This is a genomic window from Vibrio sp. SCSIO 43086, from assembly GCF_051132235.1.
Classification (GTDB): Bacteria; Pseudomonadota; Gammaproteobacteria; order Enterobacterales; family Vibrionaceae; genus Vibrio; species Vibrio diabolicus.
Map to the genome: position 1 here is coordinate 1267208 of NZ_CP072677.1, position 57671 is coordinate 1324878.

48 protein-coding genes (1 of these 48 cut by a window edge) are annotated in these 57671 nt (G+C 44.8%); 20 read left to right on the forward strand and 28 right to left on the reverse strand.

Annotation, left to right across the window (positions count from 1 at the left end; translation table 11 throughout):
• Positions 1-139 precede the first annotated feature (139 nt).
• The 6 genes from J8Z23_RS05885 to J8Z23_RS05910 form a co-directional block, all read right to left on the reverse strand.
• Positions 140-619 carry a glycine zipper 2TM domain-containing protein gene (locus J8Z23_RS05885; RefSeq protein ID WP_053807231.1) on the reverse strand — a complete coding sequence of 160 codons (480 nt, stop codon included), beginning with the start codon at positions 617-619 and terminating at the stop codon, positions 140-142.
• Positions 620-744: 125 nt separating this feature from the next.
• Positions 745-1356 (reverse strand): CDP-alcohol phosphatidyltransferase family protein, encoded by a 612-nt coding sequence (locus tag J8Z23_RS05890; protein ID WP_434635213.1) that lies wholly within the window; start codon positions 1354-1356, stop codon positions 745-747.
• A complete protein-coding gene (locus tag J8Z23_RS05895; protein ID WP_005393263.1) occupies positions 1349-1996 on the reverse strand; it encodes an ATP-binding cassette domain-containing protein in 648 nt (215 codons plus the stop codon). The genes J8Z23_RS05890 and J8Z23_RS05895 overlap by 8 nt, the downstream gene beginning before the upstream one ends.
• The gene (locus J8Z23_RS05900; RefSeq protein ID WP_395203974.1) at positions 1962-3671 is read right to left on the reverse strand and encodes an ABC transporter permease; all 1710 of its coding nucleotides are present in this window, start codon (positions 3669-3671) and stop codon (positions 1962-1964) included. The genes J8Z23_RS05895 and J8Z23_RS05900 overlap by 35 nt, the downstream gene beginning before the upstream one ends.
• Before the next feature lie 9 nt (positions 3672-3680).
• Positions 3681-4841, reverse strand: a complete 1161-nt coding sequence (locus J8Z23_RS05905) for an ABC transporter substrate-binding protein (protein ID WP_301580156.1) — start codon at positions 4839-4841, stop codon at positions 3681-3683.
• A 466-nt stretch (positions 4842-5307) separates the two neighbouring features.
• Positions 5308-5754 carry an META domain-containing protein gene (locus J8Z23_RS05910; RefSeq protein WP_005393252.1) on the reverse strand — a complete coding sequence of 149 codons (447 nt, stop codon included), beginning with the start codon at positions 5752-5754 and terminating at the stop codon, positions 5308-5310.
• A 210-nt stretch (positions 5755-5964) separates the two neighbouring features.
• Between J8Z23_RS05910 and J8Z23_RS05915 the strand changes: the two genes are divergently transcribed.
• Complete coding sequence (locus J8Z23_RS05915) at positions 5965-6213, forward strand: DUF1289 domain-containing protein (protein WP_048626242.1); 249 nt, start codon at positions 5965-5967, stop codon at positions 6211-6213.
• A gap of 98 nt (positions 6214-6311) precedes the next feature.
• Here the strand turns inward: J8Z23_RS05915 and J8Z23_RS05920 are convergent, their stop codons facing one another.
• Both J8Z23_RS05920 and ushA read right to left on the reverse strand, forming a co-directional pair.
• Positions 6312-6533, reverse strand: coding sequence for a hypothetical protein (locus tag J8Z23_RS05920; protein ID WP_005393249.1), 222 nt, complete (start codon positions 6531-6533; stop codon positions 6312-6314).
• Positions 6534-6947: 414 nt separating this feature from the next.
• The gene (ushA, locus tag J8Z23_RS05925) at positions 6948-8636 is read right to left on the reverse strand and encodes a bifunctional UDP-sugar hydrolase/5'-nucleotidase UshA (protein WP_434635214.1); all 1689 of its coding nucleotides are present in this window, start codon (positions 8634-8636) and stop codon (positions 6948-6950) included.
• Between the two features lie 749 nt (positions 8637-9385).
• Between ushA and J8Z23_RS05930 the strand changes: the two genes are divergently transcribed.
• Entirely contained in the window at positions 9386-9901 is a 516-nt protein-coding gene (locus J8Z23_RS05930) for a GNAT family N-acetyltransferase (RefSeq protein WP_031780335.1), read from the forward strand.
• A 147-nt stretch (positions 9902-10048) separates the two neighbouring features.
• On the opposite strand, the gene rplY is transcribed toward J8Z23_RS05930, so the two are convergent.
• The 5 genes from rplY to J8Z23_RS05955 all read right to left on the reverse strand — a co-directional run bounded on the left by rplY (position 10049) and on the right by J8Z23_RS05955 (position 14941).
• The gene (rplY, locus tag J8Z23_RS05935; RefSeq protein WP_005393245.1) at positions 10049-10327 is read right to left on the reverse strand and encodes a 50S ribosomal protein L25; all 279 of its coding nucleotides are present in this window, start codon (positions 10325-10327) and stop codon (positions 10049-10051) included.
• Positions 10328-10611: 284 nt separating this feature from the next.
• Positions 10612-11961 carry an ATP-binding protein gene (locus tag J8Z23_RS05940; protein ID WP_031780334.1) on the reverse strand — a complete coding sequence of 450 codons (1350 nt, stop codon included), beginning with the start codon at positions 11959-11961 and terminating at the stop codon, positions 10612-10614.
• Positions 11951-12610: a response regulator transcription factor gene (locus J8Z23_RS05945; RefSeq protein WP_005378073.1), complete on the reverse strand. Its 660-nt coding sequence runs from the start codon at positions 12608-12610 to the stop codon at positions 11951-11953. Before J8Z23_RS05945 ends, J8Z23_RS05940 begins: the two co-directional genes overlap by 11 nt.
• 58 nt (positions 12611-12668) lie before the next feature.
• Positions 12669-13094 carry a PepSY domain-containing protein gene (locus J8Z23_RS05950; protein WP_114322464.1) on the reverse strand — a complete coding sequence of 142 codons (426 nt, stop codon included), beginning with the start codon at positions 13092-13094 and terminating at the stop codon, positions 12669-12671.
• Positions 13095-13189: 95 nt separating this feature from the next.
• Positions 13190-14941, reverse strand: a complete 1752-nt coding sequence (locus tag J8Z23_RS05955; protein WP_301659887.1) for a DEAD/DEAH box helicase — start codon at positions 14939-14941, stop codon at positions 13190-13192.
• 121 nt (positions 14942-15062) lie between these two features.
• Here J8Z23_RS05955 and rsuA point away from each other — a divergent pair, with 121 nt between their 5' ends.
• From rsuA to J8Z23_RS05970, 3 genes are all read left to right on the forward strand, one after another.
• Positions 15063-15764, forward strand: a complete 702-nt coding sequence (rsuA, locus tag J8Z23_RS05960) for a 16S rRNA pseudouridine(516) synthase RsuA (RefSeq protein WP_434635215.1) — start codon at positions 15063-15065, stop codon at positions 15762-15764.
• Between the two features lie 436 nt (positions 15765-16200).
• Positions 16201-17403 (forward strand): Bcr/CflA family multidrug efflux MFS transporter, encoded by a 1203-nt coding sequence (locus J8Z23_RS05965; protein WP_005393240.1) that lies wholly within the window; start codon positions 16201-16203, stop codon positions 17401-17403.
• Positions 17403-18062, forward strand: coding sequence for a DUF2913 family protein (locus J8Z23_RS05970; RefSeq protein ID WP_005462414.1), 660 nt, complete (start codon positions 17403-17405; stop codon positions 18060-18062). Before J8Z23_RS05965 ends, J8Z23_RS05970 begins: the two co-directional genes overlap by 1 nt.
• An 85-nt stretch (positions 18063-18147) precedes the next feature.
• Here the strand turns inward: J8Z23_RS05970 and J8Z23_RS05975 are convergent, their stop codons facing one another.
• Genes J8Z23_RS05975 through J8Z23_RS05985 form a run of 3 tightly spaced genes read right to left on the reverse strand, consistent with a single transcriptional unit; the run spans position 18148 to position 23438 of the window.
• A complete protein-coding gene (locus J8Z23_RS05975; RefSeq protein ID WP_301659889.1) occupies positions 18148-20130 on the reverse strand; it encodes an MtrB/PioB family decaheme-associated outer membrane protein in 1983 nt (660 codons plus the stop codon).
• Positions 20131-20139: 9 nt separating this feature from the next.
• Complete coding sequence (locus J8Z23_RS05980) at positions 20140-21120, reverse strand: DmsE family decaheme c-type cytochrome (protein ID WP_124008737.1); 981 nt, start codon at positions 21118-21120, stop codon at positions 20140-20142.
• A gap of 53 nt (positions 21121-21173) precedes the next feature.
• Positions 21174-23438, reverse strand: a complete 2265-nt coding sequence (locus tag J8Z23_RS05985; RefSeq protein ID WP_301659890.1) for an OmcA/MtrC family decaheme c-type cytochrome — start codon at positions 23436-23438, stop codon at positions 21174-21176.
• A gap of 452 nt (positions 23439-23890) precedes the next feature.
• Between J8Z23_RS05985 and J8Z23_RS05990 the strand changes: the two genes are divergently transcribed.
• Both J8Z23_RS05990 and J8Z23_RS05995 read left to right on the forward strand, forming a co-directional pair.
• Positions 23891-24514: a c-type cytochrome gene (locus J8Z23_RS05990; RefSeq protein ID WP_176320382.1), complete on the forward strand. Its 624-nt coding sequence runs from the start codon at positions 23891-23893 to the stop codon at positions 24512-24514.
• Positions 24515-24536: 22 nt separating this feature from the next.
• Positions 24537-25121: a NapC/NirT family cytochrome c gene (locus J8Z23_RS05995; RefSeq protein WP_301659891.1), complete on the forward strand. Its 585-nt coding sequence runs from the start codon at positions 24537-24539 to the stop codon at positions 25119-25121.
• On the opposite strand, the gene J8Z23_RS06000 is transcribed toward J8Z23_RS05995, so the two are convergent.
• Positions 25078-26556 (reverse strand): SDR family oxidoreductase, encoded by a 1479-nt coding sequence (locus J8Z23_RS06000; RefSeq protein ID WP_301659892.1) that lies wholly within the window; start codon positions 26554-26556, stop codon positions 25078-25080. The two genes, J8Z23_RS05995 and J8Z23_RS06000, sit on opposite strands and share 44 nt — an antisense overlap.
• A gap of 94 nt (positions 26557-26650) precedes the next feature.
• Between J8Z23_RS06000 and J8Z23_RS06005 the strand changes: the two genes are divergently transcribed.
• The 8 genes from J8Z23_RS06005 (at position 26651) to fabV (ending at position 39018) form a co-directional block, all read left to right on the forward strand.
• A complete protein-coding gene (locus J8Z23_RS06005) occupies positions 26651-28027 on the forward strand; it encodes an MATE family efflux transporter (protein WP_005393232.1) in 1377 nt (458 codons plus the stop codon).
• Between the two features lie 187 nt (positions 28028-28214).
• Complete coding sequence (locus J8Z23_RS06010; RefSeq protein ID WP_005393230.1) at positions 28215-28886, forward strand: ABC transporter ATP-binding protein; 672 nt, start codon at positions 28215-28217, stop codon at positions 28884-28886.
• Positions 28867-31320, forward strand: coding sequence for an ABC transporter permease (locus J8Z23_RS06015; protein WP_005393229.1), 2454 nt, complete (start codon positions 28867-28869; stop codon positions 31318-31320). Before J8Z23_RS06010 ends, J8Z23_RS06015 begins: the two co-directional genes overlap by 20 nt.
• Positions 31320-32444, forward strand: coding sequence for a lipocalin-like domain-containing protein (locus J8Z23_RS06020; protein ID WP_046874817.1), 1125 nt, complete (start codon positions 31320-31322; stop codon positions 32442-32444). Before J8Z23_RS06015 ends, J8Z23_RS06020 begins: the two co-directional genes overlap by 1 nt.
• 329 nt (positions 32445-32773) lie before the next feature.
• On the forward strand, positions 32774-33925 hold the full coding sequence (gene nhaA / locus J8Z23_RS06025) for a Na+/H+ antiporter NhaA (RefSeq protein WP_006742626.1): 1152 nt from the start codon (positions 32774-32776) through the stop codon (positions 33923-33925).
• 726 nt (positions 33926-34651) lie between these two features.
• On the forward strand, positions 34652-35296 hold the full coding sequence (locus J8Z23_RS06030) for a TetR/AcrR family transcriptional regulator (RefSeq protein ID WP_005393225.1): 645 nt from the start codon (positions 34652-34654) through the stop codon (positions 35294-35296).
• A 62-nt stretch (positions 35297-35358) separates the two neighbouring features.
• On the forward strand, positions 35359-37641 hold the full coding sequence (locus J8Z23_RS06035) for an acyl-CoA dehydrogenase (RefSeq protein WP_434635216.1): 2283 nt from the start codon (positions 35359-35361) through the stop codon (positions 37639-37641).
• A 174-nt stretch (positions 37642-37815) separates the two neighbouring features.
• Positions 37816-39018: an enoyl-ACP reductase FabV gene (fabV, locus tag J8Z23_RS06040; RefSeq protein ID WP_006742624.1), complete on the forward strand. Its 1203-nt coding sequence runs from the start codon at positions 37816-37818 to the stop codon at positions 39016-39018.
• Positions 39019-39094: 76 nt separating this feature from the next.
• Here the strand turns inward: fabV and J8Z23_RS06045 are convergent, their stop codons facing one another.
• Together J8Z23_RS06045 and J8Z23_RS06050 are read right to left on the reverse strand one after the other, a co-directional pair.
• Entirely contained in the window at positions 39095-40777 is a 1683-nt protein-coding gene (locus J8Z23_RS06045; protein WP_006742623.1) for an aspartate:alanine antiporter, read from the reverse strand.
• A gap of 174 nt (positions 40778-40951) precedes the next feature.
• Positions 40952-41218 carry a GrxA family glutaredoxin gene (locus J8Z23_RS06050; protein ID WP_005378026.1) on the reverse strand — a complete coding sequence of 89 codons (267 nt, stop codon included), beginning with the start codon at positions 41216-41218 and terminating at the stop codon, positions 40952-40954.
• A gap of 377 nt (positions 41219-41595) precedes the next feature.
• On the opposite strand from J8Z23_RS06050, the gene J8Z23_RS06055 reads away from it, so the two are divergent.
• On the forward strand, positions 41596-42840 hold the full coding sequence (locus J8Z23_RS06055) for an iron-containing alcohol dehydrogenase (RefSeq protein ID WP_434635218.1): 1245 nt from the start codon (positions 41596-41598) through the stop codon (positions 42838-42840).
• 77 nt (positions 42841-42917) lie between these two features.
• Here the strand turns inward: J8Z23_RS06055 and J8Z23_RS06060 are convergent, their stop codons facing one another.
• From J8Z23_RS06060 to J8Z23_RS06080, 5 genes are all read right to left on the reverse strand, one after another.
• Positions 42918-43772, reverse strand: a complete 855-nt coding sequence (locus tag J8Z23_RS06060) for a MurR/RpiR family transcriptional regulator (protein WP_005378021.1) — start codon at positions 43770-43772, stop codon at positions 42918-42920.
• A gap of 311 nt (positions 43773-44083) precedes the next feature.
• Positions 44084-45730, reverse strand: coding sequence for a pyridoxal-dependent aspartate 1-decarboxylase PanP (gene panP, locus J8Z23_RS06065; protein WP_006742621.1), 1647 nt, complete (start codon positions 45728-45730; stop codon positions 44084-44086).
• 199 nt (positions 45731-45929) lie between these two features.
• Positions 45930-46442, reverse strand: coding sequence for a hypothetical protein (locus J8Z23_RS06070; protein ID WP_434635219.1), 513 nt, complete (start codon positions 46440-46442; stop codon positions 45930-45932).
• Between the two features lie 206 nt (positions 46443-46648).
• Positions 46649-47554, reverse strand: a complete 906-nt coding sequence (locus tag J8Z23_RS06075; protein WP_176320389.1) for a lysine exporter LysO family protein — start codon at positions 47552-47554, stop codon at positions 46649-46651.
• A 152-nt stretch (positions 47555-47706) separates the two neighbouring features.
• Positions 47707-48627 carry an HDOD domain-containing protein gene (locus J8Z23_RS06080; RefSeq protein ID WP_048626253.1) on the reverse strand — a complete coding sequence of 307 codons (921 nt, stop codon included), beginning with the start codon at positions 48625-48627 and terminating at the stop codon, positions 47707-47709.
• Between the two features lie 369 nt (positions 48628-48996).
• Here J8Z23_RS06080 and J8Z23_RS06085 point away from each other — a divergent pair, with 369 nt between their 5' ends.
• Positions 48997-49584 carry a TfoX/Sxy family DNA transformation protein gene (locus J8Z23_RS06085; RefSeq protein ID WP_005393210.1) on the forward strand — a complete coding sequence of 196 codons (588 nt, stop codon included), beginning with the start codon at positions 48997-48999 and terminating at the stop codon, positions 49582-49584.
• A 190-nt stretch (positions 49585-49774) separates the two neighbouring features.
• Here J8Z23_RS06085 and J8Z23_RS06090 read toward each other — a convergent pair whose 3' ends face one another.
• The 3 genes from J8Z23_RS06090 to J8Z23_RS06100 all read right to left on the reverse strand — a co-directional run bounded on the left by J8Z23_RS06090 (position 49775) and on the right by J8Z23_RS06100 (position 53047).
• Positions 49775-50323, reverse strand: a complete 549-nt coding sequence (locus J8Z23_RS06090; RefSeq protein WP_005393208.1) for a hypothetical protein — start codon at positions 50321-50323, stop codon at positions 49775-49777.
• Positions 50324-50612: 289 nt separating this feature from the next.
• Entirely contained in the window at positions 50613-51110 is a 498-nt protein-coding gene (locus J8Z23_RS06095; protein ID WP_012841921.1) for a response regulator, read from the reverse strand.
• Positions 51107-53047: an ATP-binding protein gene (locus tag J8Z23_RS06100; RefSeq protein ID WP_434635220.1), complete on the reverse strand. Its 1941-nt coding sequence runs from the start codon at positions 53045-53047 to the stop codon at positions 51107-51109. The genes J8Z23_RS06095 and J8Z23_RS06100 overlap by 4 nt, the downstream gene beginning before the upstream one ends.
• A gap of 186 nt (positions 53048-53233) precedes the next feature.
• Between J8Z23_RS06100 and J8Z23_RS06105 the strand changes: the two genes are divergently transcribed.
• The 3 genes from J8Z23_RS06105 to J8Z23_RS06115 all read left to right on the forward strand — a co-directional run bounded on the left by J8Z23_RS06105 (position 53234) and on the right by J8Z23_RS06115 (position 57150).
• Entirely contained in the window at positions 53234-54502 is a 1269-nt protein-coding gene (locus J8Z23_RS06105) for a YdgA family protein (RefSeq protein WP_256949791.1), read from the forward strand.
• A gap of 138 nt (positions 54503-54640) precedes the next feature.
• Positions 54641-55735, forward strand: coding sequence for a 3-phosphoserine/phosphohydroxythreonine transaminase (gene serC / locus J8Z23_RS06110; RefSeq protein ID WP_434635221.1), 1095 nt, complete (start codon positions 54641-54643; stop codon positions 55733-55735).
• A gap of 83 nt (positions 55736-55818) precedes the next feature.
• Positions 55819-57150: a D-serine ammonia-lyase gene (locus J8Z23_RS06115; RefSeq protein ID WP_434635222.1), complete on the forward strand. Its 1332-nt coding sequence runs from the start codon at positions 55819-55821 to the stop codon at positions 57148-57150.
• Positions 57151-57247: 97 nt separating this feature from the next.
• Here the strand turns inward: J8Z23_RS06115 and cydC are convergent, their stop codons facing one another.
• Positions 57248-57671, reverse strand: the final stretch of a protein-coding gene (cydC, locus tag J8Z23_RS06120; protein WP_434635223.1) for a heme ABC transporter ATP-binding protein/permease CydC. It continues 1298 nt past the right edge of the window; the window shows 424 of its 1722 coding nt (coding positions 1299-1722); its start codon lies off the right edge, out of view; its stop codon occupies positions 57248-57250.

Below are 57671 nucleotides of genomic sequence, written 5' to 3' on the forward strand. Positions count from 1 at the left end.
GATTGATGTTCCATTGACGACGATCAAACTTGATACAAATAGAATCGCGCAAGCCGATGAGTAAGCAACGTACGCTTGCGCGGATTAAACTCTTTGAACTAAAACAGCAGACCAATGGAAAGGAGTTACCTCGTTCAAATTAGCGAGGAACAACCCTTGCGTCATTGCCAGACATGTTGATTTGAACGGCTTGGCCTGGCTGAAAAATCATGTTGGGGTTTGCTTCTTGAACGACAGAGATTATTCTTCCATCCTCTAAGCGAATAGTCAGATTCACACCATTTCGTTTCGCGGTTGCTTCAGCGGCTTTACTGCCGGCATAACCACCCAGCAGACCACCACCAATAGCTGCGATATCCGAGCCAGAGCCGCCCCCGACTTTTGAGCCTAATATACCACCCACGGCGGCACCAGCGATTGTGCCTATGGCGTTGGATTGGGTAGAGGCATCAATGGTTACTGGTTCAACTTTTTCAATCGTCCCGTAGTAAACCTGCTGAACTTTGCGTGTGTCTGAAGAGCCGTATGCATCTCCGTACGGGTTAGGTGAGGTACAGCCGCTAAGCATAACAATACAAGACATGATGAGCAGCATACCTAGCTTGACGTATTTTTTCATATAGCCTCCGAATGATTTCTCTCCATCCAAAGAGTATATACCCCAATTTAATATGTGCTTTAGTGTTTTATAAAACAGTGACTTAGCGGCTTTTCTCTCAAGGAAATGTGAATTTCCAAGCGGTGTTAATGGTCGTTAAGCGTATGAAACCCAGAGTAAATACGCGTGAAGGTGGTAAACCAACACGCTGCACCAAAGATATAGGCTATGACGGCAAAGTGTTGCGGTAGCAAACAAAATAGCACCAAACAACCAATGGTTTCAGTGCCTTCGGTTAAGCCGCTCATGTAGTAGAGAGATTTGTGTTTATATACCGGATTATCGATGCCTTGTTTTCCTGCCATGATGGCAAAAGCCAAAAAGCTACTCCCAGTGCCGACGAAGGAAAAAATCAAAAATGCCCCTGCAATGGCATTTTGTTCTGGGTTTGCCAACACAAAACCAAAAGGAATCAAGGAATAGAACAGAAAATCCAAGCTGATATCGAGAAAACCACCCGCATCGGTAATGCCTTGAACCCTCGCCAGTGCGCCGTCTAATCCATCACATATTCTGTTCAGCAAAATAAAAAGCAACGCCAGCAAGTACTGTTCGGTGATCAAAGCCGGTAGGGCAAAGCAGCCAAGCACAAAACCAAATACTGTCGTCTGATTTGCGGTGATGCCACATTTATCGAGGTATGTCGCACTGATGGCCAGCGGTTTGCGGATGAGCTTTATACTCAGGCTATCAAGCATGGTTTGTCTCCCACGGCCAGTTTAGGCAGCGGCTGCCATTGGGAATATCGTCTTCATCGTGGGTTACCATCAAAGTAGGGATGTTCGCTTGCTGCAATTGCTCGACCACCCAATTGCGAAATTGTACGCGCAGATCTTTATCTAACTTGCTGTAGGGCTCATCGAGTAGCGCAACTTTCGGCTTTGCCAACAGCATACGAGTTAAAGCAATCCGAGCACGTTGTCCTCCGGAGATTTGATCTGGGAAGGATTCGGCAAGTTTGGTCAATGCAATGTTCTTCAGTGCTTGCATGGCGTGTGCTTTACGCTCCTCACCTTTGATTGAGTTTGGTAGCGCGAATGCAAGATTCTCCCATACCGTTAAGTGAGGGAAGAGCAAATCTTCTTGGAACAGAATACCAACCTGCCGCTTATGTGCAGGGAGGGCATCCAACTTTTCGTTATCAAGCGTAATGGAGCCAGAGTAGTTGAACTCGGCGGAGAGGTGTCCAGCAATGGCATCCAACAAAGTGGATTTACCACAACCGCTTGGTCCCATCAGAGTAACAATTTCACCTTTCTCTACGGTCATGTTGAACGCTGAGAAAAGCGTGTCGCCATTGGTTTTACGGATGGCGAGGTTTTCGAGACAAAGACTCATTCAGTAGTAAACCTTTTATAGACAAGCGGCGATACTTCACGTGTAAGCGGCTTAGTAGTATCGCAAAAGAGAAGAACAAGAACGGCAAGAGTGCTTGCCAAATGGCATAAATCGCGGTGACACGTCGGTCAAAACCACTGGATAGCGCAACGGCTTCGGTGGTGATGGTGCTAATGCGCCCAGCCCCTAGCACCAGTGTCGGTAGGTATTGCGCCAGACTTACGCTAATACCGACCGCCCATGCGAATGTAATTGCAGGTAGGAGGATTGGCAGTTTCACTTTTAACCAAGCTTGCATCGGTGATTTACCCAAGCTGAGTGCGACGCGAGTTAAGCCGTTGTCGAAGCTGCGCCACGGGCCGTCTAGCGAGAGGTAAATAAATGGGAATGCGAAGAACACATGCGCCCAGCATACCCAAAAGAAATACGCGTTACTGTTTAAATACAGCGTCACCACTTGCATACCGAATAGCACCGATAGCTGAGGAATCAGCATTGGGATGGCGATAATGTAACCGGGCACCTGCCAGCGATAACGAAGGCGATACTCATGTGCGATCAAGGCAAGGGCTAGAGCGACGGTCGCGCTGATAACGGTAATCAGCATGCTCTGCTCCAGTGTGCCAAGAATGCTGTGCCACTCATATTCCCAAAATCGCAGGCTGTAGCGGCTTGGTAGTAAATCTGGAAAGCGCCAGCGTTGAGCAAAGCTCCATACCACCATGAGTGGAATCATTAGAAGTGCGAGTAGCGCAATCAGTGAAAACAGGGTCTTACCGGGTAAACGAAACCCGTTTCGACCAGAGTACTGCCAGCGTTTGAAGCCTTTGGTAATACACCATTCCATTAAGCGTACAAATCCAATCAAAAGGCTAGCGATCGCAAACAACACGACCGCGCCTGCGGCAGCTCTTGGTAGAAGTGATAAATCTGGGTCGTTAAACCACTGCCATACCAAAACCGCAAACGTTGGTGGGTTAGTAGGGCCAATAATCAATGCAACATCGACAACCGACAAGCTGTAAGCCAATACCGCCAGCATTGGGAAACGAAGTTTTGCTAACCATTGCGGAAATACGCATTTCCACCACACTTGCGCGGAACTATAGCCCATCGAGTGACTGACTTTTTCAATCTTATCGACTTTCAATTGCTGAAGAACTGGAATACTCATCAACAATAAAAACGGCACTTCTTTAATCGCAAGCATAATGATCAAACCGAGTGCATGCGGATCTTTAATCAGCAATGCTAAGTCATTCACCGTTTGCGCATTGGGATCGTAACCAAACAGTTGGTTGAGAACACGAACGCCCATACCAGTTGGGGCAAACAAGAACGCAAAGCCAATCGCGAACGCGACGTGCGGCATGGCAAGAAGTGGCGAGAGGCTTACTTCAATTTTTCGCCAAAACTTGCTGCCCCACGATGCTTGCAAAATCGCAAATGTGATCAAGCAAGCCAAGTAGCTGCTGAAAATGGCAGAGTAGAAAGTCAGCCCGATGGATGTCCAAACACCCTCCCAATCAAAAACAGCGTTAAAGCCATCTAAAGAAAAGTGGTGCAAGCCGATAGGAGGCACATAACCGAGCGCAGAGACCACCACTCCGAGTAGTCCCGGAATGGTAGGCAAAATACAAACTGCGATAATGACTAAATATAGCGCTCTTAACATGGGCTCTTATTAATTCCCGTAGCGTTTCAACCATTCTTTTTCTAAGGCAGATTGCCAACTTGGATGCGGCTCAGCGATAGATTTGAATTGTTGAGTATGTTTAGCCGAACCTGTTAGGTATTGGCTGCTTAGCACTGAAGGATCGCCCCAGATGTTAAGGTTACCTTTGCGAGATTGTGCTTCAGGGCTCAATAAAAAGTTTATCGCAACTTGCGCACCAGCACTGGCATTTGCGTTCCAAGGAATCGCTAAGAAGTGAATGTTTGAGAGTGCACCTGCGTCCATCGCATACGCTTTGGTGGTTTCTGCAAGGTTACCGCTCGACTGCGCAGAAAAAACCGCGTTCGGGTTAAAGGTAATTGCCAGGTCAGTCTGACCATCATCCAGTAGTTGAAGGGTTTCTGCTGTACCGCCTGGAAACTGTTTACCACCGCGCCAAGCGACTTTATGGAACTCATCTAGGTAAGCCCATAGCGGTTGAGTAACTTGTTCAAACGTGTCATCGGTAACTGGTTGTTGCAGAGCAGGGGCGTTGTTAGACAGTTCAATGAGTAATGCTTTAATAAAGCTTGTGCCATGAAACTCTGGTGGGCGAGGGTAAGTTAGGCGATTTGGAAACGCCTTTGCGTAACTCAGCATTTCAGCAAATGATCGAGGAGGGTTATGCAGGGTTTGCTCATCATGGATAAACACTAATTGCCCCACACCCCAAGGTGCTTCCAAACCTTCAGTCGGCTCTGAAAAATCCACATCAATTGGCAATGATTTATCGACGTATTGCCAGCTTGGCAAACCTTCAACAAAAGGACCAAACAGCAATTGGTTATCCTTCATTGATTTGAAGTTTTCGCCATTGATCCAAACCATATCAACACTGCCACCGCTGTTTTTACCTGCGGCTTTTTCTGCGATAAGTCGAGTGGTGGTCTCAGAAATATCGGTGACTTTAACGTGGTTTAGCGTCACGTTATAACGCGATTTTAGCTCTCTACTCGCCCACTGGATGTAGCGATTAATTTCTTGGCTTCCGCCCCAAGCATGAAAGTAGACGGATTGTCCGTCGGCTTGTTGTTCGATTTTTTGCCATTCACTAGCAACCGATGAGTTGGCAAAAGAAGATGTCGCGAAAGTGGTGGCTAAAATGCCAACGGTACTGAGTAGCTTTTTCATATCTATTCCGTGTTATGTCTTTTTATTCTCGTTTCCGACGTTATTGACGTCTAAACAAGTAGCTCCGCTTTGTTACAAGGATAGTAATCCATCTCTATCTATTATCAATGCCAATCCCAAACGGAATCACTCATTGATTCAAAGAATTATTCTCAATGTGAAGCAAAACGAAGAAAGGACAATTCTGATGTCGTTTTAGGTATACAAGAGCGGACCGCTTGTTTGACGATATTCTTTCAAGTAATTGAAAATTATTGTCCTCAAGCAACTTCGATATGTTGATTTGGAAGACTGAACCCGCGTCGTAGACGTGGCGTTGAGGGCGTAAATAGGGAAAGAGTTTATCGTTTTAAACGATTTTGCTAACCGAAACGTGCGAAACAGACATCCTGCCTGCTTTGATATGGATTAGGAGGCATAAAAAAAGCAGCCATTTTATGGCTGCTCTTAGAATATGAAATGGGACTTAGTTTACCCAATCACGCAACTGAAACGTTAGTTCGTGATCGTCATTTTTAAGCATTAGCCCTTCTTTGGTTAGCGTTATATCACTCCATTCAGTAAGAGTTTCAGACATCGCTTGCTCAATTTTCATTTGGTCATCCATACACATCTTCATGGTCATTCCCATTTTTTCGATGCGTAGTTGATTGTTTTTTAGTTCAGCTTGACCAAAGAAGTTGTTACACCCCGCGTTACCATTTGCAGTCAGATTTTCTCCGATTTCTAAGCGAGGCGCTTGCTGACGTTCTTTTAATTCGATGTTTTTACCATCAATCTGAACCAGCTCCCAATTATGGTGCTGTAAATCTTGAGCCGTAATTTCTTTCACATTGTCACCGTTGCTAGCACATGCAGTCATAAGAACAGGAAGAGAGATTGCTGTAACTAACGTTTTTAGGCTAAGCTTCATTTTATAGACTCCGTTTTTAGAAAACGTGGTAAGTATAGGTAATAAAACACTGTTTTTGTCAGCATAAGGTAATAGTTTCGTATTACTGTGACAGAGTCCAGTTTATATACTCAAGCGGCTTCAAGGTGCAAGATGTATAGCACTGTTGGGAGCGTATATTGAAGTCGTTATAATATCATTACAGCACAGCGAGCAAAAAACGGTTAGAGCATGGAGCAACTAGAGTTTTTTACCGTCCCAAACCCTTGCGTTGGTATTTGTAGTGTGGACGAAAAAGGGTATTGCAAAGGATGTATGCGTAAAAGAGAAGAGCGATTTAACTGGCTCACTTATACGCCCGCTCAACAGTTGCATGTAATTAAGCTATGCCGTCAGCGCTATAGAAGAAAGGTATTGGCAGGGAAGGGAAAGGCAGAAGAGTCTCAAGAAGAATTATCACCACAGCAAAATCTCTTTTAAATTTCGAATTATCCCGGCTCGGCAATAATCAATGATGAGCCGGGACTGTATTAGCTCTTACTATGCGGTGCGTGTAAGGCAAGTTCGCTAAATTCGCGCTACTTCATTGACCAACGGTCACTGACCCATCCCCCAGCATGTTCGTCAAAGTGGCTTCCTGAAAATCGATGATTGAATTCAACATCTAATTTACTTGTCGGGCGTTCATCCATCAGCTGATGAATGTATCTCGCCATAGGATCCGTGCAAGCTTCGCGCTCTCTACGGGTAACCACTTCTTTGATCATTTGAAGTCTGTAGCTATTGCTGGCTCGTTTCATTTTTGACCTCCTGAACTCGATGGCAGCAGTTTGAACATATTGACGTCCAGATCGCTGCTCATTGATGAACGCTTGGCGGCGAATCACCTTCGTTTTAGGTCAAAAAGACAAATTGTTTGAGAGCAGTGTTTGTAACGCCATTCACATCTTTCCTAGAATCATCCACTAAGCTACGAAACTTCATAGCGAAAAGTTAGTTGATGAATCTGTATTTTCGAAAGACCTTATCAAACATAGAAGCCCAGCACATGGGCGTCAACAACACAAATGAATAATTTTTGAACACTTTATGAAGGGCGATAATTTTCAGCACTTTAACGAAAATAAAAAAACCGAAGCGTCACGCTTCGGTTTTTAGGGAGGCTCTGACGGAACAACTTCTAAAAGCTCTTCACGTCAGAGTGTAAGGTGTTTTTAGCTATTAGTTGCCGGGCAACCTTTCACAGCTTGACCGTTACTGAAGTACTTGATGTTTTCTAAGTTCTTGTTGTAGCTATCCGCAGAGATCTGTGGATTATTTACGAAGAACTCACGTAAAACGTATGCATCGGTTAACTGGGTAGATTGAACATCTATGATTGGGTAGTTATCGCCACCAGCAGCACTGAAGCTGATTACAGAGAATGTGTACGTTGCGTCTAGATCGAAGCCTTTATTGTTAATGTCGGTAATGGTTACTGAGCCAGCATCACAATTTACATCTAAAGTGATGTTATCTAGTTGAGCGTAAGCACCAGAGCCTGCAGATTTCGTCGCAACCACATCTAGGTATTCTTTAACTTCTTGACCTGTCATTGTCGCTTTAGTCACGAAGTTACCGAACGGCTGGACTGTAAGTACATCACGGTAAGTGATGTCACCATCTTGGATTGAATCACGCACACCGCCAGAGTTCATCACACCAAAGTCAGCACCTACCGTTTTGTAAGTACGGTATGCCTTGCCCAGTAGATGACCTAGGTTAGTTTGTTGAGAGCGAACTACGTTACGATCACCTTCTAACTTACCCGTTGTATTAGAAATCTTCTCATCTAATAACTCTTGACCTTGCTGTTGGTATGGCAGTAGTAACGCTTTTACCGTCGCATCTTGTTGAATGCGTTCACCGATCACTTCATCGTTGTCGTCCAGAAGGTTTACAGGAATCAGTGCGTAATTCGCTAAGTGAAGCTTGCCGTCGTAATATTCGAAGTCCGCACGACCCACATATTTACCCCACTCATGCGCTTGCATAATCCAAGTGCCTTTTTGTTGGTCTGGCGCGCAATCATCACCAGGTTTGAAATCAGCATACTCATTGGTACCTGGCTCCATACACACTGGGTTTTGTGAGTGACCACCGATGATAGCGTCTAGTTGTCCCTCTTCAAGAGAGCGAGCGAGCTTCACGTCCCCTGGTGCTTCACTACCATTATTACCATCTTGGTAGTGACCCATGTGCGTCGTTGCAAATACTAGATCTACTTTTTCGTTTTCTTCGATTTCCTTAAGTACTTTTTTGATTTCAACTTGAGGGTCTTCGAAGTGGATGTTTGATACGTTGTCTGGATTGACTAGCTTCGCCGTGTCCTGGGTGGTTAGACCAATTACAGCGATCTTAAGGCCGTTGATAGTAAATACTTTGTAAGGGTCGAAGTAACGCTCATTGGTATCTTTCTTATAGATATTCGCAGCCAGCATAGGGAAGTCAGCTAGCTCAGCTTGCATGTCGAGAATATCTAGTGAGTTATCAAACTCGTGGTTACCGACAGCCATTGCATCGTAACCAAGTAGGTTCATCCCTACGAAGTCTGGAACCGCATCTTGCATGTCTGATTCTGGTACGCCGGTATTAATATCACCGCCAGATAGCAAAATGGTTTCACCGCCTTTTGCTTCGACTTCTGCGCGAATAGATTCGATTAAAGTGTGACGCGCAGCCATGCCATATTCGCCGTCGCTGTTATGCCAAAAGCGACCGTGGTTATCGTTAGTGTGGAGAACGGTGAACTTAGTACAAGAATCTGCAGTCTCGCAGGTTACTGGAGAATTATCGCTGTCTGAGCCGCATCCTGCTAGCGCAGCGCCCACTGCCATTACCAAAAGAGATTTGGAAAACTTCATAAGGGATCCTTTCTTTGTGATTTTGTTATTGTTACGGCGTGAAATATACGGAATTAATGTGAAACTTTAGTGATCTATCTCTTATTTATACTTCTATCGGAGACATGAATTAATAAGCCTGCAAACTACGTCTCCAATTAAACAGAAATAGTTTTTAGTATATTGAAATTAGAGGGAGGAGGCTATTTTGTGAAGTGGCCAATTGAATGAATGTGGTTTGTGTGAATCAATGCGCATTTTTGCGAAGTATAGCGCTGATTTTGGTGATTATTTTGCCAAGTTCATGTTTTTCTTAGCAGCTATGACACAAATCGTTATAAATTTTCGCTCTGATGATGAGGGAAATGTTTTGTATATAAAATGATCACTGTAAAACCCAAACTCGTTTGATCTTGGCTTACTCTGTTTAATACAACCAGAAAGGGTATTTCTCTCTGTACTATAATTGCGACCGTTTAGAAATCTTATGCCTTAGATATCGTTTATTTATTCTTATTCGATACCTTACCGTGTTTATCCCGCTTTCGATACCCGGATGTTAAAACAAATAGATTCAATCTAATGAGCGAAAGTGAAACGTAAATAACGAGGCGTTTTCTTCGGATATTACGATGTGCACTATCATTGAATTAATGAAAATGAAATGGAGTAATGTAAAGCGTTGCATCTGTGGCTGCTCGCTTTGAGCTTCGATTTAAAGAGTAGGGTTGAAAGAATTTGTAAGTGGTGAATTTTAAGAAAGGATAGTAATGAGATACACAGTAAGGAACGCAGTCAGAGAGGAAGCAACTCAAATCGCCAAGATACATGTTGATTCGTGGCAGGTAGCATACAAAGGGTTAATGCCACAGAGCTACATCGATCAGTTTACGATTGAGCGCCGAGAAAGGATGTGGACGCGAGTCATGACTGAGCAACTGGCCCAATTGATCGTCGTTGAGAGACAAGGGGAAATCGTCGGCTTTTTAAGTTACGAACTACCTAACCACACCTGTGAAGATAAAACGGCGTGGGTAACATGTTGCTATGTCTCTCCTTTGCATTATGGGCAAGGGGCAGGGAGTGCATTGTTAGATGAACTAGAAACGCGTCTACTCTCTACGCCCGTTATGCAGATAAGTTTGAAAGCACTGGATACCAATAAACAGGGGCTTAACTTTTACAAGAAGTGTGGTTTTGTGCGTACTGGAGAGGAAGAGGCGGAAATCATTGACCGTATGACGCTGACGGATCTCACTTTAGTGAAGTACATTGCCCGTTCGTAAATCAATTGTTATATGCCACATATAGTAAAACCCCGGAGGTGGTAAGACTCCGGGGTTTTGAAATTTTTTAGATGTCTCGGTTGGTAAGTCCGATTATCTTTAATGCAAAAGGTTTGGATTTAATCCGATTAATTCCTTGGTAGGGAATTAGATACGGATGAAGTCCATGTGTTCAACTTTTGGCTTGAACGCGTGACGTTGAACGTCTTGTGGCTTAACTTTAACTTCTTTGCCATCGATAACTAGAACTAGGCCTTCGTAGAATTCAGGCTTGTCCATTTGGTTTACGATGTCGTCGTGGTTAAGAACGATAGCTACTGCTGCTTCTTCACCGCCGTATACAACTGCAGGGAATTTGCCAGCGTGACGTAGGCGGCGGCTCGCACCTTTACCTAGTTCAGTACGTACTACTGCTTCGAATTTCATAGTATTTACTCTCAAATTAGTAAAAATCAAATGTTCACAATCAACAATGCGACCTTGTTGTTCGTGGTAAAGCTTGAAACAGGAACTGTTCAAGCGAGCGCGGATACTATCATTCCACTTATAAATGGGCAACCCAAATCGTATCCAAATCAACAAAAAGGTATGATTTGGCTAGGTGTAAGGCTATCCCTTTTAACGCTTTGCTTGGATTTTGTTCACATCGGCTTCATTTTCATCGGTTTACTAATCATGGTCCGAAGAACAAAGTTTATGCGTTATATGCTTTATGTTCGGCTGAGATGTAAGACTAAAGATGCTTTTAAGCCACCTAAAGCGCTCGCTTCCAGTGTTAATTGACCTCGGTAACTGTGTGCCATTTCACTGACTATATTTAGACCAAGACCTGAACCAGGGGTTGCTTCATCCAATCTAACGCCTCTCTTGATTACTTGACTCAGTTTCTCTTTAGGGATACCTGGTCCGTCATCTTCAATGATGATGTGTATATTGTCTTTATCCTGAGAGGAGTGCACACGAATCATGTTGTTGGCCCACTTATAGGCATTTTCAAGCAAGTTACCCAGCATTTCGTCGAGATCGGTCTGCTCTACCGCTACATTCAGCTCTGAATCAAGTTCATTAATTAAGGAGATATCTCGGCTCGCATACACTTTATCAAACGCCATTGAGATAGCATCCACACGCTCTGCTGGGTTCGATTTCACTGATAAAATATTCATAGACCCCGCCATGCGGGCACGGCCCAGATGGTAATCGATATGATCTTGTATTTGATTGATCGGAGTACGCAGGCGGGATTGCGTATCAGGTTCTAACGTCTGTACTTCATTTTTTAGGACAGAAAGTGGGGTTTTTAGCGCGTGTGAGAGATTGCCTGCATGATTCCTAGCTCGTTCTAACAATTCCTGATAATGGAAAAGCAGAGCGTTGAGGTCGAAGATAAGAGGAGAAATCTCTTTCGGATAGGTTTCTTCTAGACTCTTTTTGTTACCAGACTTCAGCTCGGCCAACTCTTTTTGTAACTTTGTAAGCGGACTCAATGACCATGCAATTTGCAGCAAAATGACGGCAAGAACCCCTGCGAATAATAAGCCTAAAATAAGCCAGAGTTGACCGATTAGCGTTTGCAGGGTGCTTTTGATAGGCTCTTCGTCAATACCAATAATGATATGAATAGGCCCATCGTAATCTGGTAAGTACAGAGCTTTTTCGATGGTAATCAGCCTTTCGCCTCTCGCGCCGTAAGCATCGTTATCCAGACCTTTGTATTCGATTTTTTTGTCCCACAAAGAACGAGAACGCTCGAGACTCGTCTCGGTAGAGGCACTCCAATATAAACCACTGTAAGGTCGGTTAAATCGAGGATCTGAGAGCAGAGCAGCGAGTGAGAGGTGCCCAGTCTCATCGACTTCTAACTGAGCGGCGATTTCATCCATAAAAATGCTCAGCTGTGAGCGAGTGTCGTCAACCATATAGTTGTACACTTGGGTCGGTATCGTCACACCAGCTGCGAGGATCATTGCCGTCAACCAAACGATCGCCGCTAAAACGAGGCGACTTTTGATACTCAGTCGTTTTATTGCGTTCAACGGTAGCCTGTTCTTATTCGGCATTTAATTGGTATCCCAACCCTCGGACAGTTTTTATGATCTTTGGCGCGATTTTTTTGCGAATTCGGCCGATAAAAACTTCGATTGTGTTGGAGTCACGATCAAAGTCTTGTTTGTAAATGTGCTCGACGAGTTCGGTGCGAGAAATTACTTTTTCTGGGTTATGCATAAAGTAAGCGACCACTTTATACTCCAGTGCCGTTAAGCTTACTGCTTGCCCTTGCCACATTACTTTAGAAGTGCGCGTATCCAAGCTCAAGTCGCCAATTTGCATCACAGGAGAGGCGTTACCTGATGCTCTTCGCAGTTGCGCGCGAATACGAGCGATAAGCTCAACCATTTCAAACGGCTTAGTTAGGTAATCGTCTGCACCTGCGTTTAGACCTTCAACTCGCTGCGTTAGGGTATCGCGAGCACTCAGGATAACGACAGGGGTATTGATGTTTTCATCTCGAATGCCTTTTAGCACGGTAAGGCCATCCAATTTCGGCAGTCCTAGATCAAGAACAATAGCGTCCCATTCTTCCGATGTCGCGCGATACAGAGCGTCTATGCCATCTTGAGATAATTCTGGTACCCAGCCGGTACTTTCTAATGTTTCGATGATTTGCTCGCCTAAACGAGGGTCATCTTCAACGACAAGTATTTTCATATTGGTGATTCTTATTATGTTTGGAGTGTTATCGAAGTAAGTTACGCATTAGACCAGTTTAGTTGTTTTGTGGCTTTAACGCTTTGTTAAAGCTGCGACCTTTGATCTCAAGCATTTCCAGCGTGGCGGCGTCATACTCAACTTTCAGGACGCTATTGTTGTACAGGATTTTCAATTCATACACCCAAGCATCATCATCTTCTTCAAGCTCGACCTTGATGATACGGCCGTATAGGTCGTTTTCTACTGCGGCGTAAAGGTCCGAAAATGGTCGTATATATCCTTGTTGAACCGCGCGATAGACCTCATCTTGATCTTCATCGAATTCAATACGTGTTCCAGGCTTTTCGACATCTTGCACGATGGCGTGACCATTTTGTGATGCATAGTAGTCGTCATGCTTGGCGAAACTTGGTGCACACATCAATGTCGCGATAAGGCCGAAAAGTAACGCAGAATGTTGAGAAGTCGTTGCTTTATACATAGTCAAACCTTTTCTAGAACGTTAGCCGCAGTATATCGGATATAGATGAACAGAGAGTGAATCATCGAGTTCAGTTTTACTAAATGTTGCGGACGTTATTTCAACTCGTCTTCAAAAATTTTGTCTCGCAATTTCCAAAAGCGACCGGATTTCCTTGCAATAACAAACTGAGGTAAACGGAAACGATGTTGATTGGCAACAACACGTGTCGGTGAAGCCTCTTCAAAAGGGCGATGCTTGTCTGCCAAGTGAGGGCGCACAAATTGGTCTTTAAACGTTTGTTTTTGTTTTTTGGTACTCAATGACCAAAACTCATGAACTAACGCATTGCCTTCGCCTTGGTATGGTTCACCAGAATACGTCACCTTGAGTTGAGATTTACCGTCACTGGACTTAAATACTGACAGGTCCATTTCTGTGCATTCAAATATCAATGCATCTTTCAGATTAAGGGCTTCTTTTAATTTTTTATCTGGATCAACAAGCGTTGCGTCACACTCATGACAAATGCGCGCAGCGATATCGTTGTCGGCACCACATTCACCACAGTATTTGGCACGAAAACGGTATCCACAGTGTTCACGATCGCCTGTGTCTTCATCTTCAAAGTAACCTTGGCAACGTCTGCCAAAGTGTTCAACCAAGAAACCGTTACTATCCAATTTACCCCAGAAGTTGTTATTGAATCCGCAAGCCGGGCAGGGAATCGTGATAATTTCACTGTCAGAGTCTGGTTTGGGGTCACCGACTTCAGGTTGGTATAAATCGTAGCTGTTGCCTGCGTAATCAAGCACTAAACATTCTGATTTTCCGTCTGATAAGCGTAATCCTCGCCCTACAATCTGCTGGTATAGACTGACTGACTCTGTTGGTCGCAAAATCGCGATTAAATCGACATGCGGCGCATCAAACCCGGTAGTCAGTACCGAAACATTGACCAAATATTTTATTTGACGATTCTTGAACGCTTGGATGATCGCATCGCGCTCCGGCGTAGGTGTATCACCAATAACGATTTCAGTTTCGCCCTCTGGCAGTAAACTGTGGATCTCTTGTGCGTGTCGGACAGTCGCGGCGAAGATCATGACACCTTGACGTTCTCTCGCATATTGCATGATTTGCTCAACAATTTGCGGAGTGGCGCGTTTGGCTTTATCGATCACCATGTCCATTTCTGCTTCTTTGTAGCGTCCGGTGTTTGCGGGTTTCAGTTGCGAGAAGTCGTAAGACAAAACGGGCGCGTCCATCATGCGGGCTGGAGTGAGGAAGTTTTCGTCGAGCAAGTAACGGATCGGCAGTTCGAAAATACAATCGCGGAAGAATCGAGGCTCTTCGGTGCGTACTTGACCTCGGGTATGGTACTGATAAATCCAGCCCATTCCTAAACGATAGGGCGTTGCAGTTAGTCCCAGCACCTTAATGCCTGGGTTCAGTTCTCGTAAGTGAGTAATAACTTTTTGGTAGCTGCTGTTTTTGTCATCCGGCACACGATGGCACTCATCAATAACGAGCAGAGAAAACTGGTTTTTGAACGAATCTAAGTTACGCACCACCGATTGAACCGAAGCAAACACGACTTGCTGGTCAGTTTCTTTTCGCCCCAATCCTGCTGAGAAGATGGAACCTTTTAAACCATAACCTTCATACTTCGCGTGGTTTTGCTCGACTAGCTCTTTAACGTGAGCGAGGACTAACACTCTCCCTTTCGCAAGGCGAGCAAGCTCTGCGATCACCAAGCTTTTTCCGGCACCAGTAGGCAGTACGATCACTGCTGGTGTCGAGTGTTTACGAAAGTAATGAATGACTGCTTTAACCGAGTCGGCTTGATAAGGGCGAAGTGTGTACATGAAAATATGTGAAATTGCTCAACTATTCGAACGAGGAACGCTATAATACCTGACTTTTATACCCAAGTGACCTTTAAACCGAGATTTGGAGGTTACTTGGGTATAATTCAATGAGGTATTCATGCGTTTAGATAAATATTTGTGTGACGCTCTGGGTGCAACACGCAAACAGGCAACAAAGATCATCAAAAGTGGAGACATCACCGTTCACGGTGAGGTTCAAAAAAGTGGTGCATTTAAAGTACCTGAAGGTGCAGAAGTAATGTGGGAAGACCGCGTTATTGGTGCTCCTGGTCCTCGTTACATTATGTTGTATAAGCCTGCTGACTTTGTTTGTTCACATGAAGATGGCTACAACCAAACTGCATTCGCATTGCTTGATGAGCCTAAAATTGAAAACCTTCACTTTGCGGGCCGATTAGATGTCGACACAACTGGCTTGGTGTTGATTACGGATGATGGTAAGTGGTCTCACCGTATTACCTCACCTAAGCATAAGTGTGAGAAAACGTACCGTGTTTGGCTCGTCGATGCTATTCAGCCAGATTACGCGGAAAAGCTCGAACAAGGCATCATTTTGCGCAATGAATCAGAAGCAACATTGCCTGCTCGTTTGGAGATCGTGAACGAGGCAGAGAATGAAGTATTGTTAACTATTGTGGAAGGTAAGTATCACCAAGTGAAACGCATGTTTGCGGCGTTAGGAAATAAAGTTGAGTACTTACATCGTGAGCGTATTGGTTCGATTGAACTCGATGAGGCACTAGAACCTGGTGATTATCGCTACCTCACGCAGGAAGAAATTGATTCTATTTGGAATTAATTATCGGCATGGGAAATTATTTAGTTCCCAATTGGAACTAGTTTTTTGGTAGGAATTGGCTCAAAATTAATTTTCCTACCAAAATTAGTGCCTAGACAATTCCGGTGTGCTTACTCATCTGAGTGATATGCCTTTGCATTTAGCTGAGCCATGCATACTCTTATTGCAAAGCATTCGGCTGTGGTGAATAAATGGTGGAATCAATTCCATCATTTTTACTGCATTGTGTTTATTTCCCATAAACACACTTCGCTTTCACACGCTTTTCTATGTCGAGTTCGTCAAGGTCACACCTTGGTACATATTTGCCCTTATGATTCTCGAACGTTGATAGACCAGGCCTTTGGCTTCTAGATATCAGCGATATGAGAACCGTCCGTTACGTTCACTTTGCTCTGAAAATATTGACGAAAGGGCTCCAACAAGAGGTAAAAGAATGACAGAAAAAGCTCAAAGCGCTCCGCAATCCCAAATCAGTTTTCTATTGTTTCTTGTATTAGGAGCGATTGGTGCTTTGACGCCTTTGGCGATCGACATGTATCTGCCTGCAATGCCGACCATCGCGAAAGATTTGGGGGTCGCGCCTGGCGCGGTTCAGATTACGTTGACGGCTTATACGGCAGGTTTTGCGATTGGCCAGTTAATTCACGGGCCGCTTGCCGATAGTTTTGGCCGTAGACCTGTACTGATTTTGGGTGTGCTTTTCTTTGGATTAGCGGCGGTAGTGAGTGCGACCACAAACGGCATCGATGCATTGACTTATGTGCGAACAGCACAAGGTTTTGCTGGCGCAGCAGCGGCGGTCATTATCCAAGCCGTCGTGCGTGATATGTTTGACCGTGAAGACTTTGCCCGTGCAATGTCTTTCGTCACCTTAGTGATCACCATGGCACCCTTGGTCGCGCCTATGATAGGTGGTCACCTAGCGATCTGGTTTGGTTGGCGTTCTATTTTTTGGGTATTAGCCATTTTCGCTGTGGTGGTAATTCTACTGGTACTTTGGAAAATCCCAGAGACGTTGAAACCAGAAAATCGTCAGCCGCTTCGTTTTCGCACTACGATGAGAAACTACGCCAGATTATGCTCCAACCCTGAAGCGATAGGTTTGATGCTTTCTGGAGCGTTTTCATTTTCCGGAATGTTTGCATTCCTGACTGCGGGCTCGTTTGTTTATATTGATTTATATGGTGTTCGACCAGACCACTTTGGTTATTTATTTGGTTTGAACATTGTTGCGATGATCATCATGACCAGTATTAATGGTCGCTTGGTGAAGAAAGTTGGCTCTCATGCCATGCTTCGTTTTGGGTTGTTCGTGCAACTTTTGGCTGGCATTGGTCTGTTCGTAAGTTGGTTGATGGACTTCGGATTGTGGGGCATCGTGCCTTTTGTTGTGCTGTTTATCGGTACATTGTCGACGATTGGTAGTAATGCGATGGCGCTGCTTTTAAGTGGCTACCCATCAATGGCGGGTACGGCATCGTCTCTGGCGGGGACGTTAAGATTCGGTATCGGCTCATTGGTTGGCGCGCTGGTGGCATCACTACCAGGTAATGTTGCGTGGCCTATGATCATCGTTATGTTTGCTTGTTCTGTGCTTTCAGCACTGTTTTATTGGACTTTAGGAAGAAAGGCGTAATGTCGAATTACACCAAAGAAATTCAAAACTTGGTTAACTCTGCTCTGAATGAACTGGAGCAGGAACATCGTTCTGGCAAGTTGGCCAATGCGCCAGTAGCGAACAACCACTATCTTGTTCGTTGGGTAACAAAAGCTCTGAAATCTCAGCGTTTTGGTCGAACGGTCGGCGATGACTTAACTCGTTGGCAAAAGGCGGGGCGTTCAAAGGGGAATGACGCTGGTTTGTTGTTTATCTTCAAACGTATTTCTGCTTTCTACGCGCAATTCTTCCCTGAAGGTGAAGATTCAAAAGTGATCAAAGACTCTGACGTCGAAGCTTTTTTGGACGTAATGGAGCAAGCGGGTTGGGAGGTTTCTACCTCTGAACAATTGGTTGGTTGTGGCAAAATCCAAATCTTCACGGAAGGTCAAAATTCTTTGGCACTGTGTGCCGACCAATGCGAAAGCTGCTTCGACGGCGAGTTGCTCGTTAAACCAATGAGCTGGTTTGTGCGTGGCAACCATGCTGAGTTTGTTGAGAAAGCAGCGCAAGCGGGCTTTATGGTGCATAAAGTGACGGACTACAAATCGATGGTGAAATACCACGGCGAGTACCTTATCTTCCCTGCAAACGAAGGTAACCAATTGGCTGAGATTCCTTTGAGCTTCCAAGCTTAATCAACTTCTCACAGTTGTAGAATTGAAATACGAAAGCATCAGGCGCTTAAAACGTCTGATGCTTTTTTGTTACGTCACTCTGTGTTTAAAAGCGATATTTCCAATAGACGCCGCCATACAGACCTTCATAGCTTTGCAAAACGTCGCCCATCGTTCCGGTTTCGTTGTTAAACAAGTAATCCTCTTCTGAGTAGTCTTCATAACGAAGGTTAAGCTGCACGTTTTGATTTTCAGATACTTCATAGTCAGCGATGACTTCAAATCGATACGAGTTCGCCTCGTTATCAGGATATTGGTAACCACCAGATGTGGTTGAAGATTTACTGTCCGCTTGGCTGTAGCTGTAATCAAATGAGATAGAAAGTTTGTCGTCCAGCAGTCGCTCTTTACTCACACCAAAACCAATGGTTGTGATGTCATCTTTGAGCTTGGTGGTGTAGCGATTCCAGCCGACAATGTCAGAGTTTGCTTGTTGTTGCTCGGAGCGGATGATCTGTTGATTGTAAAAAACATGCCCGCTTAATCCGTCGAGTAAATTGAAATTTAGGCTGAGGTCGTAGCCGTAATCTTCCCCTTCGCTTAAACCAATATCAGGTTTTGCATAGTCATCATTTCCGTACCAAAGTTCTGCAAGTAGCTGGACATCGTCTGTCATGTCATAACTGCCGTCGCCACGGAGCTCAATCCTCTCTTTGTCGGCTAAATAGTATTGGCGCAAATTAGGCGAGTCGCTGCTGTCGTCCTGCCAATCAGAGCCATCGCGGAAAGAGTAGGAGACTTTACCGCCTAATTGCCACGGTCTATTTGGTCGGTACTGGGCTCCAACAAAAACGCGTTGTTCATCGGTACGTTTTCGGTCGGCATAGCTTCGCTCGTCTTGTTTGAAGTGATAACCCGCATTCACCTTCACATCAGACGCAACACGATGCGTCAACGTTGTTTCCAGTTTGGTTTTTGTGTGGTCGTATTTTTCTCTTGTAGAGCCGATGATGGTGTTTCTATCGGAGTTATCGTCTTTGTCTGAATAGTCTGCAGAAATGGCGAAAGCTGTGTCTCGCGAAAGCTTGTTGTGGTAATCCGCGCTCATTTGCCAAGTGTTGGTTTCGCCATGGAATGTATTAGAGTTAACGGGGGACTGCGGGAATGGATTTAACCCGCCTTCAGAAGACGTCTGTGACCAAAGTAAGCGGCCACTGAACGTTTGTCGATTCAACCGATAATTCCCCGTGACAGCAAACTGGTGAAAGTCGTTGTCAGGCTCATACGCGATGTGGTTGGCGTAAGGGTTGGTAATGCCGCCGTAATAGAGTGCGGACTTGTCATTGCGGAAAAACGAGCCGCGATACGCAATATCCACCAGCCACAAATCTTCAATGTAGCTCACTCCTACTTGAGTATTTAAGGTTTCATGATCGACGGCTTTGGGTATGAATCCCGGCGCGTTGGCGTAACCCGGAATGGTCGATGAATAGAGCGAAGTTGTGCCTTCTTTACGTTCGTGCTTCATGGATGCATATGGCTTCCATGGCGTATGTGGTGTGTACTTGAGTTCTAACTTAAACGTCTCTCGCGTCACTGAGTTTTCATATTTCGATAGGTCACCACTAACGAGTGCATCTTCTCTTGGATGATACGCACTGAGTGAGGACTGATTCCAGAAATACGGAGTTTCACTGTAGCTGCCGAGGATACGTAATCCGTCGTACTGGCCCATTTCCCACTGCAGTAAGAAGCGTTGCAAACCAAGATCTTCGACGACGATTCGATTGTAGAACCCGTCGTCTTCATATTGTTCGATATCGGCGTTTAGGCTCGCGTTAAAGTGCTTATTGTCAGAGTTTGTACCGTAAACGGGCGGATTCCAATTATAGAATCGAGAGGAACCGTCGTTGTTAAGGTAACCGACGCCCGCGCTGACTTCTCCACTCCATGTGCCGTCGCTGCTGCATTCACTGCACTGCCAGCGGCTAGTGTCGGCTGGCTGAGAACGTTGTAACGAATAATCGTTGGCGTGCGCTTGCGCAGCAAAAGCAAGGGAAATAGCGATGCACAGTTGAGATAGTTTCATGCCTCCCTCCTAATAACTTAATGTTTGACCACGTGGGTGGTTAGAGCCATGCACTTGATTGTGGCAGTTTAAACAACTTCCGCCGCGCACTCTCAAGTCGTTTTCAGGAATGGCTACGTTTGCATGTGGCACACGGTGACATTCCTGACATAGCATTGGCAGCCGTTTATTGAGCAGGGCTTTGTTCACTGAACCATGAGGTGTGTGGCAGGATGTACAATCTTCAGTTACAGGCTCATGCTCCCATAAGAATGGGCCGCGTTTTTCTGCATGACACTCGTAACAAGCGTTATTGACGGTTGACCAGTTCAGGCTTGCTTCATTTAATGCCTGATGTGGATTGTGGCAGCTAGAACAAGTCATGACGCCGTCAATGATAGGATGACGACTGCGTTTGTGGATATCCGATTTGGTGCGGGAGTGGCAATCGGTGCATTTGTCTGCTTGCATTTCGGCAACCATCATCGGATCGTTTTTTTGATGCAGTTGGTGACAGCTTGCACAAGACAGCCCTTCAAAAGCGTGCTCACTGCTATGCCAAGTCGAGCGTTTCGCATCTTGGTGGCAAGATAAACACACGCTGTTTTGCTTTTCGGCCGGAACAGGGGAGTTTGGCCCAAAGGTGATCATCGGCTCACGAACTTGTCCTTTTCGCGGATTGCGCGCGTGATTGTTTGCTGGGCCATGGCATGCTTCACATTGTTTATCATTCATTGGCCCATGCAAATTCGCTGACTTGCCGTGGATGTTGTCGAAAATACCGGTTGCAGGTTTGTCTGAGGTATCGTCATGGCAACGAAGGCAGCCATCTGCTCCACGGCGTGAGTATTTCCCCTCAGAAAATTTGGTGTCCAATATAGTTTCAATTTCTTCTTGAGTTAACGTCGCCGCTTTGGGTTCTGGCTCGGCGACATCTTCCGAACTGACGGTGAAGATGACGCCTAACCCAAGTATCCCAGTTACCAACCACCGCAGAAACATTGCTTTCATAGCTCTTCCTTTTCTTATCCTTAATTGTCAAAGCATTGTGTTCAATGACGAATTCAACGGTAGTCGTATACCTTGTGAACCTTATCTACCCCTTGTGACTGACCAATGGCATGGCAAGTTGCACATTGTTCGGAGCCCGTTGCTTGTGCTGCTGTGTCTGCTCCAAATACTGCGCCGTGATTTAGCATATGGTTCAGAGGCGCATCTCCTGCCACGGTATCCGGGTCAGCATTAGCTAAAGATGACTCTAAGTGACACGCGCCACAGGCGACTAATGCAGGACTAAAGTACTTACCACTCGCCAGAGAAGGGCGCGTATTTTGTTGGCTAGGTAAGTTGTATTGAGCATTGGTATGGCAGGCCTCACAGTTGTTGACTGCGCCAGGGAAAGGCGCTTCACCGCTATGAGCGGAGCCAAAGGCGTGGAATGAGTGTACGTGGTACTTTAGATCAGCCGCCATCCCAGGATAAAACGCAGAACGTTCAGAGTTATGGCAATTTTTACATTGTTGGAAGTCGGTGGCGGCATGTGGATGCTCACCAAGCTTATGGATAGTCAGCTCTTTGTGACAATCGTTACACGATGAAATGTCCGCGCCCACTGGCAGTTTGTGTTGCTTGTTGATACCAGACACATCAAACGAGCCGGATGCGTTATTGGCGGCAATGACGAAAGGCGATTTGATAAGATCGATGCCTTCAAACGTGACGCATTCGGCGAGCTCGCCATCTCTACGGTTGGCGCAAAGTGGCATGTCGGCGATGTTAACCGTCAACGTAGAGTTGGAGATTGGCTTAATCGCAGCGTCAGTGAAGTCTTTATGACACAAGAATAGGCCTTCTCCTTGAGCCTCACAGCCGTCACCAAGTGCGCCATCATCGGCGACGTTGAGACTGTTGTTTGCGACCATCGGGCCTTGGCCGTTATCCCAGTTCAGCAACAAATTGAGGTGGCCATGTTCATTGATGAAAGGTGTCAGTTCGTCGATGGATCCAATACCTGTGCCCGCTTTCGACACTCTTAGTTCAACCTCAAACTGGTCATCAATAAATCGCGCGCTTTCAACGTTGATTTCAAGCGAATCACGTGCCTTTGCAAGATTCTCTAAACGCATTACGTGAACCGTTTTAGCACTTCGGCTTGCGTCTTGACCGATGATTGGATCGCCATTGTCATCTCGGTCATAAGGCCGGTGACAGCCCGAGCAGGAGTTTTGTGGCTCGCCGTTTCTTACCCAAACCGTACCGACTTGGTTATCATGCGCACCTCTGTCTCGGTACAAGTGACAGGTCTCACAGGCAACTTGGCTTGGGTGTTCAAACCAATTGTTGGCGTCTGATGCTTTCGCGACATCGGTTGAATGGCAGGTTGTACAGTTGCGGGCATCTTGCGGGAAAGGGTTGCCTTCAATGACTAAACCATTGATGTCGGTAACGAGCACGTCATTCTCGTCGACAGGCTGTTTGTAAGTGTCGGTGTTATTTCTGTCGCTACCTAATTTGAAAACATTACCGTGGTATTGATGAACAACGGCAGCGAGAGGGCGTCTGGCTGGCGCAGCGCTAGGGTTACTGTCATTGTGGCAAGCGGTACAAACGGCAATGTTGTTATCAATTGAGCGATAACCCGGTCCATGATGAAGCGGTTCGCCCATATGGCAGTTTTCGCAGGTGCCTTTTTCTATTACATTGCGAGAGACAACCGCATCTGAACTTTCTTGCGGCACCCATTCAAACACGTAGGTAAAACCGTTGCCTTGCTCGCCATACGCCATGACGATTCGGTGGAGTTTATCCGCATCCCAAGCGATAAAACCGTTGTTGCTAGAAGAGTCGGCAGTATAAGGATCGGACACTTTCAAAACGTCAGGAATGGCAAACGTGTAGCGATATCCCTCGTCTGTTTTTACTAGTGTTCCATCCCAAACACTCTCCATGCTGGCACGGTTATTTGCGGTATTACTTGAGTGATGGAAACTCTTCCAATAAGTGTTGCCATGGCGCCCATTGAAGGCAAAGGCTGGATCGTTCGAGTTTTGTGTATCGACACGAGAGGGCATTGCTTTAAGAAGTGCGATGCGAAAATCTTTCGTTTCGTCTAGCTCATAAGATCTGCCACTGCCGTCTTTGACGGTAAAATCGACCACCAGTTTGGTTTCTCCGGTTTCTTGAGTGACCAATGATGGCTCGGAAACATTGATCTCGAAATCACCAAGTGCAGGTGGTGGTGTATTTTGATCGTTTTTGCTGTCTGGACCACATCCGGTGAGCAGTAAAATAAAAAATATTAATGTAGCGATCGACTTTAAACCGTTCATAGTCCCTCTCGATTCGTCCTAAAGTAAGTGGGAATGCGTTGGAATGGTTAAATATCTCAATAAACAATTGATTGAAATATTAATTTTATATTCAAGCCAAAAGCAAAATATCCATATTTACATCGCTTGAATAAATCGAAATACATGGCTTGTAAGAGTATAGACGCAATATGAAATATTATTAAAATAAACCGCTTTTTCTATGTGTGAATTTTTGATTTTAAATTATTATGTTTTTAAATCAATTGTTTGTATTGAAGTTTGTTGTTCTTGAAGAGGTCGGTGCAGAAAAAGTAAGGGTATTGAACTACGCTACTTTAAATGGTTGACGGCTTAATATTTTTATCTTGGATATCGTTGGTTTTAAGTCGCGTTTATAAAATGATTTTCTTATCGTTTATTCGCTGTCTGGTTTTGATTAACAAAGATAATTACTACGGAGTCAGTCTAATATGCACCAACTAATTAAATTCTCACTAAAATTTTCCTCGGTGTTAGCCATTAGCTCAGTTTTGGCCTCCCACAGTTTAGCGTCACCAAGTGAGCTAATTTCACAACATGAATGTGAAGCTTGTCATGGGCCAAACGGTGTTAGCTCAGACACGAATATTCCTACCATCGCAGGGATTCCCGAATTCAATTTTTTTGACCAGATGCTACGTTACCTAGAAGGTAGGCCTGCAAATTCTGTTAGTCACGCTTACGGAGACACGAGCAAAAAAGGCGACATGGTGTCGATAGTTAAATCTTTATCTGAGGCGCAGATTGAAGAGTTAGCAAAACATTATGCTGGGCTCGAGTTTGTGCCAGCTAAGCAGTCTTTTGATCAAGCGTTAGCGATGAAAGGTAAGGCTATCCACGCGAAAAGTTGCGAGAACTGTCATTCGGATGGTGGCAGTAACGCTCTGGATGAAGCTTCGATTTTAGCTGGTCAGCAGAAGGGCTATCTCGCCACTACGTTGCAACAGTTTAAGCAAGGCAAACGCTCCGTTGATAAAAAAATGGATGAGGCGTTCAAAGGGCTTAGTGCCGATGATTTAAACGCGCTCGTAGAATACTATGCGAGTTATCGCTAGCGCTGCTTTGGGATGAACACCAATGAGTTTATGGCGTAAACCAAACAGAAAATGGATGCTCGGCATACCAATTGGTGGCTTATTGGCGTTTATCCTTGGTGGGGCGGCCCTCAGTGTTTTTCACTTTGGTATGGATTACACCAATCGCAACGAGTTTTGTTACAGTTGCCATATTGGGATGGATACGATAGTTGAGGAGTACCAAGCATCTCCACACTTCAAAAATGCTCAGGGTGTGGTTGCCGCTACGTGTAGTGATTGCCATGTCCCTAGGGAGTTTTTTGCTAAAATCGCATTGAAAATCGGCGCTACAGCCGACATCTATCACAAACTGACTGGAGAAATTACGTTAGAGAACTTCGAGGCGGAGCATCGTCCGAGGTTGGCTGCTGAAGTCACACAGCAGTTTATCGAGAATAAATCAAAGCAGTGTCGATATTGCCATTCCGTTGACAAGATGGATTTCGAAGCGCAAGGACGAACCGTTGCGCGTCGACATCAAATGATGGAAAGTCGAGAGCAATCGTGCATTGATTGCCATGCGGGGATTGCTCATCACCTGGCTATTTCTCTAGATTCTCCAGAGACTGTCCCACTTGAGGAGTAATACTGATACTTTCGGCTTCTTTCGCGATGGCTTTGACCATGCCTTTGAATATGAATAGATGGGCTGGCATCATGGCAAACCAGTAAAGCAGCCCGAGAAATCCCTGTGGGTGCCACCAAGCGGTGATATCCAGTTCTCGTTCATCACCATGGTCTTTGATGGTAATTTCTAAACGTCCAAGCCCCGGGCCTTTCATCCCAAAAAACAGTGAGAGGAACTGATTTTCTTCGCAGCGAATCACTTTCCAAGAGTCAATAAAATCGCCGACTTTGAGCTCCGGCCCCGGAGGAGAAACGCGAATCGGTTTCCCGCCACCAAAAAAGATGTCGAGCCATTCACGTGTGCGCCACAAAATGTTGGCAAAGTAATAGCCTTTTTCACGACTCCCGATTTTTTGAGCCACTTTCCATAATGCCGCAGCGGAGGCTTGAGTTTTTATGCTCGCACCGGCTTGTTTAGGGTAGTAGCCATACCCCGGTTGCCATCGACGAAGTGCCGCTGGCTCAAAGCCCCAAACATTACTGCGCACAAACGTGCCTTCATCTTGGATGGTATTGGATACCGCTTGCTCGTAGTTGATCAGCGTTTGCGGAAATCGTGCTTCAATCGCTTTGGAATCGGCAATGTAGTCATGCTCTAACCCCGCGAGTAATGCTTTGCCGATGTTTGCTGGTACAGAGGTGACCAAGCCGAGCCAGTACGATGCCATTTTGGGGGTAAGCAACGGTGTCGACCACAGCCGATAAGGCTTGTTGGTGATTCGGCAAATGACTTTAAACTGCTCGCGGTAGCTGAGTGTATCTGGCCCACCAACTTCATAAATTTGGTTTTCTTCTGGGGGTGATGCTTCGGCCAGCTGCAATAAATAGTGATTGAGGTTGGGTAGGGCAATAGGGTTGGCTTTTGAGTCGACCCATTTAGGCGCAATCAAAATAGGTAAGTTGTAGACAAAATCTCGCATGATCTCGAAAGCCGCGGAGCCGGGGCCAATGATGACGCCTGCACGCAATTCAGTTACTGGAACGCCAGACTGTCGGATAATTTTGCCCGTTGCTTTGCGTGCGGCTAAATGGCGCGAGTTTCCGGTTTGCGGTTGGATGGCACTTAAATAAATGACATGTTTGACACAGCTTTGCTCCAATGCGTATTTAAAGTTCAAAGCAAGGTTTAGCTCGTACTCAACAAAGTCATCGCCTTGTGCCATTCCGTGCACTAGGAAAAATACCAAGTCAAAATCGTTCACCACAGCGAGCGTGGCTTCTGCGTCGGCTAAGTCCAGATACCGCAACGTTAAATTAGGATGGGGTCGAGTCCTTGACTCCAAATAATCGATATGTCGCGCTGCGGCCGTGACGGCGTAACCTTTATCTAAGAGTAACGGAAGAAGTTGAGAACCAATGTAACCCGAGGCGCCTAGCACCAACACCTTTTTCATTATCTGTCCTTTTATTGCTGGTGGAATAAACACCACAGAGTATAATCATGAGACACTTTCCCCATTCTATCAATAAGTTGTCGTTGGAGCGCTTGTGACTTTTCTCTCTCAACTCTCAATACATGCAGATAAAGCATTCTTACGTCGCTTATTCGCGATCGCGCTACCAATTACACTGCAAAGCATGATGTTTTCTAGCCGAAGCCTTGTCGATGTGCTTATGCTCGGCCAACTTGGTGAAGCTGAAATAGCCGCTGTTGGGGTAGCGGCGCGCGCGACGTTTGTTACTACCATCATGTTAGTTGGGGTGACGACGGGTGGTGCATTACTGACCGCACAATATTGGGGCGCAGGCGATAAAGTCGGGGTACGTCGCAGTACCGCTTTAACATGGATGATAGCCATGGTGTTTGCCGCCATTGCTGTTGCTTTGTTTGTTATTTTCCCACAGCCAGTCATGAAACTGACTACAGACTCACAAGAAGTGATTGAGTTAGGGGCCAGCTATCTAATTATTTCATCCGTTAGCATGTTTGCTGTTGCGTGTGTCGCTAGTATGTCGGTGGGGTTGAGAGCGATGCACCAACCGGGGCTGAGCACATTTTTTAGTGGTATAGGCATTCTGTCTAATGTTTTCCTCAACTGGGTGTTAATTTTTGGTCACTTAGGTTTTCCTGCTTTAGGGATTACAGGGGCAGCCATTGCAACGGTTATCAGTGGCGCTATCGAAGTCGGTTGTCTATTTGGCTATTTATGGCTGAAGAAACACATAATTGCATTTGGTTGGGATGATATACGCGCAGGTTTGGTTTTAGACAAAATAACGCGTTTCTTGAGCCTTTCCTTACCGACCACATTTAACTTTTTGGCATGGGCTGGTGGATTGTTCGCTTACCATGCCATCATGGGGCAAGCGGGTGTGCAAGGTTTGGCAGCGTTGTCGGTGATGACGCCCGTTGAGTCAATCGCTCTCGCTATGATGATTGGCCTATCGAATGCAGCTGCGGTTTTAGTGGGTAACCAACTCGGCGCGAAAAACTTTGAACCTGTGTATTACCAAGCTTGGGCTACGGTCATTTTGAATGTGTTTATCGCATTTGTGGTCGCTGTTGTATTGATAGTGTCCAATCAATGGATCCTTAATGCGTTTAGTGCACTGACAGCGGATACTCGCCAGTTAGCTGAACAGTTTATGGTGATTCTTGCTTTAGGTGTCGTACTACGCTCGGTGCCGATGATGGTCATTGTTGGGGTATTACGTGCAGGTGGTGACGTTAAGTTTTGTTTGTATCAAGACATTCTTGCGCAGTGGGTGATCGGGATTCCACTCGCGGCATTTGCAGCGATTCAGCTCGGTTGGGACCCACAATGGGTTTACTTACTCTTTTTGACCGAGGAAGTTGTGAAGTGGACGATTTGTCTGCCAAGAATGGTGAGCCGAAAATGGATGAAAAACCTTATCGGTCAATAGAGGTAAATAGCGTTTACTGCAGCTGCAAAAATCTGCTCAATACGTCAACAAAATTAGGAACAGAAAGTGAATCGAGTTGCATTTGTACTCTCATAGTGTGATCAAGCATTCAAAATACTTTCTACTAACAGGATTTTAGTGTAGATTCTGATCCCAATTTTTAAATACCATCCGAGCGGCATAATCAATGTTAAAACTGTCAGACCTATGTAAAGGCTATGTAGACGGGGGAGAATTTCACCCTGTATTACAAGGGGCAGAATTAACATTACAGCAAGGTGACCAAGTCGCTCTGATGGGAGAAAGTGGTTCGGGTAAAAGTACTTTGCTGAACTTAATTGCCGGACTGGATACTGCAGACTCTGGTGAGGTTCAGTTTCCAAACTTTGCCATGCATGATGCGCCAGAGCATTTGAGAACCCTTTATCGCCGCAACAATATTGGTAATATCTTCCAACAGTTCAACTTGCTTCCTACGCTCAATATTGCCGACAATATTCGTTTTTGTCGTCAGTTAAAAGGTTTGCCAGAAGATAAAGAGTTGTGGCGTCAAATTCTTTCTGCTCTGGATTTAATGCCTCTGCTAGGCCGCTACCCGGAAGAAGCATCTGGTGGTCAGCAACAACGTGCTGCTATTGCTCGTGCACTCTATATGGAACCTAAAATCCTACTCGCTGATGAGCCTACTGGTAGCCTAGACGAGCGAAACGCAGAAGCGGTAATGCGCTTATTGACGAGTCTCGCTCGCCAACTGGAGTGTACTTTGCTGTTAGTGACGCACAGTGAAAAAGTGGCGGCCCATATGGAAGGTAAGATTCGACTTCAAGGAGGGCAACTGCATGTTATGGCCCGTAGTTAAGGCACTACTCGGTCATTACCGTCGTTACCCACTACAAATTATTCTTGTCTGGCTAGGGTTAACCTTAGGCGTGTCCCTTCTTGTTGGTGTTACTTCTATCAACCAGCATGCAAAACAAAGTTATGCGACAGGAGAAAAGCTTTTCTCCAATCCTTTGCCATACCGAATCCGAACTAAACACTCTGCCAATAAAATCCCTCAAGGTTTCTATATCCAGTTGCGTCGAGCTGGGTTTAACCAATGTGCGCCGTTTGACGTGCTGCATCTAGATGCTAAAACCGATATGAGCTTGATGCTGGTGGGGATTGATCCTGTCGCGATGATTCCATTGCAGCAAGGCAAATCTTTGGGTGAGATGCCCGTTTTATCATTAATGAAACCTCCTTATCCCATTCTAGTCAGTCAAGATTTGGCCGCTTACATGAGTTGGCAGGATGGGGACTTTATTGAGATGAATGACGGAAGTCGTCTCGGACCGATTCAAGTCGATAAAAACAAAATGCTCTCAGGGACTCGGCTGGTTACTGATATATCGTTGTTGCGTATGCTCAAGCGGAGCTCAGGTTTATCTGCGATTTCTTGTGGTGAAATGCCAGAGGAAAAGCTAATAGCACTGAAAAATATGCTTCCCAATGGCATGACGCTCGTTAGGAATACGCGTACGGAGCTTGAGTCGTTAACTAATGCATTCCACATGAATCTCACTGCGATGGGGATGCTGTCATTTTTGGTCGGGTTGTTTATTTTTTATCAAGCGATGTCTTTGTCATTTATTCAGCGACAACGTTTGGTGGGTATTTTGAGACAGACGGGGGTCAACGGAACGCAGTTGGCTCAAGCATTGTTGTTAGAGTTGTCGTTGCTCGTCTTTATTGCGTGGGCGTGTGGTAACTTTTTTGGTTTGATCTTGGCAAATGAGCTGATCCCTGCAGTCTCATCGAGCCTGAGCGATTTGTACGATGCCAACGTAGGCTTAACAATAGGATGGTCTTGGCAGTCCAGCTTATATAGTCTGATCATGGCAGCGATGGGCGCATTAATATCGTGTTTGTGGCCATTGATTCGTTTGTTGAAGTCACAGCCAATTCGTCTATCTTCTCGACTGTCATTAATGCGATTTGCAGGGCGTGAGTTCTCTTGGCAGGCTCTTGCTGCGTGTGCGTTTTGTGTCGCGGCAATCGCAGTGTATCAAGCACCGAAAACACAAGAAACTGGCTTTGCCATTATTGCGCTGATGTTGGTTAGTGTGGCCTTGTTCATGCCATTTATTATGTGGCATATGTTCCAGAGCTTTTCTTACACCATGCGTTGGGTACGTGTACGTTGGTTTTTTGCCGATGCAGCTGCGAGCATGAGTTATCGCGGTGTGGCAACAATGGCGTTTATGTTGGCACTGGCGGCAAATATCGGCGTAGAAACGATGGTAGGCAGCTTTAGGGATACAACCGATAAATGGCTCAGCCAGCGATTAGCAGCGGATATTTATATCTATCCGACAAATAACTCAGCAGCTCGGATGAGTGCGTGGCTGCAAAACCAACCAGAAGTCAACTCGGTTTGGTGGCGTTGGGAAAAAGATATGCCAACCGAACATGGTGCTTTGCAAGTGGTGAGTACAGGCTCTTCTGAAGGTGAGCTAGATGCACTGACGGTAAAACTAGGTGTCCCGAATTACTGGTATCAACTGCACGCGACCAAGAGCTTGATGGTGAGTGAATCGATGGCCTTGAAGTTGGATATTCGCCCAGGAGACTTCATTAACTTGCAGGAACCACTGGGTGGAGACTGGCAAGTCGTTGGTGTTTATTACGATTATGGAAACCCGTATAACCAGGTGATGATGTCGCACCGGAATTGGCTGTATGCATTTGCAGGGACGGGCAATGTTGGCCTTGGTGTAGTGTTAAAAGATAGCGTTAATGGGGAGGGGCTGAAAAATCGCTTAGAAAATGTATTCCGCCTCCCGCAAGACCGTGTGTTTGATAATGGTAATATTTATAGTCAGGCAATGAGGGTATTTGATCATACCTTCGCTATTGCAGGAACCTTGGGCAACATCACGCTGATTATTGCTGTGTTTGGCTTATTCTTCGCGACATTGGCGGGCGAGCTGTCGCGGCAGCGGCACTTCTCTTTGCTGAGATGTATGGGTGTATCAGGAAAGGAACTTGTCGCATTGGGTGGTTTGCAGTTGTTTGTCTTCGGGGCCATTTCCGCGATTATTGCGGTGCCACTTGGTCTGGCACTTGCACACTTGATCGTTGATATTATCATTAAGCAATCATTCGGCTGGTCTCTGGAGCTTCAAACGATCCCTTGGGAATACGCTCAAACTATTGCTTGGGCGATGCTTGCCATCATGATTGCTGGCGCATTGCCAGTTATTAGAATGATTAAGAGTACGCCAATGAAGTCATTAAGGGATGCGTTGTAATGAAAAAAGTGGGCTCTAAAAAACGCTTGTTAGTTTCAACGATCATTGTTATTACGTTTGCCTTTTTGACCGGGGCTGCTTTTTACTCAACTTTTTGGTTGGAAGCGACAGCGACACAAGAAAGCGAGCTTAATTCTATTCTAACGCGTGAAAATCAAACGATTTTCGAACCTGTATTACCTGACGAGCATGTCTCTTTACCGTCAGACTTTCGCTTTCATCCCGAGTACCAACATGAATGGTGGCACTACTTTGCGAAACTGAAAGATGAACAAGGGAAAATATACAATGTTCAATGGAGCTACTTCAGGGTCGCGACGGATGAGCGAGAAACCAGCGGATGGCAAAACCCTCAACTGTACATTTCACATGTTGTCGTTAGCCATGGTTCGCACGTCTGGAAAGAGCAACGTGTAGCGAGAGGCGGGATAGGCCAAGCTGGCATGACTAATCGTCCTTTCAGGTTATGGATTGATAATTGGACGTGGCGTTCACTTGGTGCAACGCCTTTCCCTGGTAACTTGAATGTGACTACCGATACGTTTGGTTTAGATCTCAATACTATGACAAATGGCCCCTTTGTCGTGAATGGAGACAAAGGTTTTCAGGTTAAACACGCGTTACAATCTGTTGCCTCTTTCAGTTTTAGTGCGCCATTTTTAAAGGTGAAAGGGAGTTTGAACATTAATGGCAAACGCTTCTCTGTTGCTGGCTCTGCTTGGGCTCAGAAAGAGTGGGGCAGTGGCTTAATTGGTGAAGGGCAACAGGGTTGGGATTGGTTTGTATTCAATTTAGATGATGGTCGAGCACTGACAGTCAGCCGCTATCGTCACCATGGACAAACACCGCATGTATTTGGCACCTTGTCCACACGCTCAGGTAAAGTCATTAATCTCTCAGATGATGATATCAGTATTAAACCAATGCAAGTGACCAGCTTATCAAATGGAAGAAGGCTGCCTTTGCAGTGGATTATTAATATTCCAAAGCATCAAATTAACTTGACCACTCGTATTATCAAATCAGATATGTGGCTTCCGTTTGTTATACCGTATTGGGAAGGTCCTACCTTAGCTTCTGGCTCCAACGAGGCTTGGGGCTTTATGCAGCTCACTGGTTATTAAATTCTGATAAAAACCACCCTAATGGGTGGTTTTTTAGTGGATGAAACTTCCTGAGTTTTTCTCAAAAGTATGGGGTTATCATGACAGTACATGCCATGTTATGCTGATTTTCTCATAATCTTGATAAACATTTGGCGCGATAACAACAAGTACGCGCTGTGATCAAAATTGAGTGTTATGTTGGAAAATACGATGTATAGTAAACTTCATGTCGGAAAAATCGAAGTTTATACTCTGAAGAAGCGATTATTCTAAAGTTTTCGACCGCTATACACTCTTATCATTCTTTGTTAATCGTTTATTAAGATAATAAATATAAGGACGAAACCATGAACGATGTCATTCGTGACTTTTTCAAAATGGAATCAGCTGGTGGTATTCTTCTCGTGATTGCCGCGGCAATTGCGATGACCATTGCTAACTCACCGCTGGGCGAAACTTATCAATCTGTACTGCATACTTATGTATTTGGTATGTCAGTTTCTCACTGGATTAATGACGGCCTAATGGCTGTTTTCTTCTTACTCATTGGCCTTGAAGTTAAGCGAGAGCTACTTGAAGGTGCGTTAAAATCAAAAGAAACCGCAATTTTCCCTGCGATTGCAGCGGTTGGCGGTATGTTAGCTCCTGCTCTTATTTACGTAGCCTTTAATGCCAACGATCCTGAGGCGATTTCTGGTTGGGCAATTCCAGCGGCGACAGATATCGCTTTTGCTTTAGGTATCATGGCATTATTAGGTAAGCGTGTACCAGTAAGTCTAAAAGTGTTCTTGCTGGCGCTTGCTATCATCGATGATTTAGGTGTGGTTGTTATTATCGCGCTATTTTACACCGGTGACCTGTCGACCATGGCGTTGCTTGTTGGCTTCATCATGACTGGTGTCCTATTCATGTTGAATGCGAAGGAAGTAACAAAACTTACGCCATACATGATCGTCGGTGCGATCTTATGGTTCGCGGTGCTTAAATCTGGTGTTCACGCAACATTGGCAGGTGTAGTGATTGGTTTTGCTATCCCACTAAAGGGAAAGCAGGGCGAACATTCTCCACTTAAACATATGGAGCACGCGCTTCACCCATACGTGGCATTTGGTATTCTGCCTCTATTCGCATTTGCCAATGCGGGGATTTCGTTAGAAGGCGTATCGATGTCAGGTCTAACTTCAATGCTGCCACTCGGTATTGCTTTGGGTCTACTGGTTGGTAAGCCTCTAGGTATCTTTACCTTTAGCTGGGCAGCGGTAAAAATGGGCGTTGCTAAGTTACCTGAAGGCGTTAACTTCAAGCATATCTTTGCGGTATCTGTGTTGTGTGGTATTGGCTTTACAATGTCTATCTTCATTTCCTCTTTAGCGTTCGGAAATGTAAGTCCTGAATTTGATACCTACGCTCGACTCGGTATCTTAATGGGTTCGACGACAGCAGCATTACTTGGCTATGCCTTACTGCACTTTTCTTTGCCTAAGAAAGCGCAAGCGTAAGATAAAAATGCGCTATTTTGTAAAGCCTCCCAATCGGGAGGCTTTTTTATACCCATAGTTCAGTACATCAGCGACTTAATAGCGACACTTTCGTATTGAGCGGATGTCTAGACCATGGAGATGAACGGAATCATCGAAAAAGGTAGGTTGGTAGATCTGCGGGCGAAAAAAAGCCCAGCCGAAAATTTGACTGGGCGGATACAAACATAGGAGTTAATAAGAAAAAAGCAGCAACGTAACAATTAGATGGAAACAAGTTTGACGGCCAGTGAAACTTAAAATGCCCTAGTTGTTACATTTATTCAGACCGAGCCTTTTCCAAACAGTTCCATTTTTTTTCAAAAAAAAATTCGATTTAATTCTTTCTGCCCGCTTGTATCGTAAAGAAGTAAGAGAAGAGGCGAACAGCGTAACCAACTTAATGGCGGTTTGAAACTCGATAGCCCTCTTTTCTATAGTAGCTATAAACTTAAATTGCATTTCAAACCCGCACCTCCTGCTCCGACCGCCCAACGACATTGATAGCGTTTCAAATACGATGGTTTGCGAAACTTGGTCATTTTCTTCAGGCGAGCATCATTTGCTTATTAGACTTAAATTCAAAAGATTAGATCACACCTTCTAAGTTCTGGTCAGACCAATTGGTGAAAGTGTGATGTTAATCATTTGTTAATCTAAAGTTTCAGGAGTATATTTTCAAACAGTTGTTTAATACGAGTGATTAAAATGGCCCCGAGAACATCAACAAAAGAAAAAATACTCGATGTCGCAGAAGGACTCTTTGCTGAACATGGTTTTAATGATACTTCGCTAAGAACGATAACAGGTAAAGCGAACGTCAACTTAGCATCGGTAAATTATCACTTTGGCGATAAAAAAACGCTAGTTAGAGCGGTTTTAGATAGATACCTAGAAGCGCTCATGCCGAGCATTAAAACCTCACTAATTGAGTTAAATACGCGTGATAGCTACGACATGGACGACGTCTTTGAGTCATTGCGTTTACCTTTGCGTACATTAAATGATGTGCGCCCCAATGGTACTGCATTATTCATGTTGTTAATTGGCCGTGGTTACACAGACGTACAAGGTCATCTGCGTTGGTTCATCACCACTCGATATGAAGAGGTACTTAACCTCTTCACCTTCTCGATAATGAAGGCAAACCCGGAACTATGTGAGGAGCAGCTGTTTTGGCGACTGCACTTCACGCTAGGTACCTGCGTATTTACGATGGCTTCAAGCCAGGCTCTTTCGGAGCTTGCTGAAAGTAAATTTGAAAAGGAAGTCGATGTGAAATCTGTCGTCGATTTACTGATTCCTTATTTGTCAGCAGGAATGTCAGCGAAGCAGTTGGCACAAGACAAATAAGAAAGTTAAACCAATAATAAAATTATGCCCAGAGCGGTTACGTGAACAAAAGGATCTGAACTATGAGCTCTCTACGAAGAAAATGGATTAGTGACCCAGCTTTTAAAGTGTTCAAAAAAGTATTGCCACCTCTCTCTAGTACTGAGAAAGAGGCGATGGAAGCGGGTAGTGTGTGGTGGGATGCCGAACTATTTTCAGGCAAGCCTAACTTCACTACATTGCACCATTATCCAACGCCGACACTGACAGCAGAAGAGCAGTCATTTATGGATAATGAGCTTGAAATCCTTCTAGAAATGCTTGATGACCAGAAGATTGTCAAAGAAGACAGGGATTTACCGCCTGAAGTATGGGAGTACTTACGTAAAGAGCGATTTTTCTCACTGATCATTTCAAAAGCATATGGTGGTCGTGAATTTTCCGCTTTAGCGAACTCAACCATTGTTTCTCGTATTGCGACTCGAAGTATCAGTACCGCGGTATCGGTAATGGTACCGAACTCTCTTGGTCCAGGTGAGCTTTTATCGCACTATGGCACCCAAGAGCAAAAAGATTACTGGTTGCCTCGTCTTGCTGATGGTACCGACATTCCTTGTTTTGCATTAACAGGGCCCGAAGCGGGATCTGACGCCGGTGGTATACCAGATCAAGGCGTAGTTTGTTATGGCACTCACGAAGGCAAAGAAGTGCTTGGCGTGCGAGTTAGCTGGAATAAACGCTACATCACACTTGCGCCAGTGGCGACAGTGCTCGGATTAGCATTTAAGCTACAGGATCCAGAAGGGCTACTTGGTGATAAGAAAGAGGTTGGAATCACATGTGCACTGATCCCAGCTGACCATGAAGGTGTCGAGATAGGCGAGCGCCATGATCCTCTGGGTTCTGCATTCATGAATGGTCCGACTCGTGGTGAAGATGTCTTCATTCCTATGGATTGGTTAATCGGCGGCGCTGATTACGCAGGCAAAGGTTGGCGTATGCTGGTTGAGTGTCTTTCTGCTGGTCGTGGTATCTCTCTCCCAGCGCTTGGCACAGCGATTGGCCACCTTACTACACGTACAACCGGTGCTTATGCTTACGTGCGTAAACAGTTTGGTATGTCGATCGGTAAGTTTGAAGGTGTCGCAGAAGCAATGGGGCGCATTGGTGGCCTTACTTATCTACTAGAAGCAACACGTACGCTGACGACGACTTCTCTCGATATGAAAGAAAAACCTGGGATTGTAACCGCGATTGCCAAGTACCACATGACGGAAATCGCGCGTACTATTCTAAATGATTCGTTTGATATCCATGCGGGTCGTGCGATTCAAGATGGCCCAATGAACTATCTTGCTAAACATTATCTCGGTATTCCAGTTGCTATCACTGTTGAAGGCGCGAATATTCTGACTCGTAACCTGATGATTTTTGGTCAAGGTGCGACTCGTTGTCACCCATATGTACTAAAAGAAATGGAAGCTGCTGCGAATCCAGATTCTGAACAAGGGGCGAAAGAATTTGACAACTTGCTCTTTAAACACATCAAACATGCGGTAGGCAATACATTTGGTGCATTTGGCGCGGCGCTAACTGGTTCTCGGTTTGTAAAAGCGCACATGAGTGGCCCAACACAGCAGTACTATAAAGAAATCACAAGATTAAGCCGAGCGCTTGCCGTTAGTGCTGACTTCGCGATGTTAACACTAGGCGGTGATTTGAAGCGTAAAGAAATGATTTCCGCACGTCTGGGTGATGGCTTAAGCTATCTATATATGGCGTCTGCCGCACTGAAAAAGTATGAAGATGAAGGACGTCAACAAGGCGATCTAGATTTTGTCCACTACGCCGTTCAACATTGTTTGTATAACGCATCTAAGTCATTAAATGAGGCTTATACCAACTTCCCTGTGAAATACGTTGGCGGTGTGCTGAAAGGGTTATTGTTCCCACTTGGCAATCATTTCAATAAGCCAAGCGATGAACTGTGTGTGAATCTGGCGGAAGCGATGATGACGCCAGGAGCTCAACGTGATCGACTCACGCATCTTTGCTACATCGGAAAATCCGACGACGACAGCGTAGGCTTAATGGAGAAAGCCTTCCTCGCAATGTACGAAATCAAACCTTTAGAGCGTAAGCTTATGAAGGCGGCGAAGGATGGGAAAGTGGCTCGTAAAGGTCTTTTACACGACCGTTTGCAGCAAGCATTTGAAGCTGGCGTGTTAACTGAGCAAGAAATTGACCAAATCATGGCGGCAGACAAATTGCGTTACAAGGCGATTCAAGTTGACCACTTTAGTCATGACTTTTCTGAAGTGCGAACTGATTGCCCAAAAAAGTCGCATTTGAACCCGGCGGCATAGTAAACCGTTAATACTAAGAAAAGCACCTCAATGAGGTGCTTTTTTGTGTTCTTGCAGAGTGGATGTTGGGATAGTGCTCCAACCACTTGCCTTTTCAGAGCATTTTTACAGAAATTAGATGCGAAATCCCGACGAAACTTTTATCCTAACAAGGTTTTTTAAAGGAAGTTGAATATGATCATCAAACCTAGAATTCGTGGATTTATCTGTACTACAACGCACCCTGTTGGTTGTGAAGCTAACGTAAAAGAACAAATTGCGTACACTAAAGCGCAAGGCCCAATCAAAAACGCACCTAAGCGCGTTCTTGTTGTCGGTGCATCAAGTGGCTACGGTCTATCTTCTCGTATCGCTGCGGCATTTGGTGGCGGTGCATCAACTATCGGTGTTTTCTTCGAAAAAGAAGGTACGGAGAAGAAACCAGGTACGGCAGGTTTCTACAATGCAGCTGCTTTTGAAAAGCTAGCGCGTGAAGAAGGCCTGTACGCAAAAAGCCTAAACGGCGACGCTTTCTCAAATGAAGCGAAACAGAAAACTATCGAACTGATCAAAGAAGATTTAGGTCAGATCGATATGGTGGTTTACTCACTGGCTTCCCCAGTACGTAAAATGCCAGAAACTGGCGAGCTAGTTCGTTCAGCGCTTAAGCCTATCGGTGAAACTTACACATCAACTGCTGTTGATACCAACAAAGATGTGATCATCGAAGCAAGTGTCGAGCCTGCAACAGAAGAAGAAATCAAAGACACAGTAACCGTTATGGGCGGTGAAGACTGGGAGCTTTGGATCAATGCACTGTCTGATGCTGGTGTTCTTGCTGAAGGCTGTAAGACAGTCGCGTACAGCTACATTGGTACTGAGCTAACTTGGCCAATCTACTGGGATGGCGCACTAGGTAAAGCGAAAATGGACCTAGATCGTGCGGCGAAAGCGCTAAACGACAAGTTAGCAGCGACAGGCGGCAGTGCAAATGTTGCTGTACTTAAATCTGTTGTAACTCAGGCAAGTTCCGCAATTCCTGTTATGCCACTGTACATTGCAATGGTATTCAAGAAAATGCGCGAAGAAGGCGTACACGAAGGCTGTATGGAACAAATCTACCGTATGTTCAGCCAACGTCTGTACAAAGAAGATGGTAGCGCAGCAGAAGTGGATGAGATGAACCGTCTACGTCTGGATGACTGGGAACTTCGTGACGACATTCAGCAGCACTGTCGTGAGCTATGGCCTCAAATTACGACAGAGAACCTAAAAGAACTGACTGACTACGTAGAGTACAAAGAAGAGTTCTTGAAACTATTTGGTTTCGGTGTTGAAGGCGTAGATTACGAAGCGGATGTAAATCCAGCGGTTGAAGCTGATTTTATCCAAATCTAATCGAATGACTGATTAGACAACCGATATACAAAAGGCGCTCATTGAGCGCCTTTTTTGCTTTCATCAGTCAAAGTTATTAACTTAATATTATCAGGATTGTACCTGCCAACGTCATCAGAATATTGGCAATCGCATAGGTACCCGCATAGCCAAGAGCTGGGATGGTGGATTTAGCGTAGTCGTTGACGACATCCATAGCTGGGGCACAAGTTCGGGCACCAATAATGGCACCGAAGAGCAGGGCACGGTTCATCTTGAGTATGTGTGCGCCCACTAAATAGGCCAATACCACAGGCACAACACTAACAATGAATGCTAAACCAATCACTTTTGGACCAACTTGAGTCAAGTGCTCGAACATCTTTCCGCCTGCACTTAGACCTATTCCCACCATAAAGAACATCAAACCCAAATCTTTGACCATATTCAGCGCCCCCTGCGGGACATAGCCGAAAGTAGGGTGATTTGCTCGTAAGAAACCAAGTGTAATACCAGATAACAAAAGACCTACCGCGTTACCCAAGCTGAACGAAACCTGGCCGAATGTCATCGTGATGAGGCCAAACAGAATACCCAAAATAAAGAAGCTGCAAAAAGCGAGTAAATCGGCCATTTGACTGTGGATCGAGATGAAACCGATTTTTTCCGCGAGTCCATGTACTCGGCTTTTCTCGCCGCTCACCTGAAGGACGTCACCTTTAGCGAGCACAATGTCTAAGTCCATCGGCATTTCTATTTGCGCACGTACCACGCGGTTTAAGAAACAGCCAAACTCAGATAAGTTTAAATCAGATAAACGCTTGCCTGCGATAGCGTCACTTTTTACGACAATTTCTTCTTCAACGATGCGCAAATCAAGCAAGTTACGATCAAATACTTCTTTTCCGTTGCGGAAGCTAGGGTCCAAGCGAGCATGGCTATCAGGGAAGCCAACCAGTGCAATTTCATCACCCTCTTGCAAAATGGCATCACCATCTGGATGGGCGAGAATACCATTGCGGCGGATTCGTTCAATGTAACAGCCAGTTTGACGATAAATACCCAGTTCACGCAAGTTCTTGCCGTCAGTCCAGTCAATCAATTCTGGGCCGACTCGGTAAGCACGAATAATCGGTAAGTACACTTTTCTTTGGCTTGAATTTCCAAGGCCACGTTCTTGAGCAATTTGCTGCGCAGAATCAGACAGGTTCTGCTTCTGCAGTTTTGGCAACAGCTTCGCGAACATGATCATGCTAATTAAGCCCACCAGATAAGCCATCGCGTAACCTACAGATAGATTTTCTAATACCAAAGAAAAATCCATATTGCGCGGTATAGTAGCAAGGCCGGAGTTTAGAGCGTCTTGTGCACCAACCAGTACTGGTGTTGCTGTCAACGCGCCAGCCATCATACCGGCTGACAAGCCAAAATCGAGGCCGAAATAGTGGCTCAAGCCATACGTTAAGCTGACTGCGGACACGAGAACGGTCATACTTAAAATAAAGTAATGCTTACCATCTCTGAAGAATATGCCAAAAAAGTTTGGTCCAGCTTCAATGCCAACGCAATAGATAAACAGCATGAAGCCAATGGTTAATGCTTCTGCATTGAATGAGAAGCCAAGGTGACCCATTACCAACGAGGTAATTAGAACGCCTATGGAGTTGCCTAGTTGTAATTTGCCAAATCGGATTTTTCCGATGGCAAGGCCAATGGCTAATACGACGAAGATTAGAAGGATAGGGTTTTGCTCAAGAAGGTATACGACGTCTATGTTCACTGTGTGGCTCGGTAAAGTGTGTGCCAAAAAGATTAAGAATTGCGAATTGTAACTAAATATAGCAAAAAGATAAGTGAATTTTTTTAGGTTTTACCATTAGTTGACGTAAGGTAATAACCAACTGAAAAATAATAAAAAAGCCGCATGAAGCGGCTTTCTTAAAAACTGTCTTTATTACTCGTCAAATAGACCTAGGTGCTCTTTCGCGTATGCTTCGAACTCGTCGCAGCCACCGATGTGCTCTTGGTCGATAAAGATTTGAGGAACAGTTTCAACGGGTTTACCAACTGTTTTCTCAAGATCTGCTTTAGAAATGCCTTCAGCATGGATATCAACGTAACGGTAGTTGAAGTCGTCACGCTTCGCTTTTAGCGTTTCTGCGTGTTCTTTTGCACGAACACAGAAAGGACATGCAGGGCGACCAAAGATAACAACGAACATAATCTTATTTCTCCTAAATCTATTCTTTTTTGAAAGCGTACAAAACATAGCGGCTGAGTGCGCTCTCTTTTGTTGTAGTAACTATGCCCGATCCAGATACGGAAATAAAGCGGCAATTACCTCTTGGTTCTATAGGTGAAATCTATCGAATAAAAACTAAACGCGCTCCCTTATTCTATGGCTCTAAAGTATGTGAAGTGGCGCATAAAAAATATACATTTTAAGGGGTTAATGATGGCAAGGTGGAATTGGTCAATTTTTTTTATTCAAAAACATAGCAATCTAATCTGGCTATACGCAAATGACTTCAACTCTTACATAAGTGTTAAATCAGAGGGCAAGAGGTTATTTGGGTATATTATTTTGGGAGGACGTGTATGTTTCAGTTTATGACTGCAACAAGGATTATATTTGGTGAAGGTGCACTTCAGTCTTCATTATCCGTTATCAACCAATTTGGCTACAGTGTTTTGCTGGTAACCGGGAAGGATACCCAACGAGCCACGCCCATCATTAACTACCTTAAAGCTCAAAATATGCGTTACCAACACGTAGCAATCAATGGCGAACCTTATATCACAATGGTAGAAGAGACCGCGGTACTCGGTAGAAAATTCCAGCCTGATATGGTGATTGCTATTGGCGGTGGCAGTGTCATCGATATGGGTAAAGCTCTAGCCGCTATTATTCCTAATCAAGGCAATGTTTACGACTACGTCGAGGTGGTAGGAAGAAACGTACCATTAAAGGCAAAACCTCTTCATTTTATTGCAATTCCTACGACAGCAAGCACGGGTTCAGAGGTAACCCGAAATGCGGTGTTGAAGTCTGGACAAGATAAAGTGAAAGTGAGTCTTCGAAGCCCTGATATGCTGGCAGACGTTGCCATTGTGGATCCGACGCTCACTTATGGAACCGATCAATACACATCCGGGCGTGGCGCGATGGATGCGTTCACTCATTTGATGGAAGCGTATGTGTGTGGTGAGCCAAACCCTCTTACAGATATGGTGTGCGAAGAGGGACTTCGTCGTTTAAGCCGTTCAGTGATTGCTGCTTGTAAGCAAGATAATCATAAGGCTCGGTCGGATTTATCGTTCGCTGCGTTGCTTGGTGGTATGGCCATAACTAATGCCAAATTAGGTGCTGCGCATGGGCTTGCGTCGGCGTTAGGAGGTAAGTTAGATGCACCCCACAGCGTGATCACGGCGCGTCTTGCACCGCACGTGATGCAGGAAAATATTAACGCCGCGAAGCTCGCTGGCAGGAATGATGTGATAAGTCGTTATCGTAAACTTGCCCAATTGGTTACCGATCGTGCGAACGCGAATGAGCACGATGGGGTTCTTTGGGTAAATATGGTGTTAGATAAGTTAGCGTTGCCGTTACTTGGCCAATTCGGAGTATGCCAAACTTCTTTTGAACAAGTGGCGAACGATGCGCTTAAGTCGATGGCGATCAAAGGCAACCCGTTACCCCTTAATCAGGAACGTTTGATATACATATTGCAGCAAGTCTGTGATTGCAGTAGAGAGTGTGTGGCAGAGAGCACACAACACGTGAGCTCTGTAGAAGTGCTTGAATCAAGAACGGACTTATCGAGTGTGAACGACTTGGGTTGATGTATTGATCTAAAGCACGTTGAAAAAAGGGGAGCGTTGAGCTCCCCTTTATTAAATCTTTCACTAAACACCAGTACTTAGTACTGACTTAGCTTGTCATAGCGACTGTCTTTCAACGCATCTTTTACGCGTTTTAGGTTCTCACGGAAACCTGTACCACGGCGGAGTGTGAAGCCAGTTGCCAGTACATCAATCACCGTCATCTGTACAACTCGACTCGCCATTGGCATATAGACGTCGGTATCTTCAGGAATATCAAGCGTAATAGCGAGTGAACTTGCCTTTTCTAGCGGTGAGTCCTTTGCTGTAATCGCAATGACCGTCGCGCCGTTTTCACGAGCAAGGTTTGCTATTTCGACCTGACTCTTCGTTCGACCTGTGTGAGAAATAAGAACCACAACATCATTATCACTGCAGTTAATACAACTCATGCGCTGCATGACAATGTCTTCAAAACAAGTAATTGGAATGTTAAAGCGAATAAACTTGTTTTGTGCGTCTCGGGCTACAGAAGATGATGCACCAAGGCCAAAGAATGAAATGCGCTTCGCTTGCGTTAGCAAATCGACCGCACGGTTCACTTGCATTGGATCTAGGCTGTTTTTCGCAACATCTAAACACGCCATGGTCGATTCGAAAATCTTATGGGTGTACGCGTCTGGGCCATCGTCTTCTTCCACGTTACGGTTAACGTAAGGGGTACCGTTGGCTAGGCTCTGTGCCAAGTGAAGCTTAAAATCTGGAAAGCCCTTGGTGTCCAGACGACGACAGAAGCGGTTTACAGTGGGCTCACTAACATCAGCCATTTTAGCCAACGTTGCAATGCTTGAATGAATTGCAGTTTGTGGAGACGCCATAATTACTTCCGCAACTTTGCGCTCTGACTTACTGAAATTCTCCAGGTTTTTTTGAATTTTTTCTAATGTATTCATAGTGTTCACGAGGGTATAGAGAACAACTCGCTGGCTCTGTTAACGAAAGGAAACACGAAGATTCCAGAGTAGAGTGGGGCGTTAACGAAAACAACCAGCGCCATAGAATCAGTATAAACCTGATCTTCAATCAGTCTAAACCAATAACGGATACTATTTAGTGAGAATTTGACAGGCCTCAAACAAAATGTTGTAAAAACTACAGAATTGGATGTGTAATCGATGTTTTGTTGCGCCAGTCGCACGAGAATGATGTTTGAGTTACATCAAAACGAAAAAAAATTTCAAATTGATGTAACTCTTTCGGGCCATTAAGACGATTGGATATCAGTGACCACCTGCTGAATTCTTTCCATCAAATTTGGTGCTTGCTTGGCGATTTCACGCTGTTCATCAAGCACAGAACTCAAAATCTCTTTGGTCGTCAGCGGATTAGCCAAAACCACTCGGAACACAATCGTGTTCATGCGCTGCCATTGGTCTGGGTTCAGTCTTGTACGTGAAACAAACGATTTGCCCGTTTCGCGCTGACGCTTTTGAATAAACTGTGTTAATTCATTAATCAGTTCATTCAGTTGTTCTTTTTGTGAACCTTCCGCTTTTGCTAATGCCTCACGGATGAATGGCGGCAAGTAGCGGTACGTGAGGAGACAAAGCTCTGGTTCAGAAACCAATTCGAAATCATCTTGCTGCTTGATTAAATCTGCAAAGTAGCGAGCTTTTTCAATGCTTTGGTCTATCAGCAGCTCATAGCCAGGGCGGCTGATGATGTGCATTGCGGCATAGACTAACATTGCCATGCCCGAACGAGAGCCTTCTAATGTATGGCTGCCTAGGTCTTTTGAGCCTTTACGCAAGATATATTGAGCGTGATGCTCTATGGATTTCATTGCGTCAGGATCTTTGAACAGAACCATACCAGCGCCCATCGGGATGTAGAGTTGCTTGTGCGCATCAATGGTTACTGAGTCTGCCATTTCCACACCGTTAAGAAGGTGACGGTGGTGATTAGACATAAGTGTTGCGCCACCCCATGCGGCATCCACATGGAAATGACAACCGTGAGCTTGACAGACTTCTGCGATTTCAGGTAGCGGGTCGACATTACCTGTCTCTGTTGTACCAGCTACACCAATAACAGCAATAGGCTTGATGTTTTGTTTCTCTAGTTCAACAATTTTCGCTTTAAGGTCGTCGACAATAATACGGTTGTTGGCATCTGTTTTAACCGCAACCAAGCCTTCTTGACCTAGACCTAGTACATCGGCTGCTTTCTTAAGGGAGTAGTGACCACGCTCAGACACCAATACCGCTAAGCCATCGTAGCCATAATGCTTCATGGCTTTAAATAGGCCTTCTTTCTCAACGCCTTTAAATGAACCATTGGCTCTTAACGCCTTGTTACGTGCTACCCAAAGTGCAGTGATATTGGCAATGGTACCGCCGGAGCAAAATGCGCCCAATGAGTGGTTTGCGCTATGCATCCACTGATCGTAAAACGTATCGCTCTGACCATAGATCAAGCGATGTAGCATGCCCAAAACTTGACGTTCAAGCGGGGTAAAGGCTTTAGAAGTCTCTATCTTTACCAGGTTTTGGTTTAAGGCGATCATGATCTTTGACAGTGGCATCAAGAAATAAGGCAGCGCCGATGTCATATGACCAATGAAGCTTGGTGAAGAAGTGTGAACGGAGTGCGACACCAAAGTGTCGAGTAAGTGTTCTGTATGATCTGACACGAACTCTGGCTGCTCAGGAATCTGAGCAGAAGAAAAGTCTTTTTCGATTTCGCGTAAAGGCTTTTCTTCTGCCACGATGTGTTCACGAAGAAATTGATTTAGATTTCGCGAGAGGCTCTCGTCAATTTTGGTTAACGTTGAGTCAGGACCTTCTGGGACAGTGAAGATCTTTAGCAAGCTCTCAAAGCTAACGTCAGCGGTTTTTTGTTCCTTAACCATAGCAAAGAATCTTTGTAGTTATTTTGGTAATGCGAGCGGCACAATCTAAACTAAAACGGGCGCAAAGTCCCGTTTTAATTGTTGAAACCCATGTTGCTGAAATGAAAATTTTAGGTGAGGGCTACAATCTTCGCATTAAAAAATCGTTGATTTTAATGTGTTAAAACACTCGGCGTTTTCGAGCATCCTCAACGATTAATTAATCACACTTCTGCTTTTCAATCTTCTCTATTGACTGATTGTACTTATTAAGCGCGGTATCAATTTGTTGTGGATGGCTAAGCAGGTCGGCGAATGCTGAACGAAGCTCGTAGTTTTTGGGGTGGTTAGTCGATTGACGGTCACTAAACGTTTGTTTTGCAACTTCACCTAACTTATCACTTCGGCTTGCTAGCTGCTTAACGTCGTGTTGTTCTAATTTTAGCCATGCTTCGATTGGCTGTTCTGTTGCAACACGGCTAGGATCGTTCTCTAGAAAGTAGTGAACTGCTTCACGGTTTAATTCAAAGTGATGTTTACGGCCGTCCAAGAACCACTGGCTAACTTCTTTTAGATCTGGATACTGGGTAACCGTCAAATCAGCAAGATCTTGATACCACTGTAGTGAGGCATCAACATAGCCGTCGTATTTGCTAGCAAGACATTGTTGATCTGCGGCAAACGTAAAAGTTGAGCTTGTAGCGAGGAGCGCTGCAACGACAAAGCGTTTCATTCTTCTTCCTTCTGGTTGTTATCCCTTTATTAACGCAAGGCACATAAGTTGATGTTCCACCCTTCTTTCTCTTTAGTCGTGATAAATCATTGGGCTAATTGACAAAAGGAAAGCGGATTATTGCCAAAATCTTGATCACTTTGACGTTAACTGGGTATTTGAATTTTTGCCGTATTGTAATGGATGTTAAAGCGAAAACCTGAGATCTAGCTAGCAAGTGATACAAAGAAAAGCATCATAACTGGTACCAGTAAACTCAAAATAAACCCACTAACGATGGCGACTGGGACACAACGCACACCACCTGTAGTCTGAATAACAGGTAGGGTAAAGTCCATTGCTGTTGCACCTGCATAACCAATTGCTGTGCACGGATAGCTACGAATAAAGAGAGGAATGGCTACCAGCGCGACCAGCTCTCTCATCAATTCGATCAGGAAAGATGCCCCCCCAAACACGGGGCCAAAAGCGTCTCCCATCAAAATTCCTGCGAGTGAATACCAGCCAAAGCCTGAAGCCATCGCGAGGGCTTGATAGAGAGGAAGGTCCAAAAGTATCGCTGCAATAACGCCACCAAGCATACATGTTGCGATCACAATTGCCGCAATGGCCATACCCTGTTTATTTAATAGAATTTGGCGAAGAGTAAGACCACTATTGCGAAGCTGAATACCAATAAAAAATAGGAGCAGGAAGAGTATCCATTCGCTCGCTGTATCCACCCAACTTAAATCGATGGGTAACAGCAGACCAAATACTAGCCCGCCACCAACGACAACAATCAGTTTTACTGATTCTAAAGCCATCGAGGATAATGGCAGCTTCTTTTGATTCTGATTGGTCTGGAGAGGAATAATCCTATCGATAATAGGCAGCGCCAACAGATTACAGGTACTTAAACATAAAAAGAAAGTACTCGCATAGAGGAGAATACTCTGTAAGTTGCTACTTAAGTTATCGAGCGCTGCTAGGCTAAGTCCCATCAACGACAAAATGACGTAAATAAGGTAGGACGTTGATTGATTGATCTTCTCCAGTAACGAGGCTCGAGATATAGGAATTAGATACCCCACAACAAGTGGAGCGAAAATAAATAGCATCCCTGAGAACATAAAGCTCTATGATTCCTTTTTTGAGATAATACCAACACACATAAATCAAATTATTTATCGGTTGAAATTAGAGAGATATTTCACCAAATACCAAACGCTGCTCAGCCTTGAGCGAATCGTTTATCGCGAATTAGGTGTGAGAAAACGATAAATTACAAGCCGCTAGCACTTAGCACTGCACGTATTTGGTCATTAAAGTCAGTATCACTCATATTGCTGAGTTCATACAAGACCTCTGCACCTGTTAAGTTGAATTCAACTTCGTGTTCATCAATGCGTTCATCATGATTGCGGAACATCAATAGGTGATGCGCGATTCTTGCAATGTCTAAATAACTTACTTCCGGTCGCGTTTGCTCGTACTTCTCGTTTGAGGAGACCTCTCTAAAGTCATTGTCAAATCCCCAGCGCTCGAGCACCAGTTTGCTTGTTGCTGAACAACGAGTTTGGAAGATTTGCAACGCAATTTCAGGATCTAGGTAATTGCCTCTATCTAAGTACAGGTGGTACTCGTTAATTAGACAAAACAAACCGATATCGGCTAGCAGACCAACCAGCAATGCTTTTTCTTGCTCCAAATGCCCATAAGTACCTGGCTCGTGTTTACGAAACGATTGAACCAATATCACCATGACGGCACCGAGTTCTCGGGATACCGCTGCACTTTTCACCAAGATGGCATTACATTCTTTGGTTAAATTTACTGAATGTTTAAGTTGTTCAATCGCTTGTGCGGTAACAATATCACGCACGCGCAGTATACCAAGGCGAGATACCGCGGTAGTTAAGTCGTTGCAGGTAATGTTTCTACGATTGAAAATTACAGAGTTTGCTACTCGCAGAACGACCGCCGCCAAGCCGGGATCTTCTAACAAACAGTTAGCAACATCTGAAATAGTGGTGTGTTCTTCGACACATAACTGCTGAATTTTAAGCACGACATCAGGAATAGGGGGTAATGAAATCTTACCCGTTGAGATGGACTGTTCTACCAGCTGAGCAAACTCGGATTCCAGTGCGTTTATAAGCTTATCTTTATTATTTGGCAGCCAAAAAAATGATAAATGTTCCATTGTGACGCTGTACTTGAGATCTTTCGTACAGTGTACCCTTACAGCGTATTCTTTATCAATTAAATGCGTATCACGTGCTCGTAATTGCCAGCGAGATCATAATGATGGCGTGTTTTGGGCATGCCGTGCGTCAAAAAAATATCACCACATGAATAATAAGTGTGAAACTAATCACGTATGCTGAATATATACTTTTTTATATGTGACCTATGTCCTAACTTATTTTTCAACGTTAAGTATGATTAAGCAAGTTGGTGAGCACAACTCACAAAAATATCGCCAACAAATCGACATTTATAATTCGCTATAAGCTGCTGTTTATCTGGTGACATCGCTAATCGGGGTAATTTATTCAGATTAAAGAGGTCAATGGACATGACAGACCAAGCTTTTTTTAAATATGTACGCAACTTTAGTGAGTATCAAAAACGTTCTATGTTCGGTGGTATCGGTTTATTCACCGATGATGCTATGTTTGCGCTTGTCAGCAATGATTGCTGCTACTTACGTGGTGGTAATGGATTGGACGAAGTGTTTACTCAACTGAATTGCGAAAAATATAAGCACGTCAAAAAACAGACGACGGCAACCGTAAATTATTATGATGTAACAGATTTGTTTGAATCCGGATATGCAGGACTCGATGAACTGGTACAAAAATCAATTGAATACTCAATTAAGGAACGAAAATATCAAAAGTCTTCTGCCAGTAGACGTTTGAGAGATCTGCCAAATATGCAGTTAACTCTTGAGCGAATGGTCAAGAAAGCAGGTGTTGATGACGTAGAAACCTTTTTAGAACTTGGACCTGTAAAAGTCTTCAACAAAGTTAAAGTGGCTTATGGCAATGACGTTGATGTTAAGTTGCTTTGGAAATTCGCTGGTGCCACTGACGGTGTTCATTGGAAACTGATTCAAGAGCCGCGTAAAAAGCAGTTGTTGGCGCTGTGTGAGTAAGCAAGCTGAACGCACGATGATTGACTCGTTTTGATGGAGTTAGCGGGTCGTAAAGGCAAGTGTTGAAAGCGGAAAAAGGACATTGAAGTTTTTGACCACTTCATTGAGTTAGTCATTAGATTAGACAAAAAACCGAGGCATGGGCCTCGGTTTTTGTTTTTTAATTTGCTCTTTTCTTAAAGCACAAATCTTAAAACTTAAAACGCGTGGTGAACATTACCTGATCACCATAAAAGTCGTTGATACGCGCTTCAGCGCCTAGAGAGAAAAGCTCAGTTGAGTGGAAACGAGCGTATGCTGCACCGGTCCAGTCGTCATCGTTATCAATAGAAACGTAGCCGACTTTGCCGCCTACTTCTAATTGAGGACCTAACCATTGACGAACACCTAAGTTCAGTTCCATACCTACGTCAGTGCTGCTATCGCTTGAAGGTTGTACAACGCGCATTAGCATTTCACCTGTAAGGTCAGCCCAGTTGTTTAGTGGCGAATGAAAGCCAAAACCAGCGGCTGAGTCAAAATCACTTTCAAACTCAGAGTCGATACGAGCAATAACATGTGCGTTAGGGTGAATTGATTTGCTGAATCCAGCACCAAATGTCACAGGACTTGCGCCAATACGTGCTTCGAAATAGTCGTAGCTAAAGTTGCTCATAGTTGCTGGCGCATTGCGGTCGTTTGCGGCTAGGGCATGGCTTGATGCCACTAGTAAGGCAGCGGCTAATAGTGTTTTACGCATAACTAACGATAAACCTTGTTCATTATTTCCATGGATTCAAGTAACCACTTGAACCGTAATCTGATTTGTCCGACATCATAATAAAAAGGAAGGTCCACGACCAACAAAAATGTGTCGATGTTTTGTCAATTAACTTAATAGTTAGTTGGTTTAAGCAAAAACTACGCCATATACATAACGTCTAAGAGCATCAATCGGATAAATAGTGATGCTTTTCCATACTCGCGCTATTGCGCGAAATAACGTGGATCAGCTGGCTTTGGTGACATTCAAGCTAGAGCCACGCATATTACTCGCCGAAGCTTGCTCTGCGTTCAGCCATGGCATTGAGGATCGCCTCAGAATCAAGGACTTGAGTCCAAGATAATAAGTTATCATCATTTGCAATCATAAAAGCAGTAAGCTGAGACACGATTGCTTTTCTCAACTCTTCACCTCTCCATGGTTTGGCTATGTAATAGTCCAGACTTGCGTTATTGACGGCCTCAACGGTGTCTTCTAAGCCGGCTTGTCCTGTAAGTAAGACTTTGCGGGCCGCTTTTGTGTCACCATTTTGACTGAGTTCGATTAAGAAGCTAATCCCAGTTTGCTCCGGCATAATGTGGTCGCATAAAATGAGCGCAAGCTGAACTTCCTCTTCCGCCATCTCCTCGATCACTTGCCTTGCTTCAGTGACTGATTCCGCTCCCTCGACAATAAAATGTTCCTCAAAGGGAGCGAGATCCTGGAGTACGCTATCCAAGACTTCTCGTTCGTCATCGACACATAAAATTAAATACTTGGTCATATTTCATCTCCTTTTTCGATGACTGGTAACCAGACTGTCATTCGCGTGAACTTGTCGAGTTCTGATTCGACGTCAATCCATCCCTTATGTGCTGTCACGATTTGCTGGCAGATGGACAGCCCAATGCCTAAACCAAAGTTGCCTTCTTTTTTCGTCGTGAAGTTGAGCTCGAAAATGGCTTCTCTTTGCGATTCAGGAATGCCACACCCATTATCTTCAAACGAGATAACGGCGTAATGTGTATGATCTTTTTCTGTAAGACGTGTTTGTATTTTTAAAACGCCTTTTTCCGGAAATGCATCAATGGCGTTAGAGACCAAATTCGTCCATACCTGTTGGAGTGCGATTGGTTGACAAAGGATGGGAGGTAAATCCGCATAATCAGTGGAAACCTGATGCATTTTTAGTTTGTTTTCGAAGATCACCAAGGTGTCTTCAATACCTTCATGAATATCAGCATAGTGCTGGATCTCATCATCTGAGCGTGCGTAACCTTTAAGGCTTTTCACCATATCTGCAATTCGCGCAGCACAGACGTTAATTGAGCGAAGAGTAGAACCAGCTTTGTGGTATTGCTCAAGAGTATCGAGAACATGAGAAGATACTTGCTGTTTTTTCGTTAGTTGAGTGAGTAACTCGTGATCTGACTCTAGCCCAAGGTTCACCACTTTCTTTGCCAATGTTCGGTCTGGAAGGGCATGATTAAGTGCTTTAACGCGTGATCTGAGCTCTGCGGTTGAAGCGGGTTTTGCGGTTTGCGCTTTGCTCAGTAACTCAATGCCTTTGGTTTGTATATCGGAACTGGGTACTTCGTTAAGTAATCTTTCTAGCGTATGCGTTAAATTCTCTACGCCCCTCAATATCGCTGCTATCGGATTATTTAGTTCATGCGCCACGCCCGCAACCAACTGGCCGAGCATCGCCATTTTTTCTCTTTCAATGAGTTGCTGGTGGGCAGACTCCAGCGATTCGAGCGTTTTTTGAAGTTGCAGCTTGGTGTTGATGCTTCTTTGTAATCGGCGGTTGAAGTGCCGTAAGAGCAAGTTTGTAAAAAGAGGCAGCAAGTTTGAGTCGCTTTGCATCACTTTATTGAATACGTTGCGATCGAGTTTGATGACCTCTGTCTTTGTCAGCGTTAGGGCTGTCGAGAAAGAACATTCCCCAGTAACAAACGACATGCCTCCGACAATATTACCTTTGTTATGGCGTACAACCTCTCGCTGCATGCCTTGTTCATCGCGCTTGTACAGAGCCACTTCTCCATCGGTAATAAACCACAAAAAGCTATTTGGCTCGCCTTCCACGGTTAATAAGTGTTCAGGTGAGTATGTACGGCACGCTCTTGTTTCGTCGTTATCTTTGAAAAACTGCTGGAGAGCGGAGATCACTTGCTCGGCTAACTCAGCATCAGACATCGAGTGGTAGTCGTGTAAAAAGCCCGCTTGATAATGGCTCATCTGATTATTGATGTGCGCTCGCAACAAGCTGTGATGATCCAATATCTGACTGTAACTTAGCAGGTCTTCTTTACCGTTTCGCAATATAAATTGGGTCAGCTCTTTTTGCACTGTGTTAAATAAGACGTGATCTGGCAAAGGTTTAGTGAGGCAGTGGTCGAGCCTGCCCTCATTAACGGCCGTGAGAATTGCCTCTATATCAGACGAGCAGCTAATAAGAATTTTTCTTGCTTGCTCGGTATGCGGCATCCGGTCTAAACCAATAAGAAAATCCACGCCATTAAAATGAGCGTGATGGCTCGCTATAACTAAAGCAACAGTCTGCTCTCTTTCTTCCAGATACTCTAAAGCGCTTCGAGCCTCTTCTATCGATTCGACAGAAAAAATATCAAACTTACTTGAGAAGGCAGACAGCTCCAATCGAAACTGTTCAGCACTGATTGGGTTGTTGTCGAGACACAACACAGCATAACGATTCACAGATGTTTTAGCTCCGGTTAAAACTTCGCCACGCAAACTTTAACAATAAAAGGACATGATGAGTGGGAGCCAAGTATGATTCCTGATTAATGGACTAGAATAAGCATCAATAGTCTGATTTGTCTCAATGTTTTCTCCGCAGGTGGTTTGGGGTAGACTGACCGAAAATACCTAATAAGTGACGTTATGCAAAATCTTAAAAAAATCGGCGCCATTGGTGGTGCTATCTCATTAGCGCTGTGTTGGCCATTGGCTGTCGGACAAATTGGTCAGTCCATCATTGAAGATGGTATTACCAATATGAATGATGAAATGATTAAAGGCGAGGTGGTTGAGTATCAGCGTGGCTATTTGTCTTCAGTCGTGCTGACTCGTTATTCAGTTGTTGATCCTGAGCTTAAAACGCAGCTAGAGCGTGATGGTATGCCAACGACGTTTGACGTAACCAGTGATGTAAGCCACGGTCTAACAAGCCTAACAGCAGATTCAAAATTGGTGGACAATGACTTTTTGCCTCTCACGATGCATAGTCAGACTCAACTAAATGGCAATACGGCATTCACCCTTGACCTAGACAGTTGGCATTATCGTAACGAAGCGCAAGGTGTTTCTGTTTCTACAAGCCCTGCAAAAGTGACAGGGGATGTGACGGTATTGGGTGATCTCAATTACCAAGTTTCTGTTCCTTCTGTTCAAGTGGATTTTGAAAACGGTGAAGAGCTTCATCTGAATGCATTGACAGGTCAGGGTAAAGGTAAGCAAGCAAAAGGCTATTGGCTGGGTGAGCAATCTTTTTCTCTAGAGAAGCTGGATGTGGTTGATTCGAACTTAACGCCTGTCTTTTTGATTGAGAATGCAAGTTACCGCGGCAACACTACGATGAATGAGTCTGGTGATAAGCTGAACAGTCAGCTGAACCTAGATGCTAAGAAACTGCGTTTAACTGATGGTACGGATGTCGATAACTTTAAGTTGGATTTCTCAATTGCAGATGTGGATAGCCAGTCATTTGACCAAATTATGTCTATCTATCAAAGCTCTCCAATGTTAGACGAGCAGGAAATTGCGAGCTTATTGCCGCATGTTGACACGCTGTTTAGCAAAGGCTTTGATTTATCCGTGAATGAGCTTTCACTTGCGTTTGGTGACGGTAAGTTCCATAACGAGTGGCAATTATCCATTCCTGAAGGTACTGACAACATTACTCAAGACCCAATGAAGTTGATGACGGCGACTACTGGTGAGCTCAGCACTTACTTCTCTGACGAATTAGTGACGCACTACCCATTTATTCAAGAAGGAATCGATGAGCTGCTCATCATGGAGTTGATCGAGAAAGTCGAGGGCGGTTATCAACTCAAAGCAGAAATCGGTGAAGGTAAATTGAAGTTCGAAAATGGACATGAGTTCCCATTAGTGGCGCTACTTATGCCCGCCTTGATGCAGCAACAGTAGCCAAGTATTGTTGCGGAATTAATCCAATTTAACGCTTAGTCTTTAAAAAGAGGTCGTAAGACCTCTTTTCTTGTTTTTATCGCTGCGAAAACGTGATATTAATTTCGTAATATTTACATAGCAGGAGCAATGAGCATCATGGAACAAAATACGGACAACGTATTTAACTTCAGTGCAGGGCCAGCAGGTCTGCCGAAAGCAGTTATGCAGCAAGCACAACAGGAACTAATTGATTGGCAAGGTCTTGGTACTTCGGTCATGGAAATCAGCCACCGAAGCAAAGAGTTCATCAAAGTTGCAGAAGAAGCCGAGCAAGATTTACGTGATCTTCTGAATATTCCGGACAACTATAAAGTGCTGTTCTGCCAAGGTGGTGCTCGTGCTCAGTTTGCTGCTGTTCCTCTAAACTTACTTGGTGATGCCGAGACGGCAACTTACATCGACGGCGGTTATTGGGCTGAAAGTGCGGTAGCTGAAGCGAAGAAATACTGCGAGCCAGACGTATTTGATGCAAAAACAGAAATCAACGGAAAAGTAGCCGTTCTACCTGCAAACGAATGGGAAATTGCTCCAGAAGCGGCTTACGTGCATTTCTGTCCAAATGAAACCATTGACGGTATCGAGATTAACGATCTTCCTGTCACCGACAAACCAATCGTTGCTGACATGTCTTCGACGATTCTTTCTCGTGAGATTGATGTATCGAAATACGGTGTGATTTATGCGGGCGCTCAGAAAAACATTGGTCCTTCAGGCATCGCTATCGCTATCGTGCGCGATGACTTGTTAGGTATGGCGAAGCAGGTACTGCCAAGTATCTTGGATTACACTGTTCTGGCTGAGAAAGAATCAATGTTCAACACGCCACCAACCTTTGCATGGTACCTGTCTGGTCTTGTTTTCAAATGGTTAAAGGCGCAGGGTGGGGTAAAAGCGATCGAGCAAGTGAACCGCGCTAAAGCCGCACTACTGTATGATTACATCGATCAGTCTGATTTCTACCGTAATGGCGTGCACTCAGCAAACCGTTCTTTGATGAATGTGCCATTCCAACTTGCGAAACCTGAACTGGATGCGACGTTCCTTGAACTAGCCGATGCCAAAGGGCTGAAATCACTAAAAGGGCACCGAGCCGTTGGTGGTATGCGAGCTTCCATTTATAACGCCATGCCGCTAGAAGGTGTACAAGCGTTAGTCGATTTTATGCAAGAGTTTGAGAAAAACTACGCATAAAATCAAATTCACTGTTATTCATTAAAGCGTCGCAATTGCGGCGCTTTTGTTTATCTCAACTCACATCACTCCAGGAAGGTAAAATGACCAAGGCGAATATTGAAGCGCTGATCAAGCAGTTCCCACTCTTGGCGCCACTTATCGATCTTAAGGAGGTTTGCTGGTTTAACCCAAACATAACCTCTTTAGCAGAAGGTTTGCCCTATGTGAGGCTAGATGAGAAAGATATTCAAGCTGCGAGTGAACGGCTAGCACGATTTGCGCCTTATTTGATGAAAGCGTTTCCCGAAACTGAAGCTTCGCATGGCATCATTGAGTCTTCTGTGGTGGATGTTCCCAAGATGAAAGTGCGTTTGGAGCAGCAATACGACACGCCAATATTGGGTCGTTTAATGCTTAAAAAGGACAGCCATCTGCCAATTTCTGGTTCTATCAAAGCGAGAGGTGGCATTTATGAAGTGCTCACCCATGCAGAAAAGTTGGCGTTTGAAGCTGGCTTACTCTGCGAAACCGATGATTACAGCAAATTGTTCAGCAATGAGTTTCGGCAGTTTTTTAAGCAGTACAGTATTGCGGTTGGGTCAACAGGTAACCTCGGTATGTCCATTGGCATCATGAGTGCAAAGCTTGGTTTTTCAGTCTCGGTTCACATGTCTTCTGATGCGCGGGAGTGGAAGAAAAATAAGCTCCGGTCACATGGCGTCAAAGTGGTGGAGTACCAGCAAGACTATGGTGTTGCCGTTGAGCAAGGTCGTAAAGAAGCAGAGCAAGATCCTAACTGCTTCTTTATTGATGATGAAAACTCGCAGACGTTGTTTCTAGGTTACTCTGTTGCGGGTGAGCGTCTTAAGCAGCAGTTTGATGACTTGGGAATCGTGGTTGATGAGCATCATCCGCTGTTTGTTTATCTACCCTGTGGTGTTGGCGGTGGGCCTGGTGGCGTGGCGTTTGGTTTGAAAGTCGCGTTTGGTGATCATGTTCATTGTATTTTCGCAGAGCCAACGCACTCTCCGTGCATGTTGTTGGGCGTACATACCGGCTTGCATGACGAGATTGCGGTACAAGATTTGGGTATCGACAACATGACCGCTGCTGATGGATTGGCAGTAGGGCGTGCGTCGGGCTTTGTCGGTAGAGCGATGGAAAGGCTAATTGATGGCTTTTACACCATTGATGATGCTCGTATGTATCACCACTTGGGTGAGTTAAGTGAACTAGAAGGCATTAATCTAGAGCCTTCTGCATTAGCCGGTATGGTTGGGGTAGTGCACGTCTCGAATAATCATGCTTATCAGTCTCGAATGCAATTTGACGAAGAAATACTCAGAAACGCAACGCATCTTGTTTGGGCAACAGGTGGAGGGATGGTTCCGGAAGATGAAATGGCGGCTTATCTCAAAAAATCAGGTCGGTAAATCAGCTCTGTATACGTACTTAACTAGGCAATTAACAATACAGGAATAACAAAAGGGCTCATCGTTTGATGAGCCCTTCTCGTCACTGAATATCGAATTATAAAGACTGTAATAGCTGGTAGTAACGACCTTTCTGAGCGAGTAGCGTTGGATGATCGCCTTGCTCGATGATCTCACCTTGTTCCATCAAACAGATACTATCCATGTTTTCTAATTCTATAAGTCGGTGTGTAATGAATACCACTGTCTTATTAGCAAAGTGCTCATTGAAAAGCGCCATCACTTTTTGTTCCGTACGCTTATCGAGGCCTTCAGTCGGTTCATCTAAGAGTAGGATTGGGGCATCACGTAGCAATGCGCGAGCGATACCGATTCGGCGTTTCTCACCACCAGATAACTGACGACCACCGTTGCCTAACCAAGCATTTAACCCTGGAGCCTCAAGAAGGCCACCAAGTTCGACTTTTTGAAGAATCTCAGACAGTCGCTCATCACTTGCTTCTGGAGCGGCCATAAGTAAG

What these genes read in the sequence shown, in the direction of transcription:
- J8Z23_RS05885 (WP_053807231.1), bottom strand. Translation starts at nt 619, where the DNA reads ATGAAAAAATACGTCAAGCTAGGTATGCTGCTCATCATGTCTTGTATT.
- J8Z23_RS05890 (WP_434635213.1), bottom strand. Translation starts at nt 1,356, where the DNA reads ATGCTTGATAGCCTGAGTATAAAGCTCATCCGCAAACCGCTGGCCATC.
- J8Z23_RS05895 (WP_005393263.1), bottom strand. Translation starts at nt 1,996, where the DNA reads ATGAGTCTTTGTCTCGAAAACCTCGCCATCCGTAAAACCAATGGCGAC.
- J8Z23_RS05900 (WP_395203974.1), bottom strand. Translation starts at nt 3,671, where the DNA reads ATGTTAAGAGCGCTATATTTAGTCATTATCGCAGTTTGTATTTTGCCT.
- J8Z23_RS05905 (WP_301580156.1), bottom strand. Translation starts at nt 4,841, where the DNA reads ATGAAAAAGCTACTCAGTACCGTTGGCATTTTAGCCACCACTTTCGCG.
- J8Z23_RS05910 (WP_005393252.1), bottom strand. Translation starts at nt 5,754, where the DNA reads ATGAAGCTTAGCCTAAAAACGTTAGTTACAGCAATCTCTCTTCCTGTT.
- J8Z23_RS05915 (WP_048626242.1), top strand. Translation starts at nt 5,965, where the DNA reads ATGGAGCAACTAGAGTTTTTTACCGTCCCAAACCCTTGCGTTGGTATT.
- J8Z23_RS05920 (WP_005393249.1), bottom strand. Translation starts at nt 6,533, where the DNA reads ATGAAACGAGCCAGCAATAGCTACAGACTTCAAATGATCAAAGAAGTG.
- ushA (WP_434635214.1), bottom strand. Translation starts at nt 8,636, where the DNA reads ATGAAGTTTTCCAAATCTCTTTTGGTAATGGCAGTGGGCGCTGCGCTA.
- J8Z23_RS05930 (WP_031780335.1), top strand. Translation starts at nt 9,386, where the DNA reads ATGAGATACACAGTAAGGAACGCAGTCAGAGAGGAAGCAACTCAAATC.
- rplY (WP_005393245.1), bottom strand. Translation starts at nt 10,327, where the DNA reads ATGAAATTCGAAGCAGTAGTACGTACTGAACTAGGTAAAGGTGCGAGC.
- J8Z23_RS05940 (WP_031780334.1), bottom strand. Translation starts at nt 11,961, where the DNA reads ATGCCGAATAAGAACAGGCTACCGTTGAACGCAATAAAACGACTGAGT.
- J8Z23_RS05945 (WP_005378073.1), bottom strand. Translation starts at nt 12,610, where the DNA reads ATGAAAATACTTGTCGTTGAAGATGACCCTCGTTTAGGCGAGCAAATC.
- J8Z23_RS05950 (WP_114322464.1), bottom strand. Translation starts at nt 13,094, where the DNA reads ATGTATAAAGCAACGACTTCTCAACATTCTGCGTTACTTTTCGGCCTT.
- J8Z23_RS05955 (WP_301659887.1), bottom strand. Translation starts at nt 14,941, where the DNA reads ATGTACACACTTCGCCCTTATCAAGCCGACTCGGTTAAAGCAGTCATT.
- rsuA (WP_434635215.1), top strand. Translation starts at nt 15,063, where the DNA reads ATGCGTTTAGATAAATATTTGTGTGACGCTCTGGGTGCAACACGCAAA.
- J8Z23_RS05965 (WP_005393240.1), top strand. Translation starts at nt 16,201, where the DNA reads ATGACAGAAAAAGCTCAAAGCGCTCCGCAATCCCAAATCAGTTTTCTA.
- J8Z23_RS05970 (WP_005462414.1), top strand. Translation starts at nt 17,403, where the DNA reads ATGTCGAATTACACCAAAGAAATTCAAAACTTGGTTAACTCTGCTCTG.
- J8Z23_RS05975 (WP_301659889.1), bottom strand. Translation starts at nt 20,130, where the DNA reads ATGAAACTATCTCAACTGTGCATCGCTATTTCCCTTGCTTTTGCTGCG.
- J8Z23_RS05980 (WP_124008737.1), bottom strand. Translation starts at nt 21,120, where the DNA reads ATGAAAGCAATGTTTCTGCGGTGGTTGGTAACTGGGATACTTGGGTTA.
- J8Z23_RS05985 (WP_301659890.1), bottom strand. Translation starts at nt 23,438, where the DNA reads ATGAACGGTTTAAAGTCGATCGCTACATTAATATTTTTTATTTTACTG.
- J8Z23_RS05990 (WP_176320382.1), top strand. Translation starts at nt 23,891, where the DNA reads ATGCACCAACTAATTAAATTCTCACTAAAATTTTCCTCGGTGTTAGCC.
- J8Z23_RS05995 (WP_301659891.1), top strand. Translation starts at nt 24,537, where the DNA reads ATGAGTTTATGGCGTAAACCAAACAGAAAATGGATGCTCGGCATACCA.
- J8Z23_RS06000 (WP_301659892.1), bottom strand. Translation starts at nt 26,556, where the DNA reads ATGAAAAAGGTGTTGGTGCTAGGCGCCTCGGGTTACATTGGTTCTCAA.
- J8Z23_RS06010 (WP_005393230.1), top strand. Translation starts at nt 28,215, where the DNA reads ATGTTAAAACTGTCAGACCTATGTAAAGGCTATGTAGACGGGGGAGAA.
- J8Z23_RS06015 (WP_005393229.1), top strand. Translation starts at nt 28,867, where the DNA reads ATGTTATGGCCCGTAGTTAAGGCACTACTCGGTCATTACCGTCGTTAC.
- J8Z23_RS06020 (WP_046874817.1), top strand. Translation starts at nt 31,320, where the DNA reads ATGAAAAAAGTGGGCTCTAAAAAACGCTTGTTAGTTTCAACGATCATT.
- nhaA (WP_006742626.1), top strand. Translation starts at nt 32,774, where the DNA reads ATGAACGATGTCATTCGTGACTTTTTCAAAATGGAATCAGCTGGTGGT.
- J8Z23_RS06030 (WP_005393225.1), top strand. Translation starts at nt 34,652, where the DNA reads ATGGCCCCGAGAACATCAACAAAAGAAAAAATACTCGATGTCGCAGAA.
- J8Z23_RS06035 (WP_434635216.1), top strand. Translation starts at nt 35,359, where the DNA reads ATGAGCTCTCTACGAAGAAAATGGATTAGTGACCCAGCTTTTAAAGTG.
- fabV (WP_006742624.1), top strand. Translation starts at nt 37,816, where the DNA reads ATGATCATCAAACCTAGAATTCGTGGATTTATCTGTACTACAACGCAC.
- J8Z23_RS06050 (WP_005378026.1), bottom strand. Translation starts at nt 41,218, where the DNA reads ATGTTCGTTGTTATCTTTGGTCGCCCTGCATGTCCTTTCTGTGTTCGT.
- J8Z23_RS06055 (WP_434635218.1), top strand. Translation starts at nt 41,596, where the DNA reads ATGTTTCAGTTTATGACTGCAACAAGGATTATATTTGGTGAAGGTGCA.
- J8Z23_RS06060 (WP_005378021.1), bottom strand. Translation starts at nt 43,772, where the DNA reads ATGAATACATTAGAAAAAATTCAAAAAAACCTGGAGAATTTCAGTAAG.
- panP (WP_006742621.1), bottom strand. Translation starts at nt 45,730, where the DNA reads ATGGTTAAGGAACAAAAAACCGCTGACGTTAGCTTTGAGAGCTTGCTA.
- J8Z23_RS06070 (WP_434635219.1), bottom strand. Translation starts at nt 46,442, where the DNA reads ATGAAACGCTTTGTCGTTGCAGCGCTCCTCGCTACAAGCTCAACTTTT.
- J8Z23_RS06075 (WP_176320389.1), bottom strand. Translation starts at nt 47,554, where the DNA reads ATGTTCTCAGGGATGCTATTTATTTTCGCTCCACTTGTTGTGGGGTAT.
- J8Z23_RS06080 (WP_048626253.1), bottom strand. Translation starts at nt 48,627, where the DNA reads ATGGAACATTTATCATTTTTTTGGCTGCCAAATAATAAAGATAAGCTT.
- J8Z23_RS06085 (WP_005393210.1), top strand. Translation starts at nt 48,997, where the DNA reads ATGGACATGACAGACCAAGCTTTTTTTAAATATGTACGCAACTTTAGT.
- J8Z23_RS06090 (WP_005393208.1), bottom strand. Translation starts at nt 50,323, where the DNA reads ATGCGTAAAACACTATTAGCCGCTGCCTTACTAGTGGCATCAAGCCAT.
- J8Z23_RS06095 (WP_012841921.1), bottom strand. Translation starts at nt 51,110, where the DNA reads ATGACCAAGTATTTAATTTTATGTGTCGATGACGAACGAGAAGTCTTG.
- J8Z23_RS06105 (WP_256949791.1), top strand. Translation starts at nt 53,234, where the DNA reads ATGCAAAATCTTAAAAAAATCGGCGCCATTGGTGGTGCTATCTCATTA.
- serC (WP_434635221.1), top strand. Translation starts at nt 54,641, where the DNA reads ATGGAACAAAATACGGACAACGTATTTAACTTCAGTGCAGGGCCAGCA.
- J8Z23_RS06115 (WP_434635222.1), top strand. Translation starts at nt 55,819, where the DNA reads ATGACCAAGGCGAATATTGAAGCGCTGATCAAGCAGTTCCCACTCTTG.